The sequence below is a fragment of the Croceicoccus bisphenolivorans genome, assembly GCF_001634625.1.
In the GTDB taxonomy this organism is placed as follows: domain Bacteria; phylum Pseudomonadota; class Alphaproteobacteria; order Sphingomonadales; family Sphingomonadaceae; genus Croceicoccus; species Croceicoccus bisphenolivorans.
The window spans coordinates 228,155-284,794 of record NZ_LRSE01000001.1 but is presented as its reverse complement, the minus strand read 5'-3'; the positions used below and the strand labels follow the sequence as shown (position 1 = coordinate 284,794).

Sequence of the window (56,640 nt, the reverse complement as noted above, 5' to 3'; positions counted from 1 at the left end):
TTCCACGCAAGCCGGGCTATGTCGAGATCGGCTACATGTGCCGCCCGAAATGGCGGGGCAGGGGCATCGCGGCAGAGGCGATAACGGCCCTGATCGATGTGGCCTTTGCCGACCCCTCAATCCGCCGCGTCTTTGCCGATACCGATCCCGACAACGACGGTTCGAACCGCCTGCTGGAACGGCTCGGCTTTACGCTGGAGGGGCGGATGCGCGAGACATGGGATACCCACATCGGCATCCGCGATGCCAATATCTGGGGCATTCTTCGCCGCGAATGGGAAGCGCGGAAGACCTAGGCGGGAACGTCGATCAGCCAGGCCGCTTCGCGCGCCGGAGTCATCCCTTTCAATCCGCCTTCGACATCGCGATCCTCCAGTTGCGTCAGGCGATAATCGTTACCGAACAGGCGGCGTACTTCGCTTTCGGGGATCGAGAACGGCGGGCCGTTCGCCATCGCCTGATCATAGACGAAGGTGATCAGCAGGCGCGGCGCATCGGGGGCAAGTTCGCGCAGTTTCGTAGCGTAAGCCGTGCGCATTGACGAGGGCAGCGCGACGAGCGAGGCCCGGTCGTAAATCGCATCGACAGGGCCGAGGAGATCGCCTTCAAGCGCGAACATATCGCCCGCAAAGATCGTGATCCCCTGTGCATCGTACCGTGTCAACGCTCCGGCGCGGGTTACTTGCGGCGTGACGCCCATGTCGGCGAACAGCTGACCCACCGCGATCGCCGACAGTTCAACGCCGACGACTTCGTAACCTTGCGCCAGCAGCCACGGGATATCCTGCGCCTTGCCGCACAGAGGTACGAAAATGCGCGCGCCGCGCTCGATCTCCAGTTCGCCCAGATGCGCGACCAGCAGGTCGTTGGCGCGGCCCTCGTGAAAGCCGATTTCGTTCGCCTGCCAGCGCGAATGCCAGAATTCCGGTTCCATCTCCCTAGTCTAACGGTTCGAAGGAAATGATGCCGCCATCCATCTGCAGCGCCATGTGCATTTCGCCCTCCGCGATCGTGTAGCTGCTGACATAGGCGAGCTGGCTGCCGAGGAACATCGCCAGCTTGTCTGCGGGGCAGGCCATGCGGGTCATGCGGATGGGCGTAAGATAGAGCGCAGTGCCGGTGGCCGAAAGCGGCCCTTCGTTCCAGCGCGCGGACACGTTGTTGCAATCGAACGTGCCGGTCACCGTGCCGTCGGCGTGGAAGAACAGGGTGAAGGTGCGCCCGCCAGCTTCCGTCACACCCTGTGCGTCGTCCATCGATGTGAAGCGGGTGAAGCGCCATCCGGTATCGCTCAGCCCCGGCGACAGCGCCGGCGCGGCGGCGACTGGTTCAGGCGCCGGTACCGACTGGCAGGCGGCAAGGATGAGGGCGAGTGCGGCTATGGCGGGCTTGATCATCGGACAACGATAACCGATGCGGCCCCGCCCGGTAAGGGGGAGGACCGCATCTCCCCCACATGCGTGCGGGTCAGTCCGGCAATTGCCAGACGATGGTGCTTTCATAAGTGCCTGCGACGGGATTGCCGTTACCGTCTGTGGCCCCTTTGAACGTCGCGCGATCGCGCAAGGCGTCGCAGGCGGCCCGGTCAAGCTCTGCCGCGCCGCTGCTGCGGGTGATCTCGCAGCCGGTCACGTTGCCGGTTGCGCTGATCGACAGGCGAAAACCCGTTCTGCCCTCTATGCCAAGCCGCACCATGCGCGAAGGGTAGTCGCTTTCGCGCACCCACCGGCCAGGATTACCTTTCGGCACGGCGGCCTTGGGCGTGAATTTCGGCGCAGGCGTGGTTTCGCGGATCGGGATTTCGATCACGTCGGTCGAATAGGCGGTGGGCAGCGTGTCGGGAATCGGCACGTCGGGCACCTTGAAGTCCACATTCGTGTCCCAAGGTGTCGGCACGGGCACGATCTTCGGTTCGCTTGCCTGCGAAGGCGCGGGATCGGGCACGACCGGCGGGTCGAGCGGGATGATCTCCACCTTGTCTTCGGGTATCCAGATCGACTTGAACGTGTCGGTCGCTTCGTTGATCACCCCGCCGGCAAAGCCGGAGACGATCGCGTAACCCAGCCCGACATGGATCAGGGCAACGGTTGCGATGGTCGCGCCGCGGTTGGGGTCGTGACGGGTATCGGTATAGGCCATAGGCACCCTCCTCGTGGGCGCCCCGGGCGCTTTATTGCGCGCCCGTGGACGCGGTTGAGGACCGCAGGATACCACGCCTCTGCAGATCCGCCTAAATCATTTGATAGTGGGGAGTTTCAGCAGGCCGGAGGCACGACCAGTGCATCGCACGGGGCGGAGGAAAGCAGCGCGCTTGCGGTGCTGCCCAGTGTCGCCTGACGGAATCCGCCGCAGCCTTGCGTGCCCAGCACCAGCAGGTCAGGTCGGTAGCTTTCGATCGCGTCGATCACCGCGCGTTCGGCTCCACCCTCCAGCGTAAGCGGCTCGATCCGGTCGCGCAGCGGTTCGGGAAAGCCCGATTCCGCCACGAACGCGATCAGCGCTTTCTTGGCCGCGGTCTCGGTTTCGTCGCGCACGTGTACGGCCTTTTGCCATCCGGCGAAGGGAACGTGCCAGCCGTGAACGACGCGCATCCGCCTATCGGGGAACAGCGCGCCCGCCACCGCGATGGCCCCGGCCGATGTTTCCGACAGGTCGGTCGCGGCCAGCAGTTTGGCATAGGGCGCGTGCGGGCGGCGTTTCACCACCAGCACCGGCACTTTGGCATGGCGCAGGATGTGATCGACCGACGTGCCGAGGAAATAGTCGCCGATGTCGTTGAAGCGGGCCACGCCGGTCACGATCATCTGCGCCCCGGTTTCCCCCGCGACACGCGTGATTTCCTGCGGGGCGGACCCGATGGGCAGGCATAATCGCGCGTCCACGCCATCCGGCAGCACTTCGGCCAGTTCGGTGCGGGCGCGTTCGGCGTCTTCGGCCTTGCGGCTGCCGGGTTTCACGACATGGACGACGACCAGTTCCACCCCGCGGTGGCGGGCCAGCATGACGGCCCGGTCGATCGCACGGTCATCACGCGCCGACAGGTTGGTTGCGACAAGGACGGGTCCGGTTTGCTGGTCGCTCATGCCAACCAGTCTAGGCAGGGCTACCGCTGTCCGCAACCGGACGTGCCGTTTCCATGCCCGTTCGGGTGAAGTCGAACTTGCCGTTTAGCGAAACGATGATCGTATGCCTGGCAGTGGGGGTCGAGACGTCGGCGAAGGGAATGCCTCAGGGCGCCTTTGCCAGAATCGCTGCCGTCGTCGTGTGGGTATTGCACGGCGTTGGGGTCGGCATCTGCTGGATGCGGCGGACGTTGAGGCCGTGGCCTTTTGCTTCGGTGCAGAGCTTTCCATCGCGCATGACGAAACGGCCGCGTACCAGCGTATGGATCGGCGCACCCTTGGCGGTCCAACCCTCGAACGGGGTGGAGTTGCCCTTGGACTGGAGATCGCCCGGCTCCACGATGGTTTCGCGGTCCATGTCGATGATGACGATGTCGGCGTCAGATCCGGGTAGCAACGCGCCCTTGCGGGGGTAGAGCCCGAATGCCTTGGCCGGAGCGAGCGAGGTCATGCGCACATATTGCGTGATCGACATCCGCCCGGCGACGACCTGGCTGAGCATCAGCGGCATCTGGGTCTGTACGCCGGTGAAACCGCAATCGGCGGTCCAGATATCGTCGCGGTGCTTTTCGTCATGGCTGTGCGGCGCATGGTCGGTGGCGATCATGTCGATGGTGCCGTCGGCAACGCCCTGCCACAACTGGTCCTGGTGAACCTTCTCGCGCACGGGCGGGTTCACGCGGATCAGCGACTTCTTGTCGGTATAGGCATGTTCGTCGAGCAGCAGGTAGTGCGGACAGGTCTCTGCCGTGATGTCCACGCCGCGCAGCTTGGCTTCGCGCAGCGGGCGCAATTCGTCGCCCGACGAGACGTGGAGGATGTGAATGCGCGCGCCGGTCCATTCGGCAAGGATGGCGGCACGCGCCACGGCTTCGACCGCCACGACAGGGGGGCGGGCGTCAAGGTGTGCTAGGGGGTCACACCGGCCTGCGGCCTGCAGCTTTTTCTGGCGACGGGCCATGATAGATGCGTTTTCCGCGTGAAGCGCCACGCGATAACCGTGCTTGGCAACGATTTCGAACCCTTCAAGGATCGCGCCTGATGGCGGGGAGGGCAGGTTGCCGAAGGTGTTGCCCATAAAGCATTTGAAAGCCGCGACGCCCCCTTCGATCAGGGCTTCCAGCTGGTCGAGATTGTCTTCGCCCAGCAGGCCGTAAATGCCGAAATCGACGTAGGCGGCTTCGGCCGACTTGAGCTTGATATTGAGAGCTTCAACATTTCCCGTTGGCGGGTTGGTGTTCGGCATCTCGAAAACCGTCGTTACGCCGCCCATTGCGGCGCTCGCCGTGCCGGTCTCCCAGGTTTCCTTGTGTGTATAGCCCGGATCGCGGAAGTGCACGTGCGCGTCGATCGCGCCGGGCAGCAGGAACTTGCCGGTTGCGTCCAGCACCTCTTTGGCTTCCGGCATGGCGTCCGCGCCGCCGATCGCCAGGATCGCGCCGTCCTTGATCGCGATCGAAGCGGGGAAAGTCGCGCTGTCGGTGACGAGAGTGGCCCCGTTGATGACAAGATCGGCAAGCATGGCAGTGTCTTTCATTCTGGTTGCGCGATCGCGCGCTGCGATCGCAGTATGTTGTTACAGGGCGGCCCAGCCACCATCCACCGGAAGGTCGACACCGGTGATCTGGCGCGAGACGTCGGAAGCGAGGAACATGCAGGCATTTGCTACGTCCTGTGCCTGGCTGATCCGGCGCAGGGCATATTCGGAAGCATGTTCGTCGATCGCCTGTTCTTCGGTGATGCCGCGCGCCGCTGCCATGCCGGGCATGACCTTGGTGCGGAAACGGGGGCCATCCACCATGCCGGGCGCAACGATGTTGACGTTGATGTTGTGCGGTCCGGCCTCGATCGCGGTCGACTTCGTTATGCCGCGAAGCCCCCATTTGGATGCCGAATATGCCATGCGTCCGGCGCGGCCATGCATGCCGAACGTGCCGCCCACGTTGACGATCTTGCCGTAGTGGCGCGCGATCATCGGGGGCAGGACGGCGCGCATCATGTGAAAACAGCCGGCCATGTTCAGCCGCACGATCTCCTCGAAAGCTTCCGGGCTGGTTTCCCATGCCGGGATGCCGACCGGCCCCGTGCCGCCCGCCACATTGACCAGCACGTCCACCTGACCATGCTTTGAAACAACCTCTGCCACGGCGCGATCGCAATCATCCGCCTTGGTGACATCGCATGAGAATAGAGAGATACTATCCCTGTATTCTGGGTATTTCTCTTTCAAAATCTCAAGTGCAGATAAATCTCTACCAAGTACTGAAACCAATGATCCTTCATAACAGAACGATTTTGTTATTTCCGGACCCATTCCTTTGCCTGCGCCGGTTATGATAACAACCTTATTGGCCAAACCAAGGTCCATGCTGTTCCTTCTGTCGATAAGAATTTATTTATGATATCGGCGCATTTTTCGATTGACTTGTTGACCTATCGCATCATGCATGCTCTTTCATAAGGCATGGCCCGTTGCCCTAGTTATGCTAAAACACGAGTAGGGTGGTGCAAAAAAGCGAACGGAGGCTGCCTTGGCTTTGCGCAATCAAAGAATATGGGCGTACATTGATGAAGTCGCTCGCGCCGGTTCGGTGCGGCAGGCTGCCGAACGTTTGAACATGACGCCGTCGGCATTGCTGCGGCGCATTCAGGACGTGGAGCATGATCTTGGCGCACCGCTGTTTGAACGGCATTCGCTGGGCGTCCGCCTGACCGCCGCGGGCGAACTTTTCATCCGGTGGATTCGCGAACAAACCTCTGAATTGACGCGCGTCTATTCGCAGATCGAGGAATTGACCGGCTTGCAACGTGGCGACGTGCGCATTGCCTGCAGCCATGCAGTCGCGCGCAGCTTCCTTCTGCGGCACATCGTCGATTTCCGCAGTCGCTATCCTCAGCTGCGCTTCAAGATCCTTGTGACCGACCATGTCCGGGCGGTCCGCGCGCTGAGCGAATACGAAATCGATCTGGCGCTGATCTTCCGGCCGCTGCGTCATCCCGAATTGCAGCCGATTCTTTCGGTGGGGCAGGGGTTGCTCGCCATCATGGCGGCCGATCATCCCCTTGCGGCAAAACCTGTCCTGCGCCTTCGGGAATGTGCGGAGTACGACCTTGCCATGCCCAATACCTCGTTCGGCGGGCGCGAGATTATTGAAAGCCGGCTCAGCAACAGCTCGGTAAAACCGAACATCGTGGTCGAGGCGAACAATTTCGACATGCTGGGCGAGATCGTGGCGGCCAGCGACCTGATCACGTTCCAGATCGATATCGGTGCGGCCACGTGGGAGAATGATGAGCGTTTTGCCGTGCGGCGGATCAGCGATCTTGACCGAACTTACGGCCCACTGGTGCTGGGCCAGCTGAAGGGACGTCCCCTGCCGCTTGCCGCGGCCAAGTTCGCCGAGCAATTGGCAAGCGACCTGCATAATTGCCGGACTCTGCCGATGAACGATGTGCCTGCGTTCGCCCCCGACGACGAATTCGACATGGAGGCCTGACCACCGGTCAGGCCTCGCGCGCGTCAAGCCTTGTCAGGCAAGGCCGTAGATGGCGCGCGCTGCATCGGCGGAGATGAAGCCTTCGCTAAGATCTTCGGTGACGGCAACGCGATCCCGGTCGCGCGGATCGCCCTGACCCGCACCGCCCGGAACTTCGAGAATAAGCCGCTCGCCCGCCGGAATTTCCTGACGCCCCTTGCCTTTCAGTAGGGTGCCGGTGGACAGGCGCACCACGCCGGCCGAACCGTCGCTGCCGCCATCGCGCCCGCGCGCCGGATGGTCGACGCGTTCGAACATGGCCAGCACCTCGAACGGGCTGCCGTCGCGCATCGCCACTTCGACCTTCTGGCCAAGCCCGCCGCGCAGCCGGCCCGCGCCGCCGCTGTCGGCCGACAGCTCCTTGCGCCAGATCACGATCGGTGCGCCGTGTTCGGTCACCTCAACCGGCATGGCGCGAACGCCGCTGGGGAAGGCCGTGCCGGACAGGCCATCCTGCCCCGGACGCGCGCCGGAACCGCCGGAATTGAAGAAGATGGTGTCGAAAAGATCGCCCTGGCGGCCCTGTTCTTCAGACGGCAGGCGTCCGCGCAACTGCACGCTCCACAAGCAAGAGCTGCCCTCTACCGGCACCCGGTCGGGGATCGCCTGCGACAGGCATCCGAACACGAGGTCGGGCAGCATCTGGCCGATGATGTGGCGCGCCGCGACAGGCCACGGGCGCTGGACGTTGAGGATCGAGCCTTCCGGCGCGGTCACTTCGAACGGGGCGAGGGCACCGGCGTTGTTGGGCACTTCCGGACTGATCACGCAGCGCAGCGCGAATACGGTGTAGGCGCGCGCATAGTTCAGTACGACATTGATGCCGCGCGGCAGGCAGGGATCGGACCCAGCATAATCCACCTTCACGGTTTCCCCGTCGATCGTCAGGGTCGCGCGCAGCGTTACCGGATGATCGTAACCGTCAAGAGTGAGCGTGCTGCTCCAGCTGCCCTGCGGCAGCTGCGCGATTTCGGTGCGCGAGGCAGTCAACGACTGGTCTACGATATAGTCCGCCACGCCCTGCAGGTCCGACATCGCAAATTCGGTCAGCATGGCCGAAAGGCGGCGGATCGCGGCGTTGTTGCTGGTGACGTAGGACAGGATGTCGCCCCGCACCTGCAGCGGGGTTCGCACGTTCTGGCAGATGATCTCAAGCAGCGGTTCGTTAAGATCGCCTGCGCTGGCCAGCTTCATCAGAGGGATCTGGATGCCCTCTTCGTAGATGGATCGGCCATCCGGTCCCTGTCCCAGCCCGCCGATATCGACCTGATGGCAGCAGACCCCGAAAAGACCGACCAGTCGCCCGTCATGAAACGCGGGCGAGACGACGGTTACGTCATGCAGATGCCCGGCGGTCAGCCAGGGGTCGTTGGTGATGAAGTGATCGCCGGCATTCATGGTGTCGAGCGGAAAGCGTTCGATGAAGTGGCGAACGCCCGATGCCATCGAATTCACGTGGCCAGGCGTGCCCGTCACCGCCTCTGCGATCAGCCGCCCTTCCAGATCGAACAGGGCCGCGGACAAGTCGCCCGCATCGCGCACGGTGGTGGAAAACGCGGTGCGCATCAGCGTCTGCGCCTGTTCTTCCACGATGGCGATCAGACGGGTCCAGATGACCTGGTTGCGCAGTTCAGAAAGGGCCTGGCTCATGCTTCGATCTCTGCTGGACGGCGGGTGAGGACGAGGTAGCGGTTGACGTCCATGCGCACGTCGAACCGCGGCGACACGACGGTCGTGGTTTCACGTTCGGTTATCAGGGCCGGGCCGCGTACCGCATCGCCCGGTTCCATCGTTTCGCGCGACACGATGGCGAACGGCATGGCAATACCGGCGTCGGGATCGATCACCTCTCGATGGGCCGGTGGTTCGATCCAGCGTTCAGCGGCAGGTGCCCCCTGATCGGCCCCTTGCCATACCGATGCCGATACCGCGACGCGGAAAGTCAGCAGCTCCACCGGCAGGTCCAGCGATTGGCTGCCGTACTGCTGGCGATAGGCGACCTCGAACCGGGTGCGCAGGTCGGCTACATCGGTCAGCGCGGTTTCGGGCAGGTCGAACGGTATCTCGAAGCCCTGTCCCTGATAGCGGCCCAGTGCGACGCGCCGCTCGGTCTGTTCGCTTTCCGGCGCGCCCTTGTCGACAAGGGCGCGGGCCTGTGCGGCCATGGCGTCGAGCAACGTGTTCAACGCGCCCAGATCGGCACCATCGACAAGCTGCAGGTGATGGCTGCGCGCCACTTCGTAGCTGACCGGCGCGCGCAGGAAGCCCACGGCAGAGCCAACGCCGGCACCGGCGGGAATGATGACTTCGTCGATGCCGAGCTTTTCGGCAAAGCGGGCGGCGTGAAGCGGCGCGGCCCCGCCAAAGGCGATCAGGCTGCGTTCCTCCAGCGTCGTGCCCTGTTCCACGGCATGGACGCGCGCTGCGCCGGCCATCGTCTCGTCGACAATCTCGCTTACGCCCACGGCCAGGGTTTCGGCCTTGCCGTCCCAGATGCCCAGTGCGGCCAGAGCCGTATTCGAAGCCGCCGGATCGAGCGTTACCTTGCCGCCGGCAAAGCGGCTCGGCTCGATCCTGCCCAGCACGATGTCCGCGTCGGTAACCGTGGGACGGGTGCCGCCACGGCCATAGGCCGCAGGACCCGGTTCGGACCCTGCACTGTGCGGCCCGACCGCCAGTCGCCCTGCGCGATCGACGGACGCAATGGAACCGCCGCCCGCGCCGATCTCCAGCATTTCGACCACCGGAATGCGCAGCGGCAGGCCGGATCCCTTGCGGAAGCGATGGGCGCGCCCGACCTCGAACACTTGCGATGTCTGCGGGCGATAGTCGTCGATCAGGCAGATCTTGGCCGTGGTCCCGCCAACGTCGAGAGCGAGCACCCGTTTGGCGCCACGTTCCGCTGCGACGGATGCGGCGAAGATCGCGCCGCCCGCAGGGCCGCTTTCCACCAGACGCACCGGGAAACGCGCGGCGATGTCCACCGTTGTCAGACCGCCCGACGAGAGCATCAGATAGAGCGGGCAGGCAAAGCCCAGTTCGCCAAGGCGCGTTTCAAGGCGCCGCAGATAGGCATCGACGATCGGCTGGACATAGGCGTTGGCCACCGTGGTCGAGAACCGCTCGTACTCGCGCATTTCCGGCGAAACCTCGCTGGATAGCGACAGGCTCACGCCCGGCATTTCCTCGGCCAGGATTTCGGCGGCGCGCAATTCGTGCGCCGGATTGGCATAGGCGTGGATGAAGGCCACCGCGACAGAGCGGATGTTTTCTTCGCGGAAAGTGGCCGCTGCCGCGCGTACCGCGTCCTCGTCCAGTTCCAGCAGGACTTGTCCGGTTGCCGCGATCCGTTCGGGCACGCCCAGCCGCAGCCGCCGGGGGACGAGCGCTGCGGGCTTTTCCATGGCGATATCGTACTGGTCGAAGCGGCTTTCGGTGCCGAGTGCCAGAACGTCGCGAAAGCCTTCTGTCGTCAGCAGGGCGGTTGCCACGCCGCGCCGTTCGATCAGGGCATTGGTGGCCAGTGTCGTGCCGTGGACGACCAGTTCGACGTCGGCCGGGGTCAGCCCCGCTTCGGTCAGCAACAGCTGCACGCCGTCGAGCAGGGCGCGTTCGGGCGCGTCATATGTCGTCAACAGCTTGGTCGAATGGCGACCGGTGGGCGTTTCCAGCACGACATCGGTGAAAGTGCCGCCGATGTCGGCGCCGATCCGCGCCCGGCGAGGGGGCAATGAAGGTGTGTCAGCCATAGATTTCGTGCGGGTTCTTCGCGAGAGTTTTATAGAAACGGGCCAGGTGGTCGGCCACCTTGACTGCCGGATAGGCAGGTTCGCCATCGGTCAGTTCGGGCAGGGGGGCGACCACGACGCTGCGGTCCGGATTGGCAAAATAGGGGACCGACACGCGCTCCTCTCCGGCGCGGTTGCGCACGCGGTGGAGGTTGGAAAGGAAGCGACCGTTGGACCACCACATCATCATGTCGCCGACATTGATGGTGTAGGCTCCATCGATCGGCGGTGCCTTGATCCATGTCCCGTCGCGCCGCTTCACTTCCAGACCGCCGACCTCGCCCTGGGCAAGGATCGTGAACGGGCCTTCATCGGTGTGCGGCACCATGTTGGAAACTTCGTCGTCCGCGCCGGTCGGCAAGAGTGGGTAGTAGTTCATCGAGAGCTGCGATGCGGGGTGTTGGAACCAGTCGTCGAACCGGTTTTCCGGCAGACCCAGACCAAGCGCAAATGCGCGTAGCAATTCGCGAGAGAGCACGACCATGGCATCGAGGTAGGCCTCGCTGGCCGCGCGGAATTCCGGCATGTCTTCGGGAAAGCGGTTGGGCTGGTCGAAGATCGCCGCATGTTCCATGTCTTCGGGATCGGCGGGCCATTCATGCTGCAGGCGATATTGTTCGAACAGGCGCGTGTTGCGCGAAAAAACCTCTGCGTCGGGCGCGCCGATCCAGCCGCGATACCATTCGGGCGTTGCCGCGCTTTCCGCTCTTTCACCCTTGGGGCGGGAAAAGAACGCGCGGGCCGCAGCGAAGATATCGTCGCGGGCGGTCTGCGGCACGCCGTGGCCGATCAGGTAGAAGAAGCCGATCTCCTCGCAAGCGGCGGCGATCGTGTCAGCCACGGATTGTCGGTCTTCGGCGCTGCCGGACAGGAACGGTGCAAAATCGATCACCGGTACTTCATCGAGCGAAATTGCCCGGGCAGCGGAAACATCGTCGGCGGAACGGCTCATAGACAGGCTCCATCGCAGTGCGATCGACCCGGCTGGACCTGCCAGCGGGCCACGTCGAACGCACTTGCCGCGCCCCGGCAGTCCGCTCGTTACCCTTGTAGTCGTAGTGCAACATAAGGGTATCGCGCGTTGTTTTTTTGGTACTACCCTGCTGCCGAAACTTCACCTTGGCGCAACACGGGCCGCAGTTTAGTCCGGATGGTGCAACAAGACGCCCGCATGGCGCAGGGCAGGGCCTGTGCGCAGTTCGCGCAGGCGCAGTAACCAGACAGGACACCGAAGTGGCGGGCCTATCATGACAGTCAGTGAAGCGCAGGAAGATTTTGCCCGCGGCATGACGATCGCGATCATCGGCGGCACGCGCGGGCTTGGTCTGGCGCTGGCGCATATCCTTGCAGCCAAGGGCGCGCGCCTAGCGCTGTTCGGGCGCGATCTGGCCTGCGGCGAGGCGGCTGCGCAAGCGGTGGGGCAGGGTGCCAGTGCCTACGGCGCCGATGTGTCCGATGCCGCAAGCCTCTCCGCTGCATTCGACGCCATGGCCGCCGAGATCGGCGTTCCCGACGCGGTGATCTGTGCGGCCGGTGTCAGTTCCGGCAAGGCGCCGATCTGGGAAGGTGGCGAGGCGGCCTATCGCCATTGTTTCGACATCAACGTGCTTGGCGTCATCAACGCCTTCGGGTCCTTCCTTCCGGCCATGGTCGCGCGCGGATCGGGGCAGATCGTGGTGATCGGCGGCACTTATGGTCACAAGGGCGTTGCGGGGCAGGGTATCTATGCCGCATCGAAATGGGCGGTGCGCGGACTGGTGCGTTCTGCCGCGCTGGATGCCGCGCCGCACGGAATAAGGGTCAACATGGTTTCGCCCGGCGGTATCGACGGTGAGCGTCTGCGCCGCCTGTTCCGGGAATCGGCTGCGCGCAACGGCGAGGAGCCGGACGCCCCGTACAACCGCTTCGTCGCCACCACGGCGCTGGGCCGGCTGGTGAGCGAGGAAGACGTTGCCCTTGCCGTCCTGCACTTGCTGGGGCCGGGCGGACGAATGATGACCGGTCAGGACATCATCGTCGATTCCGGCACGATCATCTAAGGAGACACCACGTAATGAAGACCGATCTTTCCCGCTTCGGACGCGGCACGCAGACCTTGCATGCAGGGCGTGATCCGGCGGCGAATTTCGGAGTGGTGAACCCGCCGGTCTATCACTGTTCTACAGTGATTTTCGAAAGCGTGGAGGAATTGCTCGAAACGCGAAGGGACCGGGCCTCCGGTGCCTATGATGGCTTTACCTACGGGCGCGAAGGCACGGCCACGACACGCGCTTTCGAAGATGCCGTCACCATGCTGGAGGGCGGCTATCGCGCAGTTACGACCAGTTGCGGGCTGGGCGCGATCTGCGCTTCGCTGACGGCGTTTCTTTCTGCGGGCGATCACCTTCTCATCGTCGACAGCCTCTATGGTCCGGCCCGCGCATTCTGCGAGGATTTCCTACGCAAGTTCGGTGTCGAGATCACTTATTACCGCCCGACGATCGGTGCCGAGATAGAGAGCCTGCTGCAGCCGAACACCAAGGTTATCTACCTTGAATCGCCCGGCTCGCTGACTTTCGAGATGACGGACGTTCCGGCGATCACCAAGCTGGCACGTGCGCGCGGGATCAAGACCGTTTTCGACAATACCTGGGGCAGCCCGGTCAATTTCCGCCCGCTGGAGCACGGCGTCGACGTTTCGATCAATGCGGCCACGAAGTACATTTCGGGCCACTCCGACCTGATGCTCGGCATTGCCGTCTGCACAGAGGAAGCGTTCATACCGGTAAAGGCGACCGCATCGGGCAGCGGTTATTGCGGCGGGCCGGACGATGTCTACATGGCCCTGCGCGGGCTACGCACCCTGCCGATCCGGATGAAACAGCACCAGCAGTCGGCGCTTACCGTGGCGAAGTGGCTGCAGGGCCGCCCCGAAGTGGCGCGGGTGATGTATCCCGCTCTCCCCGACGATCCCGGCCACGCCATCTGGAAGCGTGATTACGACGGAGCCTCCGGCCTGTTCGGCGTCGTGCTCAATGCCTGCACCGACAAGCAGTTCGCGGCGATGCTCGATCACATGGACCTGTTCAAGCTGGGCTACAGCTGGGGCGGGTACGAAAGCCTGGTGGTGCCGACCTACCCGTCCGACCTGCGTTCGGCGGTAACGTGGGATGCGCCCGGACCGTCGCTGCGCCTGCATGTCGGTCTGGAAGAGGTCGACGACCTGATCGGCGATCTGGAACGCGGCTTCGCCCGCATGGCAAGCGCCTGAATTTTTTTGATATTCCTGTACGGAGAATTGCGATGACCCTCGTTTCCATCAAGGCTGGGCCTTATGAATTTACCGCCCGCCTTGAAGAGGAATTGGCCCCGGTAACCGCCGCCCGTTTCAAGGCCATGATGCCCTATGACGAGAAAGTCATCCACGTGCGGTGGAGTGGCGAGGGCGTGTGGATCCCGATGGGCGACGACGCCTACGACCTGCCATGGGAAAATCCCACGCGCTATCCCGCGCCCGGCGAATTCATCTTCTACCCCGGTGGCTATAGCGAGACCGAGATCCTGCTTGCTTACGGCGGTGTCGCCTTCGCCAGCAAGCTGGGGCCGCTGGCAGGCATTCACTTCATGACGATCATCGAGGGCAACGAGAACCTTGCCGCATTGGGCAAGAAAACCTTGTGGGACGGCGCCCAGACCATCAGCTTTGCGCTGAAGGATTGACGGGATGAGTATGCACCCCTTCCTCACCGGTTCGCCCCACGGCCTCCTGATCGGCGGGAAACGGGTGCCTGCTCGCGACGGGCAGACCCTGTCGTCGCACAATCCGGCGACGGGGGAGCATCTGGCCGATTTCGCACGCGGCGGCGTGGCCGATATCGATGACGCCGTGGCCGCCGCGCGGTCGGCGTTTGAAACCGGTCCGTGGCCGGCGTTCACTCCGTCAGACCGTCAGGCACTGCTGATGCGCCTTGCCGATCTGGTGGAGCGCGATGCCGAGCAGTTTGCCCTGCTCGATACGATCGACATGGGTTCGCCGATCCGCCACACGCGAGGCAGCGTGGCGATGCTGGTCGACCTGTTACGCTATTACGCAGGGATGGCGCGCGGGATAGAGGGGGTGACGGCCAATCCGTCGGCTGCCGACATGTTCGCATGCACGGTCAAGGAACCGGTCGGCGTTTGCGGCGCGATCATTCCGTGGAACGGGCCGCTATGGGCCAGCATCCTGAAGCTGGGGCCGGTTCTGGCGACTGGCTGCACGCTGGTGCTGAAGCCTGCCGAAGACGCTTCGCTCGCGCCATTGCTGCTGGGGCAGCTGGCGCTGGAGGCTGGTGTGCCGCCCGGCGTATTCAACATCGTCACCGGCCTTGGCGCAGAGGCTGGTGCCGCATTGGCGGCCCATCCCGGCGTGGATAAACTGGCTTTCACCGGTTCCGATGCGACGGGGCGTGCGATCATGGCCGCGGCGGCCGGTACGTTGAAGCGGGTCAGCTTGGAACTTGGCGGAAAATCGCCCAACATCGTTTTTGCCGACGCCGATCTGGACAAGGCGGCACAGATGGCCGTCGTTGCCGCCTTCGCCAATTCGGGGCAGGTCTGCAGCGCCGGTACGCGCCTTTTCGTGGAGCGCGGCGTTGCCGAAGACTTCGCGCGTGCCGTGGCCAGCCATGCCTCCGCGCTCAAACTTGGCAACGGCATCGATCCTGAAGTTGATCTCGGCCCGCTGGTTTCAGCCCGGCAACTGGCGCGGGTCAGCGACTATATGGCAGAGGCGCGGGCAGAGGGTGCCGGTGCGGTTTGCGGCGGCGCTCGGCTTGAGGATGATGCTTTTGCCAATGGCTTCTTCTTCCCGCCAACCGTGCTTTCGGGCGCGACGGACACGATGCGCGCCGTGCGGGAGGAGATTTTCGGCCCGATCCTCGCCGTCCTGCCCTTTGATGACGAGGACGAGGTCGTCACCCGCGCGAATGCAACGCCCTTCGGCCTTGGTGCCGGACTGTGGACAGGCAACGTCGGCCGCGCCCACCGCATGGCCAAACGGCTGCGGGCAGGGTCGGTCTGGGTCAATTGCTACAACGCGATCGATCCGGCAGTCCCGTCAGGCGGGGTCAAGGCCAGCGGGCAAGGGCGCGAATACGGCAAGGCGCACTTGGAAGAGCACCTCGAGACGAAGTCGCTCTGGATCGCGACCGATTGAGGCCGTGGCAGGCGGCTAACCCGCCTGCGCCTACATCCACTTCGCGACGGTCGGCTTTTCGAAAACGGCCAGCTTGTCGATCAGCGCATCGGCATCGGGGTCGAGCGAGATCCCGTCGCGGTGCGCGGCGGGCAGGAACTTGCGTTCGATCATCGTGTCGATGAAGCCCATGAAGCTGTCGTAATAACCATCGACGTTGAGCAGGCCCACCGGCTTGTCCACGTCGCCCAGCTGGTTCAGCGTCCACGCTTCCATGAATTCCTCGGCCGTGCCGATGCCGCCGGGCAGCGCGATGCAGGCATCGGCCAGATCGAGCATCCGTTCCTTGCGGGCGCGCATGCCGTCGACCACTTCGCTCTTGCTGAGCGACGGGTGCAGGTGCCCCTTGTCATGCAGGCGACGGGTAATGACGCCGTGGACCTGTCCGCCGCCGGCCAGTGCCGCATCGGCCAGATTGCCCATCAGGCCCTTGTGCGTGCCGCCATAGACGATGGCGATGCCGCGCCGCGCCATGGCCGTGCCCAGCGCTGCCGCAGCGGTCGTATAGGCATCGCCTTCGCCGACGTTGGAACCGCAGAAGATCGCGATGGCCCGAAGCGGGCGAACTGGGCTGGAAGCCATGGTATCAGGGGTATCCGGTAAAGGCGGGAACGTCGACCAAAGGTTAGTCGAGCGTCCGGTGGTTGACAATATGCGCGCGCTATCACGCGTGACCTATTCCGCAACGCCCTGCGGCATAACAGGCAACAGCACAGAGCGTCGATCGGATGCAATGTCGGTCGCGTAAGGCCCGTTTGCGGCCGGCTGCGCGTGCCGTTTCCTTTGGCGGACGGGCGGATCGGGCAACGGGCAACTCGCAAACGAGGCATAGAGCACCATGACGCCCGAACAGAACGATCTGATCACCCTGTCCAATCCGGGAACGCCGTTGGGCGACCTGCTGCGCCATTACTGGCAGCCGGTCGCGATCAGCGACGAGCTTGAAGGCGACCGGCCGCTCAAGGCGCTCAAGATCATGGGTCAGGATCTCGTGCTGTTTCGTGACGAGAACGGCGAACTTGGCCTGATCGACCGGGATTGCCCGCATCGCGGCGCGGACCTTGCTTTCGGCCGGTTGGAAAACGGCGGCGTGCGTTGCCCGTTCCACGGCTGGCTGTTCGACGTCAACGGCGCCTGCCTTGAAACGCCGGGCGAACCGAAGGGCTCGAACTTCTGCAAGCGCATCAAGCAGAAGGCCTATCCCGTGCGCGAAAGCGGCGGCATGATCTTCGGCTGGCTGGGGCCGGTGGACGAGGCGGGCAACGCGCCCGATCTGCCCGCGCTCGACTGCCTTGCCGCGCCGGACAGTCACGTATTTTCGTTCAAGGGGTATCTCGACTGCAACTGGCTGCAGGCGCTGGAAGTCGGGATGGACCCGGCCCACGCCAGCTTCCTGCACCGGTACTTCGAGGATGACGACGCCGACGCATCGTACGGCAAGCAGTTCCGCGCAAATTCGACCGACAGCGACCTGCCGATGACCAAGGTGCTGCGCGAATACGATTGCCCGGAGATCGCGGTCGCGTCCACCGACACCGGTTTCCGCATCTCCACCCTGCGGCACCTGGAACACGGCGAAACGCACGTGCGCATCACCAACGTCCTGTTCCCGCAAGCCTTCGTGATCCCGCTGTCGTCAACGATGACCATCACGCAGTGGCACGTGCCGATCGACGATTACAGCTGCTATTGGTATGCCATGTTCACCAGCTTTACCGGAGAAGTGGACAAGCCGCTGATGCGGGCGCAGCGGCTGCAGCTCTATACGCTGCCGGACTACATGCCGCGCGTCGGACGCCACAACAACTGGGGCTTCGACATTGCGGAGCAGAAGAGCCGCACCTTCACCGGCATGGGCGAGGATATCAACGTCCACGACCAATGGGCGGTGGAAAGTCAGGGCCGTATCCAGGATCGCACGCGCGAACATCTGGGCACTACCGACAAGGCGATCGTCGCTTATCGCAAGCTGCTGTTCCAGCAGATCAAGGCGGTGCAGGCGGGCAACACTCCCCATGGCATGACGCAGACTCATGCCGGACCGGCGACCATCGATGGCGTTGCCCCTGCCGGCACGTCGCCCGACGCATACTGGCGTGAAGCGGTAAGCCGTCTGCGCGCCGAAGCCGAGTGGGATGTTCCCGCGCTCGCGCTGTGAGCGAAGCCGTGGGTGGATTTGTCGATCGCCACGCCGGGTGGAGCGCGGAGCAGGCAGCGGCGGCTGCGGACCTGCCCCGCCGGCTGGAAGCGGACGGCGTGCATTCCGTGCGGCTGTCATTTCCCGACCTGCATGGCGTTCTGCGCGGCAAGACGGTGATGACCGGCGCACTGGCAAGTGCGCTGAAACAGGGGCTGTCGATCACGTCCAGCCTGCAGTTGAAGGATACTTCGCACCGGACCGTGGTGCCCGTATTCTCGGCCGGCGCGGGGATCGGGCGATCCGACCTGCAGGGCGCCGGCGATCTGGTGATGGTGCCCGATCCGCTCAGCCTGAAGCTGTTGCCGTGGGCACCGGGAACGGCATGGCTGCTGTGCGATCTCTATTTTGCCGACGGAACCCCTTTTCCATGGTCTCCGCGCCGGATCGCGCAAGACGCGCTTGCGCGGCTCGAGGCCAGAGGACTTGAATTCGTCAGCGGGCTGGAAGTCGAATTTCACCTTACCCGGCTGGTCGATCCGCGTCTTTCCCCCGAAGACGCGGGCCAGCCGGGTACCCCGCCCGAAGTGGCGCTGCTGCATCAGGGCTATGCCTATCTGACTGAGCAACGGTACGATACGGTGGAACCGATACTGGAAATCCTGCGTCGCGATTGCGAGGCGCTGGGACTGCCGCTGACTTCGATGGAACTGGAATTCGGGCCTAGCCAGGTCGAATTCGTGTTCGGGGTGCAATCAGGGATCGCTTCTGCCGATGCGATGATCCTGTTTCGCAACGCTGCCAAGCAGATCGCGCGTCGTCATGGATATCATGCCAGCTTCATGTGTCGCCCCGCCTTGCCGGAAGCAATGTCGAGCGGTTGGCACCTGCACCAGTCGCTGCGGCACAAGGATACGGGCGAGAACGCATTCGCGATGCCCGATGGCCAGCCGGGACTGTCCAAAACGGGGCAGCACTATCTTGCCGGACTGCTTGCCGAAGCTGCCGGTGCCATGCCGCTCACCACGCCCACGATCAACGGTTACAAGCGATATCGTGCCAATTCCCTCGCGCCCGACCGGATCGCGTGGGGAGAGGACAATCGCGGCGCGATGCTGCGCGTTCTGGCGAAGGGCGAGGCAGGGGCCACACGGATCGAGAACCGCGTTGGCGAACCCGCCGCCAATCCCTACCTCTACCTTGCTTCCCAGATGGTGTCGGGGCTGGCCGGGATAGAGGCCGGGGCACTGCCGCCACCGGCCGTCGAAAGCCCTTATACCGCAGAGGCACAGCGGCTGCCGGGCAGCCTTGAATCAGCGTTGGGCCTGCTGGACGACAGCGCTGTTCTGCGGGCGGGGCTGGGCGAGGGTTTCGTCGATCATTTCCTGCGCATCAAGCAGGCCGAAGTAGCCCGCTACAACACCACGGTGACCGATTGGGAACACCGCGAGTACTTCGACCTGTTCTGACAGGATGACCTGTTTGCTGCCGAAGCCACCTGCGGACAGGAGGCTTTGGCAAAGCCGGTTTCACAGGACGGTAGCGCCCCCGTCGATCACCAGTTCCTGACCGGTGATGTTGCGCCCGCCGGGGCCGACAAGATACATGACCATGGCCACGATATCTTCTGCCTCGCTCGGCTTGCCGAGCGGGATGCCCATGTTGGCGACATAGGCGCGCAGGGCTTCTTCCTCGCTCACTCCGCCGGCTTCGGCCTGCGCTTTCCAGTTCGCCTTCATGCGCGGAATGGCGATGGGGCCGGGCGCGATGTAGTTCACGGTCACACCGTCCGGCCCTGCTTCCAGTGCGGCGCTGCGGGTCAGGCCGCGCAGGCCCCACTTCGACGCGCTGTAGCTGGAGCGGCCTGCGCGGCCGCGCATGCCGTGGTTTCCGCCGATATTGACGATTCGCCCGTTCCCCGCCTTGCGCATCACCGGCAACAGGCGGTTCAGCACGATAAACGGCGCGCGCAGGTTGGTGGCGACGGTGGAGTCGAAATCGGCGAGAGTGAAGTCACCGATGTGCGGCGAAAGCGGCCCGGTTGTACCCGCGGCATTGACCACGACATCGATCGCGCCGTCGCTCCACACCAGAAGCTTGTCGAGCGCGCCTTCCAGTTCTGTCGCTTCGCGCACGTCGGCGGTCAGCACCAGTGCCTTGCGGCCCAGCTTGCCGATATCCTGTGCCAGCGCTTCCAGCGCTTCGGTACGGCGGCCAAGCACTGCCACGTCGTAGCCGGCACTTGCGAGAGCAAGGGCGATTTCGCGCCCCGTTCCCGCGCTGGCTCCGGTGACGAAGGCCGCTCCGGCGGCGTTTTGCGCGCTCACTGTGCGTCGGCGAAGTAGCGGCGGTCGGATCCGGCCTGGATCTTGTAGATCGAGGATCCGGCCCGGCTGGGGAAGGGCAGCTTCACGTAGTTGTCCTCGAACCGTACTTCGCTGGTTGCGGGGCCGCGCACGATGCGGGAATCGTATTCCTCCCAATCCACCTTGTAGAACAGGGGGAAGGCGTCGCTGGCGGCATATTCGTAGAACAGGATGCGGCGCGGATCGCCCGACAGGTTCACGCTGGATCCGTGAAGCGTCATCGGGTGGTGGAAGCTGACCGTGCCCGGAGGACCTTCGAGGAGGACCGCCTTGGCGTGGTCCACTTCCTTGGCAAGGACCGCGCCGACGAAGTAGCCATCCTCGTCATGGTGGTCGATCAACGGGCGCTTGTGGCTTCCGTCGATCACCTGCATCGCGCCGTTGCTGGCCGATGCACCGTCGATCAGGATGGATGCCACGGTCGTGCTCATGTTGGTATGCGGGGCAAAGGCCCAGTCCTGGTGCCATTCCAGCGCGGCGCCGCCCTTAGCCGACTTCATGTTGATCTTGGTGTGGTTCAGGCGGATGTTCGGCCCGATCAGGCGTTCGGCCAGTGCCATGATCTGTTCGTTGCCGGCAAGCGCGGCGTAGAACGGGTCGATCCGGTTCGGCTTCTTGATCCGCTGCACCGTCCGGTTGCCGTCGATGTCGGTTTCGAAATCGTACAGGGCGTTGTCCTCGGTGACGGATTCCGCGTCTGCCGTAACCCGGTCGGTCAGGGCGCGCAGTTCGTCGAGCACCGGCCCGGAAAGCAGGCCGGGCAGCACCACGTAGCCATGTTCGTCGTAATAGGCGACTGCATCGTCGAGGTTCATCATGCAATGTCCTTGGGCAAAGGCAGGTCGGTAACCACCATGTGTGCCTTGTTGTGAGTGATGGCGAGGGGCAGGCGCGCCGCGCGCACCGCGTTCTGGCCGGTTGCTCCGCAAGCCCAGAATACCGGCAGTTCTCCGGGCAGGAGTACCGTCATCCCGTGGCCGCCATAGCTGTGCGAAAGATCGGCAATGCCAAGGTCCGCCGGAATGCCGAGCGAGACGGGCGCACCATGAAAGCCCGGATGACGCGCGGACAGCAACGTCGCCGCGATCGCGTCAGCCGGTGACATCGCCCGCATCGACACGATCAGTTTTCCGCCGAAAGGACCGACCGGAACGGTGTCGCGGTCGGTTTCGTACATCGCCGATACGTTGCCTTCCTCAAGGTGGCGCAAGCGCACCCCGGCCCGTTGCAGCAGCGCTTCGAACGAAAAGGAACAGCCGATGACGAAAGGCACCAGATCGTCGCGCCACCACGGCGTGGCATCGCGCGGCGTATCCACCACTTCGCCATCGCGGAAGACCATGTAGCCGCCGGTGTCGCGCGCGATATCGAGATCGGCCGCGATGCCCGGAATGTCACGACGCCCCGGCTCGCCCCGTCCTAGCAGGGGCAGGGCCTGTGAGTTGGCGCGGGCATAGGCTTCGAATGCATCTGCATGGGCCGCGGGCACGGCGATCAGGTTGCCCTGGATGTATTCGCGCGCGACAAGGTTCGTGAAGCCGGTGAAGCGGCCTGCGCGAATGGCAAGCCGAACCGCGCGCGGATCGGACGTATCGAACGCCGGACCTTCGCCTTGCGCGGTTTGTGCGTCTTGCGCGGTAAGGGGCGAACTCGTGTTCATGCTCTTGTTACTACCAACGTGGCCGGCTGACCGGGGTTGCTTTTTTCGGTCAGCGGCGTTGCCTGTCCTGCGCTATTTCTACCATCCGCGTTGTCGGAAAAGGAAACACGTTATGCTCTGGGGGACCTGTTTGCCGTGAAGACACATCTGATCATCGGGGGCTCGGCCGGTCTGGGCGGTGTGCTTGCGCGCGCGTTGATCGCAAGTGGTGATGCCGTCTGGCTGGCTGACGATGCGCAAGGCGCGGCATCGGCACCGAAAGCCGTGCGTTTCCATGGCATGGACCTTGCCGATCCGCTCGCTCCGCAGAAACTGTGTGGTGAGATTGCTGCGGATGGTCATGGGCTCGACAGCGTCGTCGTCGCCGCAACGATGATGCATGGCGCTGCGCTGGAACAGTGGCAGGCGTCGGACTGGGACCGTTCCGCCGCCATCAACCTGCGACTGCCGTTTCTTGCGGCTCAGGCCGCGGCGGAGATGTTGACACAGAGCAAGGGTTGCATCGTGTTCGTATCGTCCACGGCAACCTTGCGGGGCAAGCCCGATACGCACGGATATCAGGCGACGAAGGCCGGTCTTGCCGGTCTGCTGCGCAGTCTTGCGGCAGAGCTGGGGCCGCGCGGGGTCAGGGTCAACATGGTCCTTCCCGGCTGGATCGACACGCCGCAGACCAATGCGTTCTGGGCCAGTCAGTCCGATCCGGCGGAGGCGCGCGCGGCGATGGACGCGCGCATACCCTTGCGCCGCCATGGCGACGCGGGCGAAGCTGCCGCAGCCATCGCGTGGCTGTTGTCAGGCGCGGCGAGCTACGTGAATGGCGCGATGCTGCCGCTGGATGGCGGCGAGACGGCGGTTTGATGCCGGGCCGTCAGGCCGTGAGATCGCCCTTGGCCTGTGCGCCGGCCCAGCGCAGGGCGACTTGGGCCACAACCAGAGCGGCGACCGCCACCGCGATATAGGCTTGCCAGCCCGACACGCCGAAATAGATCGCCGGCGTGAGGAACGAAGCGAGCGAAACGAATTGGTTGACGATGCCCGCCGCCAACCCGGCACCGCCAGCCCGTTCGGCAACGCGCGGCAGCAATGCCATGCAGATGCCCGACAGCGCACCGAACGCAAAAATCCAGGCCATCAGTCCGGCGACGGCGAGTGCCAGCGGGCTTCCCGGGAAGAACAGCAGCAATTGCGCGATACCGCCCACTACGGCCATGCCGAAATAAAGGCGCAGCGGAGCGGTTTGCCGGGCCAGCAGCGCGCCGGTGACCGTGCTTCCGGCAAGGACGGCGATGATCTTGGCACCCGCGACGATGGAGGCCGATGCTGCCAGAGATACGCCGCGCGTCTCCGCCAGGTAGCCGGTGGCGACAAGGCTGGTGCCGTATGACACCATGTTGGGAAGCGCTGCCGCCAGCGCGAGCAGGAGAAGTATGGGACTGGAAATTCCCAACTTCAAACGCGAGAAAGCCGATTCGGATTCTCCGCTGCTGGCAATTGATGTGACATGCGGCAGCAGCACGGCACCCAGCGCGCAGACCAGCATGACCACGCCGTGCGCGACGAATGCGAAGCGCCAGTCGCCCGATTCCGCGATCAGGGCGGAAAGCAGAAGGCCGGCAGAAAATCCCGCCGGGGCGTAAGTGGCCCAAAGCGCCATTCCCCGCGCGCGCAGAGGCCCTTCAAGGCTGGTCATCAGCATCGCCGCCCCGCCGTTCAGCACGCCGACATAGGCGACGCCCGCAACCACCATGGCGAAATCGAACAACCACAAGGCGCTCGCCTTGATCATCAGGAAATCGGCCAGCGCGAGCAGCAGCGGCGCGAGCAGGAGGATCCGACGAGGCCCCAGCTTGTCCACCAGCCCGCCGCCCAGTGTGGAGGTGATGGCCGCCGGCAGGGAAAACAGCGAAATGGTCCAGCCAATGGCGGCCGGACCAGTGCGGAAATCATTCGCGACGATCGCGGTAAGCGGAGAGAGCATGCCCACCATGGCCATGGAGCCGAGGCCGATGGTGTAGACGAGAACCAGCGTGAGAATCTGGCGACTCGGGCCGCTCCACGCCGGAAGAAGGCCCGTGCCGGTTATCGCGGCTTGTTGACCGGAACCATTCGACACGTCTTGCCTCTCCTTCATGAAATAGAGAGCGGGAGTGCCGTGGATCGCTCCGCGGCACTCCCGCCAGGGTCTTGTATCAGTTATTGAATTGCAAGGTCAGACCGACTGTCCGCGGCCGGTAGCTCTGGGCGTAGAACAGGGTGGCCGAGGGGGTGTCGTGACCGCGCGAGAGCAGGTCGCGAGAGTTGGTGAGGTTGTCGACGAACAGCGACACGTCAAGCGCGCCCTTGCGCATGCCGAGCCGCATCTGGACGAAGTCCTTGCCCGGCAGGGCATAGAGTGCGGCATCGTAACCGAACGTGCCGACCGCCGAAGGAATCGTGTCCTTGCTGGTGAAGGTATAGTCCACCCGCAGGTAACCATCCATCGTGTCGCTGACCGGCGTTTCGAAGTTCGCGTAAGTGTGCCCCGTCCACAGCGGACCACTGAAACGTTCACCGTCGGCGCGCAGCAGAGTGCCGTTGGCCTGGGTGATGTCTGATGCGTAGTGGATGTCGGTGTAACCGAGGTTGCCGCCAACCGACAGGCCCTGCACCGGCTTTGCCTCCAGCGAGAATTCGAGACCCTTGCCGTTGGCATCGCCAAGGTTGGACACGAAGCTGAAGCCGCAGTTCATGCGGACCGCCTGCTGGATGTTCTTCCACTCCACCACGTATCCGCTGAGGTCATAGGCGATCGCACCGCCGAGCAGCCGGCCCTTGGCACCGGCTTCGTAGGACCAGAGCGAATCCGATTCAAAGTTGGTCGGTACCGAACTCGTGCTCAGCCCAAGCGATTCCAGATCGCCTGCGCAGCGTTCGGGCAGGGTGCTGGGCTGGGCGCCGGCAGGGCGGAAGCCCTTGCTGACCGAGCCGTAAAGCATCGTGTCGTCATCGACGTTGTACTTGGCGCCGACCTTGGGAGTCCATGCGCCCTCGCTGGTATTGGAGTTGACCGTCGTACGCACGCCGCCGCTGGTCGGGCCATCCTTCGTTTCCGTGAAATCGAAGTCGATCTTGGTATAGCGCAGGGCGGCAGTGAGCGTCAGCTTCTCAGTCGGCTTGACGTCGATACTGGCAAAGCCTGCATACTGGCGATCGTTGGCCTGGATGATATCGACCAGGCTGTAACGGTCCTCATACTGGGGGAAACCGCTTACCAGAACGCCGGGGATGCGACCTGACGAGGTATAGTTGGAGAAGAACTGGCGGCTGCGGGCGTAGAATACCCCGACGCTCCAGTCGATCAGCGGGTTGTCGTATGAATAGGCGCGCAATTCCTGCGTGAAATTGCGCTGACGCAGCGTCAGGAAGTCGCTCATGTTCGTGATGTCCTTGTTGGAATAGGACCCGAACGGCGAACCCGAACGCAGGGTGGAGAAATAGGTCGAATAATCGAGCGTCTGGTACTGTTCACGCTTCAGCCAAGACGTGTTGGACGCAAGCGTTACCGTGCCCATCGCCCATTCGGCATTGATCGCGGGCAGCAACAGGCGATCGCGGGTCGGTTCGGTCTGATAGACGCCGGTGTGGTAGTCGCCGTCGCTTTCATCGCCGTAACCTTGCCAGAAATCGTTGCGCGCGTTCTGACGCAGGTACTGGTAGAACACCTTGGGCGTAATGGTCAGGTCTTCCATCGGGCGCCAGCTCAGCGCCGCGCGACCGACAATGTTCTTCTGCCAGTTTACATCCTTGGCGATGACATCGTCGGTGCCCTGTTCGACCTGGTCGATGTAGCCGCCCTGGCGCTGGTACCAACCGCTGGCGCGGAACGCCAGCGTGTCGCTGATCGGTGCGCCGACGGCGATGCCGCCTTCGTAGCTGGGATCACCGTGTTCGGTGAACGAAACCTGACTGCGTGCATAGATGTCCGTTCCGGAGAAGCTGGGGCTGGGCGTGATGAAGCGCACCGCGCCGCCTTCGGAGCTTGCGCCGAACAGCGTGCCTTGCGGACCGCGCAGCACTTCGACCCGATCAAGGTCGAATACGCGAGGATAGGGGTTGCCGCCATAATAACCGATGTTGCGGATCTGGATCGGCGTATCGTCGATATAGATCGCGGTGGTGGACGAACCCACGTCAGACTTCAGGCCGCGGATGTAGATGTTGCTGCCATTGTTGCCGGCAACGCCGGATGTGGCCGAGAACTGCAGCGCGGGAGTGATCCGCGCAACGTCTTCGATGCTGCGGATGCCCTGCGCGTCCATCGTTTCCTGCGAATAGGCGGCGATGGAGAGCGGCACGTCGCTCAGCACTTCGTCGCGGCGCTGCGCGGTAACCACGATCTCGCCTGTCTGAGTGTCTTCTGCCGCTTCGGCGGCGTGGGCGCTTCCCGCCGCCAGTGCCATTGGCGCGGCAGCAAGGGAAAGACCGATCCAGAGACGAGCCCTGAAACGGTTAGTGGGCAACGAAGATACTTCCGACATAAATTCTGATCCCTCTTGTACTGTTGCCTCCCGCAGCCCGCGCCATCGCCCGCGCTTCAACATGAAGCGGTGCGCCGCCGCTTTTAACGGCGAGTGGACTCTGCGCGACAGTTTTGCCCCGCACGCCCCTTGACCTGCTTGGAATTCCTACCAAGCGGGCTTGGTTGAGTGGCAAGGTGTTTCACATTTTCCCGTCACGCTATTGCAACAAACGAACAGGTGCGTTGCTATTCTTGTGCGTTTGGTTCCGAACATGCCGATCGGGCCTTTCGCGTTCGCAAGCAGGAAACACGCCATGGCCATTCTCGAACAACGCGTGGCTGGAATGGCGCTGCTATCCACGATAGCCTTCGACGGCTGCTTGAAGGGTATGTGCGAGCAATGACGGAAAATTCATCCCGGACGCGGACATGGCGCGTCGGTGCTGTGTTGTGCGCCGCCGGTGCGGCGCCTGCCGGTCCACACGAGATCGCGGTGGGGCCGGACGGGTGCATCGCCGACCTGCTGCCGGTTTCACCTGAAGACCTGACGCGCGAGGAGGCCTCGCTGATCGCCATGCCGGCGCTGGCCAACGCGCACGATCATGGGCGCGGGTTGCCCACGCTGGCTTGCGGCATTGCCGATGCGCCGCTGGAGCAATGGATGGTGAACCTTGCCCGCCAACCCAAAGTCGACCCGTACGACACGGCGGCGCTCGCCTTTGCGCGCATGGCGGGTTCGGGCATCGGCGCGGTCTATCACTGCCATAACACGCAGGTTGGCAGCGCATTGTTGCAGGAGGCGGAAGCCGTGTCGCGCGCAGCCCGCGATGTCGGCATTCGCGTCGCGTTCGGATGGCCGTTCTTCGATGCCAATCCCATGGTCTACGGTTCTCATGCTGCGCTTGCCGAAATGTTTCCGCCGCAGCAACGCGAAGCCGTCGCCACGATGGACCGGGCCTTGCGCGATTGCGCGACCAACATGGCGCTGTTCGATGAGGCGCGGGCCTTCGAACATGCCGGATTTGCGCTGCATTATCATCCGGTCGCGCCCCAATGGGCAAAGCCCGAAACATTGCGCGCGATTGCCCGCGCTTCCGCCGAAACCGGGCGGCGCGTCCATACTCACTTGCTGGAGACGCGCCTGCAGCGCGAATGGGCCGATCACCATTTTCCGGACGGATTCGTGAACTGGCTCGATGCCATGGGGCTGCTTTCACCGCGGCTGACCGTTGCTCACGGGGTATGGTTGCGCCGGGACGAGATCGACCTGCTGGCGCAGCGCGGCGTGACCGTATCGGTCAACGTGTCGTCCAACTTGCGGCTGCGGTCCGGGCTTCCGCCGCTTTCCGATATGCAGAGCGGCAAAGTGCCGTTCGGACTGGGGCTGGATGGCATGGCGCTGGACGATGATCAGGACATGCTGCGCGAATTGCGCCTCGCCCACCTGATGCTGACCCAGCCGTGCCGCCATGAGGAAGGGCCGGTCGCGCGGCCTGACGCGACTGCGACTTTGCATGCCGCATGGGAAGACGGGCGCAGGGCAATCCTTGGGGCCGATGGCGGCGGGCGGATAACGGCCGGTGCCCCGGCGGATATCCTCTTTCTGGACCGGGTGGCCATGGCATCGGACTATCTGGAGGGGCTGCCTGCCGATCCCGAATGGCTGCTTTCCCGCGCGACGCGCGCCCATGTCGCGCACTTGCTGGTAGCAGGCCGCGAAGTCGTAAGGCACGGGCGGGTCGCCGGCGTGGACGAGGCGGCGCTGCAGGACCGGCTTGTCGCTGCGGCCCGCGCGGCGCGAGCCAAGTCTCCGCCCGATGCCGGCCAGATCTCCCTTACTGCCGAGGCAACATTGGCGTTCTATGCCAAGGGCCTGCACTGCGGCGAAGCCTGAAGGTCTAGTTTCCGGCGACCATCAGCGTTGCCAGTACCAGCGTTTCCACGCCCGTCTTGATCGATGTCAGGGGATCGGGCGCGAAATAGGGGGAGTGGTTGACCGGAACCGGCTTCCCTTCCGCCTTGTACCGCTGTTCCGTTTCGGGAAGCGTTCCTCCGATGCTGAAGTAGGTCGACCGGACTTTTCCGTTGTCGGCAAATTCGGAATAGTCCTCGCTCGCGGTCCAGCCCGGCTCGCTTGCCGGAATCAGCGTGATGCGCGAAGGGCCAAGCGCCTTGGCCAGCATGTCCGCTGCCTGCGCGCCAAGTTCGGGTTCGTTTATCACGGAACCGGTGCCGCGCTGGTGCTCGACATCCGGCGTCGGGGCCTTGGCCATCGCCGCCACGGCCTGTGCTGTCGTGTCGATCCCGTCCAGCAGCTGCTTGCGGACGTCCGGATCGTAGGATCGCACCGTCAGCAGAAGTTCGGACTGGTCGGGAATGATGTTGCCCACCGTTCCGGCGTGGAACGCGCCGACAGTGACGACGCCGAATTTCATCGGGTCCTTCTGACGGCTGATCACCGTTTGCACGTCGGTTACGAACCGTGCGCCCATCACAACCGGATCGATGCTCTTGTCGGGCATGGAGCCATGGGCGCCTTGCCCGTGGAACACGATCCGCACGGCATCGCTTGCGGACGTGGTGAAGCCCTGCTTGATCGTGACCGAGCCGGCCGGATCGGACCCGATGTGCGCCGCGAATGCATAATCGGGGTGCGCAAAGCGGGTGTAGAGCCCGTCGTCGAGCATCGCCTGGGCGCCCGAAACGATCTCTTCGGCTGGCTGCGCAACGAAGACGAGCGTGCCGTGCCAGCGATCTTGCATGCTGGCGAGAGCCTGCGCCGTTCCGATCCACCAGGTCATGTGTATGTCATGCCCGCAGGAGTGGGCGACGAGCGTTTCCTTCCCGTCCTTCTCGCGCAGGGCGCGGCTGGCGTAGGGAAGTCCGGTTTTTTCCTCCATCGGCAGGCCGTCCAGTTCGGTGCGGATGAGGATGACCGGGCCGGTGCCGTTGCGCAGAACGCCCACGACACCGGTTTTGCCGACGCCCTCGCTCACCTCGAAGCCGATCGCTTTCAGCTTCTTGGCAAGGACTGAAGCCGTGCGATGTTCCTGAAACGCCAGCTCCGGATTGGCGTGGAGATCGCGGTACAGAGCCTCCAGCTCGGGCCAGGCGCGCTCGAACCCGGCGTCGATCTGCGCGCGCGCCTCGTTCGGGTCGGCCGCGCATGCAGGGTGCGCGGCGAACAGGGTGAGGGCGGCAGCGGCGAACAGGGGCGAGCGTCGCATGGATCAGGCCGAGCGATTGTGACGGCGGCGGAACGCGGCGAATGCGCCGATCGCTGCGACACCCAGGACGATCATGCTGCCGAAATGATCGGCGCTGGTGATGAAATGCACCACGCCGGCGACAAGTCCATGGGTCGTTTCGACAAGCCCGTGGCCGGGGTGCGCGAAGGCAGCCTGCGAACCGGCGAGAAGTGCGAGGGCGGTGGCGGAGTTGCGAAGGGTAAGGGTCATGCAGGGGTCCTTTCCGGCAGGCCGCCGGTTTTCACGATGAATTCGATGATCTCGGCAAGGCCGATGTTGTCTTTCAGGTTGGTAAACAGGAACGGGCGCGCACCGCGCATCTTGCGCGCGTCGCGGTCCATCACGTCCAGATCGGCACCGACCAGCGGGGCAAGGTCGATCTTGTTGATCACCAACAGGTCGGACCGGGTGATGCCGGGGCCGCCCTTGCGCGGGATCTTGTCTCCCGCAGACACGTCGATGACGTAGATCGTGATATCGGCCAGCTCGGGGCTGAACGTCGCCGCAAGGTTGTCGCCGCCGCTTTCGATGAAGATCAGTTCCAGGCCGGGGAAGCGCTTGGCCATCTGGTCCACCGCAGACAGGTTGATGCTGGCATCCTCGCGGATCGCGGTATGCGGGCATCCGCCGGTTTCCACGCCCATGATCCGTTCGGGCGCCAGCGCGCCGGACCGCGTGAGAAATTCCGCATCCTCGCGGGTGTAGATGTCGTTGGTGATGGCCGCGATGTTCCAGTGATCGCGCATCGCCTTGCACAGCCGGTCGGTCAGGGCCGTCTTGCCCGAACCGACGGGACCGCCGATGCCGACGCGCAGGGGGCCGTTGTGTGATGTCATGATCGGAATAGCCTCGTGTACAGCGTTTCGTGGTGGAAGGAATAGAGTTCAAGCGCAGGCGTCGCCGTTCCCAGATCGTCGAGCGAACACTGCTGGGCAAGGGTGACGAGCGCGCCGATGCGCTGCCCGATCGCGGCCGTTGCCCGCTGACCGTCGGTCTGGCCCAGCGGCACCAGCCGCACGCCCGCCGAAATGAGATTGGCGGCGGTGGCGTGAAGGAAGCCGTGTATCGCGGCGGTTGCGTCGATCCCGTGGTGGGCGGCGGCAAGGGCGAATACGGCGGCATGGGCGCAAGGGCGGTCGTCCAGCCGTTCGGCAAAGGCATCGAGCGCCGGATGCGTCCAGGCCTTGCGCACTACGGAAAGGAAGGCGCTGCCCTGCTGGTGGCTTTCCAGCGCAGTCTCGCTACTGGCGCGAAAGGCGGAGGCAAGTTCGGCGATCGCATCGAACGCCGCCGGATCGTGAGCGGCGGCCATTGCCCGCGCGATCAGGACGGCATCGACCCACCCGCCGCCACGCGCGATCACGGCATCGACATAGTCGACCAGTTCGCACCAGCGCTGCACCCTGCCGGCATCCACGGCCGTTTCCAGCCCGTGGCTATAGGTGAAGCCCCCGATCGGCAGCGAAGGGGACGTCCATGCCAGCAACAGGTGCAGGGCCGGTTCAGTGAGCATCGTGATGGTGGTGCTCGTGGTGATGGTCGTGTTCGTGCGAGTGACCATGCGCGTGAGTGTGGTCGTGACCTTCGTGTTCGTGCGCGTGTGCGTGGCTGTGGCCATCGCCGGAATAGGCGCCGCCTTCGGGCGTGAAGGGTGCCTCGATCAGGCTGACTTCCGCGCCAAGCCCCTGCAATATGTGAAGGATCACGCCGTCATGGCGCAGCAGAATGCGGTCCGTCTGGATTTCGGCAGGCAGGTGGCGGTTGCCGATGTGCCACGCCAGCCGCAACAATTCGAGCGGGCCGGAGGCGGTTACCTGCATCAACGTCTCCGGCTCGGCCTCGATCCGCACGGTCCTGCCGTCGGAAAGGCGCAGCCCGTCGCCGTGGCGAAGTACGGTGGCTTGTGCAAGATCCAGCAGGAACCCCGTTCCGCCACAGGCGAGATACCGGAAACGGCGACGGTGCCGGGCGTCATAGTCCAGCACGATGAAATCGTCGGCCGCCACAGCGTCCCACGTTCCGGCAGGAAGCACTTCGCGCGCGGTCAGGTCATGCATGGCGGGCCTCTCAGAACAGGAAATAGCGCTGCGTGAACGGCAGTTCGGCGGCAGGTTCACAGGTGAGCAATTCGCCATCGGCGCGCACTTCGTAGGTTTCTGGATCGACCGCGATATCGGGCATGGCCGCATTGTGGATCATGCTGGCCTTTGAAATCCCGCCCCGCGTGTTGACCACCGCCTCAAGCGGGCGTTCGAGGCCAAGCCGCCCCGCCACGTCCTGTTCGATGCCCGCTGCCGACACGAAGTGCAGCGCAGACTGCACCCCCGCCTTGCCCAGTGCGCCGAACATCGGGCGATAGTGGACCGGCTGCGGAGTGGGGATCGATGCGTTGGGATCGCCCATCGGCGCTGCGGCGATGCTGCCGCCCTTGATCACCATGTCGGGTTTCGTGGCGAAAAACGCCGGAGACCACAGGACGAGGTCGGCCAGCTTGCCCACCTCGACCGAGCCAACGACATGGCTGATCCCGTGCGCGATGGCCGGGTTGATCGTGTACTTTGCGATATAGCGTTTGGCGCGCGCATTGTCCGCCTCGGCATCGTCACCGGGAAGGGCGCCGCGCTGCACTTTCATCTTGTGTGCCGTCTGCCAGCAGCGGATCACCGTTTCGCCCACACGGCCCATCGCCTGGCTGTCGGACGACATCATGGAGAATGCGCCCAGATCGTGGAGGATGTCCTCTGCCGCGATTGTTTCCTTGCGGATCCGGCTTTCGGCAAAGGCGACGTCTTCGGCAATACGCGGGTCGAGGTGATGGCACACCATCAGCATGTCGAGATGTTCGTCCAACGTGTTGACCGTGTAGGGCCGGGTCGGATTGGTCGAAGACGGGAGAACGTTGGCAAGGCCCGCCACGCGGATGATGTCGGGCGCATGCCCGCCGCCCGCGCCTTCGGTGTGGAAGGCGTGGATCGTGCGGCCCTTGAACGCGGCAATCGTGCTTTCCACGAAGCCGCTTTCGTTCAGGGTATCGGTGTGGAGCGTTACCTGGATGTCGTAACGGTCCGCCACCGAAAGGCAGCAGTCGATCGCCGCGGGCGTCGTGCCCCAGTCCTCATGCAGTTTCAGGCCGCATGCTCCGGCGCGGATCATCTCTTCCAGCGCGTCGGGGCGGCTGGCGTTGCCCTTGCCGAACAGGCCGAAGTTGATCGGGATCGATTCCAGCGCCTGCAGCATGCGCCCGATGTGCCACGATCCCGGCGTGCAGGTTGTGGCGAGCGTGCCGTGGGCCGGACCCGTTCCGCCGCCAAGCATGGTGGTAACGCCCGCGTTCAGCGCATCTTCGGCCTGCTGCGGGCAGATGAAGTGGACGTGCGCGTCGATGCCGCCGGCAGTCAGGATCCGGCCTTCGCCGGCGATGATCTCCGTCCCCGGGCCGATCGGGATGTCGATCGCCGGCTGGGTGTCGGGATTGCCGGCCTTGCCGATCGCACTGATTCGTCCGCCCCGGATGGCTACATCGGCCTTCACGATGCCCCAGTGATCCAGGATGACGGCATTGGTGATGACCGTGTCGGCCGCACCTTCGGCGCGGGTGATCTGGCTTTGGCCCATGCCGTCCCGGATCACCTTGCCGCCGCCGAATTTCACCTCTTCGCCATAAGTGGTGAAGTCGCGTTCGACACGGATGAGCAGGGCGGAATCGCCAAGCCGGATGCGGTCCCCCACGGTGGGGCCGAACATGGCGGCATAGGCTGGGCGGGGAATGGAAACCGGCATGTCAGAGCTCCCCCATCACGTCGCCGCGAAAACCGGTGACGATGCGTTTCCCGGCGTAAGGGATCAACCGCACCGACCGCTGCTGTCCCGGCTCGAACCGGATCGCCGTGCCGCTGGGAATATCCAGCCGCATGCCGCGTGCAGCATCCCGGTCGAAGGCAAGTCCGGGGTTGGTTTCGGCAAAGTGGTAATGGCTGCCGACCTGAACCGGGCGATCGCCGGTGTTGGCGACGATCAGTTCGACTGCCTCGCGGCCTTCGTTGAGGAGAATGTCTCCCCCGGCGCACAGGATTTCACCGGGGACGATCTTTTCGGGGTTCATGCCGTGCCTCCCTTCAACGGATCGGCTTGTGGACGGTCACCAGCTTGGTGCCGTCGGGAAAGGTGGCTTCGACCTGGATTTCGTGGATCATCTCGGCAATGCCGTCCATCACTTGCGCGCGGGTAACAACATGGCCCCCGCTTGCCATAAGGTCGGCGACGCTGCGCCCGTCGCGGGCACCTTCCACCACGTGTTCGGTGATCAGGGCTACGGCTTCGGGGTGATTGAGCTTTACCCCGCGTTCCAGCCGGTTGCGCGCGACCATCGCCGCAACGGCGACCAGCAGCTTGTCCTTTTCCCGTGGCGTCAATTGCACAGCAGTTGTCCCCTTAACATGTCCAGAGCACCGGCAGACGCGGCGCGAGCCCGAAAACCGCGGCACGCAGTGCGCCAGCGGCCGCAATCACCCGATCGCGCATCGCGTGGGCATCGGCCATGGCCCAGCGCAGCACCAATATCTCGTCAAGGCAACTGGCCCCGCCATCCGGTTCCGGCGCGAGAGTTCGGGCAAGGTCGAGAAAGCCCGCCGCGTCTGGCCCTGCATAGACGAGAGTGGCCACGGCACGCGCATCGCCAAAGCCGAAGGGCTTTGCGGCAATCGCGGCGATGTCGCCTGCCATGTGCATGCCGTCTGCCCAGACCAGCCGCCCGTTGCGGCGAATGCGCCATGCATCGTGGATCAACCCGCGAGTGAAGGTTTCGCCCATGGCCGAACGGCCCATGACGATGGATTCCGCCGCAAGCAGGGCGCCATTTCCGGAAAGGTCGGCTTCCAGCATCCGGCGAACGCGCGTGCCTTCGAACAGGATCGCTTCCTGTCCCAGCCATTCGCATCTGCCGCCATCGCCTACCGATATCCGCGTCTTGATCGAGATGTCGTCATCTTCGGGAAGGACGCGATAAAGCTTTTCCGCAGCCTGTGTGGTCACGCTGCCGCACGCGTTCGGATCGACCGCGATTTCCACCGCGATACGGTCTCCGCCGGTAAGTCCGCCGCTGGTGGTGAGATTGACGGCGAGAGGGAATTCACCGCTCGCCGGAACCGGGAACAGAAAGCGCGACGGGGCGCGTTGATAGAGGTCGCGAATGCCCGCCGCTCCAAAGGCCAGCCGCGCTTGGCCGGAGAGGCGTTGGTGCGCGGGAGCAGCGCTACTCATTCGAGCGAGTCGCCTCTGGAACTGGAAATCTGGCGCATTGCGGTTGAAAGCTAATCAGTCAGACATAGGGCCGAATGTAGCGATTTCCGCAACGAGGCGTAGCCGGTTATCGTTGACCCGATTAAGCCACACCGCTTCGCAACCTGCGCCCTTAACCACGAGAAGTGGCCCAATTTGACAGGCTGGGTTTCTGCTGTTTTTCAGCTTTGCATGGTGGGATGAGCTAAACGCCTGAACAGATCATCGGGATGCTGCGCGAAGCCGGGTTCCAGCTCGCGCAGTGAGAGAAGATCGGTGCGATTTCCCGTCTACGGGAAAATCAGATGAATCCGTTGCCGCTGGCGATGTGAATTTGACGGACTACCATCTGCGCGCTGCGTCGCGTTTCGTTCAATTTTTCCTGCGCGCGATACGTTTGCGGCCCATCAGGGCGAGTGCTGCGTTACGGCCCGATCGCAGGAAGGGGTAGGCGATCCGCGCCATGCGCTGGTGGCGCAGCAGTCGCGCCATAAGGCCGTTCAACGTCGCCGAAGGGGTGCTCATCGTCGAAAGCCAGTGAACCGCCTCTGCGCCGTGATGGACCCGGTCACCGATGACGACGGCCATCCCTTCGTCGAGATCGAAGCCCTGCCTTTCCAGTGTTGCAACCGCAGGGTGCGACGATCTTGCGTCCACGATCTCGACATTGCCGACCGCGCGCTTCAGGCGCAGCATCTTCACGTAAGCGGAACAGAACGGGCATTCCCCGTCGTAAACGATGGTCACGGGTTCGTTCATGAGACGATCCTGTCTGCCTTCACGTCATAGACCGGGCGTTCGGTGCGTTTCAGTACGCGCCGGTCAAGCCCGCCTTTGTCGAGCGACAGACACACGCTTTCGACCACGAACCAGTAACGCACGATCTGCCGCTTGTCCCGTGTGTAGAATGCATCGCCCTTGAACGGGCTGGGCACGTGATGATGCGGGACGAGGTAGTAGTTGAAGCGCCCCCGATCGTCGAGGCGGGTCGCCACTTGCCGGTGATGGGCCTGCACGAAGCGGCCGATGTTTTCGGCCGGCCCCCATTCCTCTTCGGCGGGCATCGCGCGTTGCGGCACCTTGCACTCGCGCCCGGCGACAAGGTCTTCGTGGCTCAGGACGGACCCCCAGATCGACGGGTTGAAATGCCCTTCGCCGCCCGGCCACCAGATCCTGCCCTGCGACACCTGATAGGATGACGACAGGAAGTAGGCGTTGGGGATGGCCATGCGTGAACCGTCGGCCATCTCCGCTTCGAAATGCGGAGAGGTAAAGCCGGGCGTATCATACCACGCAAGGCTGGCGGTGCGGAACGTGGCCATGCCGGCAATCACGAACGCCACGGCGGTATAGCGTGCGGCCGGACGCCACTCATCCTCACTGATCGCGGACAGGGCGACCAGCAGGATCGCGTTAAGCGCAATCCATTTCCAGAACAGCAGGCCGAGCGCGAACCAGACGGCGATGTGGAACAGGTCGAAACCCACGACCGCCATGATCAGCCAGCGGCGCTTGAGCGGCGCGAAAAGCGCGAAGATCTGGACGGCGAAAGCGGCGATGTTCGCAGGGATGGAAACGAACCGGAGAACCGTGTCGAGCCATTGGACGGCAAGCGGAAATCCGGCCAGCGGCAAGGTCCCCTTTTCCAGCGCGCCGGGGATGCCATCGTAAAGGCGATTGTCCAGCAGCCACGAAAAGATCCCGCCATCCAGCGCCAGCTTGGCAAGTCCGGACCAGAAGTAATTGGCAAGATGCGCGCCGACGCCCGCAGCAAACAGCATCAGCGCGGCAAGCTTCAGCGCGTCACCGTCAAGCCCGATGGCGCCGTGTATCGCCTTCACTCGACGAGCAGCAGCAAGGATCGTGAACCCGATTGCCCAGAACGCCAGCACTTCGGCAATGTTACGGATGTCGAGCGTGGAGAAATAGAAGCCGGTCAGCCCCGTCTGCAATTCCCTGACCATCCAGAGCAGCATCGCTGCGGCAAAAACGAAGCTGGGGCGCAGCAGACCGGCAAATGCGAGCCCGACCCCGATCCAGCGCGCATGGCTGTGGAACACCACTGCCGGATGATCGGCAGGGAGCGCCGCGTAGGGAATGGCGAATGGCTCCAGCGCCATATAAAGCCCAAGGAACACTGCCCCTGCGCGCAGGCACCGCACGGCAAAGCGGGGCAGCACGTCGTAGCGCGCGGGCGCAAACGATGCGGCAAGGGTGCCGACCACCGCCACCCATGCAAAGACCAGTTCCGGCCTTTCGATCGCGATGAAATCGGTTCCGTGCTTCAGCAGGGTGAAGCCCAGCAGGCTGGCGAACAGCGCCAGCAGCGCCGTCGTCAGCCGGGCCGAAGCCTCGCCCTGATGGGCAGGAACCGGTCCGCCGTCGGTTCGGGCAATGCTGGCCATTATCGTATCGGCTTGAATTCCAGACCGCGCAGATATTGCATCGTCACGGTTTCGCGCAGCACCGTCCGGTCAGCGATTGTCACGCTGGCCGCAGCCGCCTTGGGTTTTGATCGAACGACATCGGGATCGCCGGGAAAGGCAACGCCGTCGCGCAGATAACCGAATTTGCCGTTACCGTCGCGGTCGTGGAGGACGACGATGGCATAGCGGCCTGCCTCCGGCGCGCGGATGCATACCACCGGATCGCCGCTCGCCTGTATCTTGTAGCGCACCCGCTTGAACGGTTTGCCCTCGGCGATCAGCTTCTTGTCGGCGGCAAGGAAATCCTTGTCATGGGGTGGATAGAGTTCGACCTGCAGCTGCCCGGTGCGGTCCTTCAGGCCTTTTACGTCCATCCGGATGGCGGGGCCGGCTTCGCCCTTGCGGCAATCAGCATTGGCGCGGCCCCGTTCCTCGCGCGGGGGCACGGGGTAGGGCGGCGCGGCATCGGCAGCAGTGGCGACAAGGCCGGCCGTGACCAGCGCAATGGCGGACAGTTTGTGAAATTGGTTCATGTGGGGACTTCCGTGGCTTCCCAGTCTCGCTGCCGCAGGACCGTGTCTCCCAAGGCCCGTGCGGCAAAACGCGGGGCCAGGAAGTCGCTGAAAAACCAGCTCTTCCGGGAAAACGGGATGAGGTGGTATGCCAACCGCTCTGCCAGCGTCCAACGCACGTTGCGGCGACTGGTCCGGCGGTCGGATGACACGCACCAGAAGGTTTTGGAGCAGGCCTGTGTGCCCAGCATCAGCACGCGGTGCATCAGTTCGTGATCTTTCAGGACGTAGGGCCAGATCTGCGGATCGTATCCGCCTGCTGCGCGCAGCGCCTGTAGTCGGAAGCATTGCGCCGCGCCGCTGGTGTGGTTCTGGCGCGGCATCAGGCGCAGTGCGCCGTACTTGTGCCAGATGGCACGCTGGGTGCGCCAGCGATTGCCGGGTTCTGGCAGCAAAAGAGCGGCAGCCGCAACGCAGGTCTGGCCGCCTGCATCGAACAGCCTTTCCGCCTGTTGCAGATAATCCGGCGGATAGTAAGTGTCGGCATCGCAGATCGCGATCAGTTCGCTGTCGGCCTGATCGATCCCACGCTTCAATGCGTGGACTTGCCCCGGCATCGGTTCATGCAGGAACCGGGCAGTCATCCCCTGGCGGGCGACGATTTCCCTTGCGTCATCCATGCACCCATCGGTCGACCCATTGTCGACGATCAGCAGCTGGAATGAAGTGGTCTGCCGAGCCAGCGAATCCAGCGTGGCAGGCAGGAAATCGCGTTCGTTGAAGACAGGTATGACGACAGTCCAGCGCATGGCCCTTGCAGTTCGTTGCGGTGTTGACAGGCCGCCTGATGGCAGCGGTTTGCGTCAACTGCAGGACCAAACGGTGACAACCGCCTTCGTCGCGTAACTTCCGGCAAAACATAAGATTGGGGAAAGTGAAACATCGCCGTAACGCAGTCGCAATGCCGTCATCAGAGCAAGCCAAGGGCTAGGCAGGATCGAAGGGGTAAAAGGTTCTCGTACCCGTGAAAACGACTGCTCAGGAACCGATTGGTTCCGCGCCTGTCCTGCCGTCATTCGCCGCCAAAGGCGATCCGGTGATGAGCGCAAACGAACTGGTGAAGAGGGGAAGGCGCGACTGGGCGCGGTGGTTGGGTTCGCTCATCTCCATCGCGGTTCTGGTGGCCGCGCTGGCGCAGTGGCGGGACATTGACTATGCCACGCTTGCCGATCTCGTGCCTTCGTCGCCTGCCTTTTGGCTTGCTTTCGTAGTCTATTACCTGCTCGGCCCCGCCAGTGAGTGGCTGATCTTCCGTCGCCTTTGGAAATTGCCGGCAAACGGCATCGTTCCGTTGCTGCGCAAGAAGGTCTCCAACGAACTGATCCTCGGCTATCTGGGTGAGGTCTATTTCTACAGCTGGGCGCGCCGCCATGGGCAGCTGACCGCGGCCCCGTTCGGTGCGATCAAGGATGTCGCCATCCTGTCGGCGATGGCGGGCAACGCGATCACGCTGCTGATGATGGCTGTCGGTTTCCCGCTGTTCTACGGCCTTGCCAGCGGGCTCGATCTTGATCTCAGCCAGCGCACTCTGGGCTTTTCGGTGCTGTTCATGGCGGTCAGCTCGATCCTCGTGCTCGCGCTGCGCCGCCGCGTGCTCAGCCTGCCGAAGGACGAGCTGGTCTTCGTGCTCGCCATGCATACCCTGCGCATCGTGGCGGGCATAGGTGTGCTGGCGTTGATGTGGCATCTTGCGCTGCCGCAAGTCGCCTTGCTGTGGTGGGTGCTGCTGTCGCTGCTGCGCCAGCTTGTCACGCGCTTGCCGTTCGTGGCGAACAAGGAAATCGTCTTTGCCAGCATCGCGATATTTTTCGTCGGCGGTGAAACGACGATCAGCGCCCTGATGGCGCTGGTGGCAGGGCTTGTGCTCGTCGCGCACCTGGTCGTGGCTGCCGGTACGTCGATCTATGCGCTGGTCGAAAAGGAAGGGAACGACGATGCGGATCGTTGATGTCAGTGCGTTCTACGCGCCGCGCGGCGGCGGGGTCAGGACTTATATCGACCGCAAGCTGCAGGCTGCCGGTCGCATGGGGCACGAACTCGTCGCGTTGGTTCCGGGCGAAAGCGACACGATGGAACAGGTCGCGCCTTCGGGGTGGATTCGTTCCTTGCCCAGCCCGACATTCCCGCTCGATCCGCGCTACCGCTATTTCCACAGCGAGCCGCAGCTTCATGCGGCGCTGGATGCACTTGCGCCCGATTTCGTGGAATGCGGCACGCCGTGGAGCAGCGCGGACAAGGTTGCCAACTGGCCGGGCCGCGCGCCGCGCGCGCTGATCATGCATCTCGATGTCTTTGCCACTTATCCCTATCGCTGGCTGGGCAAGGTGATGGACCAGCAATCGATCGATCGCGGGTTCGACTGGTTCTGGCGCAGACTCCGCAGGCTGGGATCGCAATACGATTTCATCGTCTGCGCGAACAACGAACTTGCGACGCGCACGGCGGACGGCGGCGTACCCAACGTGGTGATCCAGCCGATGGGCGTGGAGCCCGGCGTGTTCTCTCCGCAATTGCGCGACATGGCGTTCCGCGCGGAAATGCTGGCCGATTGCGGGCTGGGTGAAGACGCGACGCTGTTCGTGGGCGTGGGCCGCCATTCGCCGGAAAAACGCTGGCCGATGATTGTCGAGGCGGTGACCGCGGTCGGCTATGGCCACGATGTCGGCATGGTCATCATCGGCGAGGGGCGCGATACCCCGCGTATCGAAAAGGCGATCGCGGGCAATCCGCACATCCGCCTGCTGCGGCCCACGCGCGACCGTGCGGCAATGGCGCGCCTGCTGGCAAGCGCGGATTGCATGGTGCACGGTAGCGAGAGTGAGAGCTTCGGTATGGTCGGTGCGGAGGCGCGAGCCAGCGGCCTGCCGATGATCGTGCCCGATCGCGGCGGCATGACGGACCAGGCGGCAGGTGGCGTGGGCTGGAGCTACAAATCCGGCAATCGCGCAGCCCTGACGCGAAGGTTGCGCAAGGTGCTGGATCGGGGCCTCCTCGAACCGACGCGCGTGCGATCGGCACGGGCCGCAGAAGACGTGCGCACGATGGACCGTCATTTCGAAGAGCTGTTCGCGCTCTACGAAACACGATGCCGCCAGCGCCACGCTGCCTGACACGCGCCTCTGCCACTGGTTGTCAAACCAATCATGGCCACCGCGTGACACCAGTATTGCGCCGCGTTGACAGACAATCGACGCCTGCAATGCCGCTGCCGCCGAAATCGCGCGAAACTGCAGCTTTTCCGCCGCATCACCTGCGTAGGAAAGCAACGCATTCGTGGGGGCATCGATGCGCATTCTGGCTCAAAAGCCGCGTCTCGCCTTGCTGGGCGCCGGATCGCTGATTTTCGCAGGGGTCTCGCTGGCCCAGCCACAGCCGGCGCTGCCATCAGCGCAGGCCGGAACGATCGGTGCGAATGAGGCGGATTTTACTGTTCTAACCTATAACGTGAAGGGCTTGCCCTGGCCGGTCGCGAGTGGCCGCCCACAGGCTCTCGCACGTATCGGTGACCGCCTTGCATGGATGCGGCAGCGCGGGACCCAGCCGTCCATCGTCGTCCTGCAGGAAGCGTTCACGCCCGACGCGAAAGCTATCGGCGATCGCGCTGGCTATCGTTATCAGGTGGTGGGCGAAGATCATGTCACGCCCCCTGCCGGAACGATAGACCGTAACTGGATGATCGGCGAAACGCAGGGCAAGCAGATCGACAGCGGTCTGATGATCCTAAGCGACCTGCCGATCGAACAGGTCAGCCGCGCTGCGTTTCCCGAAGATGCCTGCGCCGGATACGACTGCCTTGCAGCCAAGGGCGTGATACTCGTTCGGGTTCGCGTTCCGGGGAAGGGCACTGTCGCGATCGCGACCACGCACCTGAACAGCAAGGGCGCATCGATGGCTCCGGAAGTGGAAACGACGCAGGCCTATGGCAGGCAGGTCGCCTTCCTCGGTTCGTTTCTCGATACCCATTGGGACCGTGCGGAGCCGCTGATCCTTGCCGGTGATTTCAACCTTGGCCAGAGGCCGGAGCGACTGGCGCTGCTGCCGCCGGTGCTGGCGGGCCTCAACGGCGGCGGGCAGCCGGTCGATGCCTTGCGAAACCTCCTTCGGCAAGGTGTGGTGGACGGGCCGAAATCCGGCGATGCGCGCCATGTCGTCGAACGCGCGCGCGACATGCACTATGTATTTCAGGGTAGCGGCGCGGAATACCGCGCGGTCGCCGCCGACATTCCGTTCGGATCGGAGGCGGACGGCGAGCCACTGTCCGACCATTTCGGCTATTCCATCGCCTTCAAACGCATGGGCGGCGCAAGCTGAGCACCACGGGGCAGGTATAACTCTGACATCTGTGTGACGAACCGCAGGCAACTGTCATTTCAGATTCTTCGATCCGCCATCGCCATGCAACGGAGCCGCCCTAGTTGCCCCCACAAACAAATGGGGGTCTTTCATGAAGTACGAATACAAGCTCGTCAGTTCTCTCGCCGCGATTGCCTGCATGACCGGCACTGTGGCCCATGCTGACGAGATCGTCGTCAGCGGTCAGCGCGCCCAGCAGATCCGCGCAATCGATGAAAAGCGCGACGCACTCGGCATCGTCGATGTCGCCTCTGCCGACGAGATCGGCCGTTTGCCAGACCGCAACGTCGCCGAAGTGATCGAACGCCTGCCCGGCGTGGGCGTTCAGTACGATCAGGGTGAGGGCCGCTATGTCGCGATCCGCGGCATACCGTCGGATCTCAACGGATACACGCTGAACGGGTTCGAGATCGGCAACCCCGATGGCGGCACGCGTGCCCTGCCGCTCGACATCATTTCCGGCCAGTTGCTCAGCCGCGTCGAAGTGACGAAAGTGCGTACGCCCGATCTGTCCGGGCAGGGCATCGGCGGCACCGTCAACCTCGTGCCGCAGACGGCATTCGACTTTGCCGAGCCATTTGTCCTGTCGGGCAGCGCGCAAGTGGGCTTTCAGCAGCTGAACAAGGATGACCATCCGGTTCAGGCCGACATCAGCGTCGGCGGCCGGTTCGGCGATGACGAACAGTTCGCCATCCTCATCGGCGGCAGCTATTCCGACCGTACCTTTACCAGCAACGGCCTCTATCCCGATGACTGGTTCCCGGTTGAGGAAGCAGCGCGCGGCGGCATGCCGACGAACATCAAGTATACCGATTACAGCCTCTCGCGAGAGCGGATCGGCCTGTCGGGCTCGCTCGATTTCCGCACCGGCAATACCGAGCTTTACCTGCGCGGGTTCTATTCGCGCTTTACCGAAGACGAATATCGCCAGCGTTTCCGGCTCGATTTTTCAGACGGGGCCGTGTTCGATGCCAACGGCGTGACCGGCATCTCGGACGATACCGAGCAGCGTTCCGACTTGCGCCTGGAATACAAGGAAAAGTCGGTACTGACCGGCATGCTTGGCGGCGAAACGACGTTCGGCGACTGGACGCTGGCTTATGGCGGTGCGCGTACCCATAACGAGGTGATTGAGCCGAACGAAGTCTGGCAATTCCGCGGCAATCCGGGCGACGTGACGTTCGATTTCACCGACCTGCTCTACACGGTGACACCGGTGAACGGCCCGCTGGAACCCGCCGACATGGGTTTCCGCAGCTATGCCGTACAGGACGAGTTCGGTGAGGAAGACATCTGGCAGTTCCGCAGCGACCTTCGCTACGATGGCGATTGGGGCTTTGCCAAGCTGGGCGTGAATGCGCGGTTGGCCGACAAGTCGTTCATCGACGAATCGCTGAGCTACACGCGCAACGCAGCGCCGGATCGCTTCACGCTTGACGGACTTTCCGGCGACAATGTCACGGTCTATCCCGATGCCGACCATGGCTACGTGATCGCGCCGGTCATCGATGCGGACCTGATCCGCGCCTTTACCGAAGCCAACCTGTCGGGCCCGCTGTTCGTGCAGAACGGTTCGCAAATCGGGCCGGACGATGCCGACTTCTCGCTGGAGGAAGATGTCTACGCCGCCTACGCGATGGCCGACTTCGCCTTTTCGGAAAGCGTCGCGCTGACGGCGGGTGTGCGGGTCGAGCATACGAAGCTCGACATCACCGGCTATGTCGACAGTGACGGCACTTTCGTCGAAGTGACCGACAGCAACGACTATACTGACGTGCTGCCCACCGCGATTCTGCGCATCAAGCCGTCCGACGACGTGACCGTACGGCTTGCCTATTCGCGCAGTGTCGGGCGGCCTGCCTATTCCAGCCTTCAGCCCGGCGGCTCGTTCGATGCCGAAGACGAGATCCTGTCGGTCGGCAACCCGAACCTCAAGCCCTATCGCGCCGAATCGCTGGACATGACGTTCGAATACTACTTCGCGCGCGGCGGCCTGCTTTCGGCGGGCGTCTTTGCCAAGTGGATCGACAACCCGATCTTCGGCAGCAGCACCGAAATCAGCGATGCCACGTTCAACGGTGTGACTTACGACACGCTGACGGTGAACCAGCCCGCAAACGCCAGCAGCGGCGAGATCGTCGGTCTGGAACTGGCGTGGCAGCAGCAGTTCACGTTCCTGCCCGGTGCCCTGTCGGGGCTGGGCGCGGCAGCCAATGTCACCGTGACGGACGGCCTGCTTCGCGTTCCGGGGCGTGACAGCACGCAGTTCCCCGAACAGTCCGAACTGCTCTGGGGTGCGCAGCTGTTCTACCAGTACGGCCCGGTGGAGGCATCGCTGGCCTACCATCACACCGGCCGCGCGTTGATCGGCGTTGCCGGCGATCCGATCGACGACCAGTTCAACGACAACCTGCGGCGGCTGGACGCCAAGATTTCGCTGGCCATGGGCGATCACTTCACCGTCTTTGCGCAGGGACAGAACCTGACCGACGAGCCGACCCGCCAGTATCAGGGTTACAACCGCGACTGGGTGATCCAGCGCGAACGTTACGGCCGCGTGTTCTGGGCCGGGGCATCGTTCCAGTGGTAAGGCCCGTTGCAGCCCTTGCCGCCATTCTCGCCGCGTTCGGACCGGTTCCGGGCGCGGCAGAGGATATCCCCGTGACCCTCACGATCCATGCCGATGCGGCGGATCAGGGCGTCGCTTCGGATGGCGAAAACGTCTATGCGATCGACAACAATGTCATCACCCGCATCCGCCTTTCCGATCAGGCGGTGACCGGCGAATGGCGCGGCGATCCGGAGCTGTTTCCCCATCTCAACAGCTGCACGGTCGTCGGTGAAGAGCTGGTCTGTGCAGCGTCGAACTATCCCGCCCTGCCGCAGCTTGGCACGGTGGAGATATTCGATCTTGCGACACTGACGCACAAGTCTTCGGTAAGCCTTGGCGGGCAGCCCGGTTCGCTGACCGTGATGGACCGTCACGATGGAGCGTGGTGGGCGGTTTTCGTCAACTACGACGATCGCGGCACGCCTGTCGGGCGCAACCACCGCGACACGTTTCTTGCGCGGATGGACGACGATTTCCGGATCGACCGCATGTGGGGCATGCCCGACAGCGTTCTCGAACGGCTTGCGCCCAGCAGCGTGTCCGGCGGAAGCTGGGGCGATGACGGCGTCCTGTATCTGAGCGGCCACGACCGGCCCGAACTCTATGCCGTGACCCTTCCCGTGGCGGGCGGTGTTCTGCGCCATGTCGGCACTTATTCCATCGCATCGCGCGGTCAGGCGATCGACATTGATCCGCTGCACCCCGACAAGATCTGGTTCATCGATCGCAAGCAGCGGACTTTGCATTCCGGCAAGCTGCCGCAAGCCGTTGTGGGGATGTCTCGATAGTCCAGTCGTTGCGCTTGCCGCGTCACTTTTGCTGCCGACCGATCAGGGTGCAGAGTCGCGGCGCAAAGATGCGGTTGTCGTGGTGACGGGCGGGAATTGCGAGGCTATTGGGCAACCATGCAGCTTTCGTTCGTCAATCTCGTGGTCTGGATCAATGTCGTCGGCATCTCGGTCTTTGCCGCATCCGGCGCTTTGGCTGCGGCTCGCAAGCGGCTCGATTTCGTGGCGGCGTGGTTCTTTGCGCTGATCACGGCGACGGGAGGCGGAACGCTGCGCGACATTCTGATCGGCGCACCGGTATTCTGGATGTTCGATCCCACACCGGTCATCCTGTGCACAATCGTTGCCGTCCTCGTCTGGGCCGTGCCGCTGCGGTGGTGGCCCGATCGCACGCTGGAATGGCTCGATGCCGGCGGGTTGGCCGCTTTCTCGGTCTACGGCGCGGCAAAGGCGCTGCAGTACGGCATCAATCCGATCCCGGCGGTTGCCGCAGGTGTCACCACTGCCTGCATAGGCGGGATCATTCGCGATATTACCGCCGGTGTTCCCTCGATCCTGCTGAGAGACGAGATTTACGTTACGGCAGCACTGGTGGCCGCGATCCTGTTTGTCGCGTGCACCAGCATCGGGCTACCCGCGCCATGGCCATCGTTTATCGGCGTTGGTTGCGGCTTTGTCTTGCGCGGGATTGCTATCCGCTGGCGTATCGCCCTGCCATTGCATCGCGGGCACTGACGGTCAGATCGGCTGCTGTCCTAAAGGAACGAGACGATGTCCCGTGCCAGCTCGTTAGGTGCCTCGGCGACAAGTTCGTGCCCGAAATCCGTCTGCGGCTCGCCGGGCGAGCAGGCGATGCTGCCGTACTGTTTCCACGTATAGTGCATCGCGCTGTTGCGATGTGATGCCGCGTCCAGCGCCGCGCAAAGATCCTTTTGCATCTCCTCGGTCATCAGCGTGTCCTGAACGCCCCAGATGGCCAGTGTCGGAACGCGCAGGTCCTCAAGGTGCTCTGCCGGTCCATCCACCGGGGTGCGATCGATACCCCAGTATTTCAGGGGGACGCGCGCGGTGCGTTCCGCAGTTTCGCGAAGCACAGCCGGATCGGCAAGGGTAGAGGCGACCCAGCCTTCCAGAAGGCGATGCACGGCAAAGGGGTCGAGGTCGATCGGGCTGAGGTCGAATGCGCCTTGCGGCCATACGATGCCGCGGGTCTGCGCAATGGCGCGGAATGATTTTACAGGTTCGCTATCGGCGATGTCATCGTCGGGATGGAAGGCGGTGATTCCGGCAAGCCCGATGCGCCCCGCCGGACGAGGGCCGGGCGTTGCGACAAGAACCAGCTTGTCGACCAGATCCGGGCGGGCCAGCGCCACACCGCGCGCAACCATGCTGCCCATGGAGTGTCCGACAAGTAACGTCGGGCCGAGATCCATCTCGATAAGGAATGCGATGACATCCTCGACATGCTCTGCATTGGTAATGCAGTGCGAGGGCTGCTGGCGGCAAGTATCGCAATCGGGAAGGGCGGTGCCCAGCGCGCCGCGTTGGTGCAGGGCGAATAGCCTGAGGCTGGGATCAAGCGATGCGATCTGCCGCATCACCGGCGCCCAGGCAAAGCCGGAGTCCGTGAAGCCGTGAAGCAGGACGACGGGTCGGCCTGTTTCCGGCCCCGCCTCGAGATAGCCCATGGCCACACCGGTAGAGAGTTTCCGAACGCGCTGGTGGATTGCCGTCATGCCCGTGTCCCTTCCGGTTCCGTGCCCTCATAAAAAAGAAGCCCGGCACTTCCCACGTGTGTGGAAAGTGCCGGGCCGGCGGCTGTCCCTCGAGGGAGATAGGGCAGCCAGGCGGGGTAGATCAGAAGCGCGCGCCTACACGCACACCGAAGGTACGGGGTTCGCCGTAGTGGGCGAGACCGTAGCTGTTGAAGGTCTGGTCAAACCGTGCGGTCGCATAGGCCTTATCGGTGAAGTTGGTCACGTAACCGGCAATCCAGTAGCTATCCATCAGGTCGACGCGGACGCTGGCATCGTGCACCGTGAAGCCGCCTTCATAGACGATCGGGCTGTTCACGATGTTGAAGTAGCGACCACCGGTGTAGCGACCGTTGTAGCTGGCCGACAGCTTGACGTTGTCGTTCAGGTGAACGCTCTGGGCGAAGCCCCAGCCGCCGGTCCACTTCGGAGCGTTGATCGGACGCTGGGTCTTGAGGTCGTCGCCAACCGAAATGTCGTCGACCGTGAAGTCGGTGTAACCGACGTTCAGGTTGATCGAGCCACCTTCCCAGGGACGGATCGTGCTTTCGACTTCAAAGCCCTTGTTGGTCGCCGGACGGTTGAAGATCGCCGCCGTGACGCCCGAGAAGAAGAACGTCTGGTAGTCGTGGTAGTCGTAGTAATAACCGCCGATGTTCAGCGTCATCATGCGATCGAACAACTGGGTCTTCACACCGGCTTCGTAAGCGTAGATCTTTTCCGGCTTGAAGCTGATCGCGTCGAGCGTGGTTGCACCGTCAGGCGCGGCTACAAACCCGCCGCCCTTCAGGCCCTTGCTCGCGCTGGCATAGACCAGCACGTCGGGGGTCGCCTGGAAGTTCAGGCCGACCTTGCCCGTCCAGTCCGAAGTGCTCTGTTTGAGCGAGAACTGGCCGAGCGTCGACGCCTTGTTTTCGCCGCCGTCGTAACCGAACAGGTTGAGGCAGGCGTCGTCGCGCGTTTCGGTGCAGGCAACGCTGTAGTTGAAGCGCTGCGAGTCCCAGGTGTAGCGCGCGCCGAGCGTCAGGCTCAGGCGGTCGGTCAGGCTGTATTCGCCCTGTGCGAAGATCGCGACCGAACGGGTGCGCAGGCTGTATGCCGAACCGCTGCGGGCACCGGCGGGCGTGTCGGCGTCGAGCGGAAGGCCGGGCGCCGGGCCGAAGTCTGCGACCTGGCAACTTTCCGTGTCGCTGGGCAAGCAGAAGCTGGGCAGGTCATAGAAGACGGTATAGTCGCCGTCGATGTTGAAATAGTAGACGCCCGAGGTCCACCGCAGATCGCCATTGTCCTGCTGCAGGCGCAGTTCCTGGCTGAACTGGTTGGACTTGCCGCTGTCGCCGTAGATTGTCTGGACCAGCGGGGTCGAGTCGGTGTCTTCGCGGTAGTTCACGAAGTAGTGGGAATAGGCGGTAATGCTGTGGAGCATCAGGTCGCCGACTTCCTGGTCATAGGAAAGTGCGGCCGTACGTGCCTTCTTTTCGATCACGCCCGGATCGTCGACCGAACGGGTGTAGGGATCGTTGTTAGGATCGCGATAGCCGTAGTAGTCCTTGCCTGCACCGGTGCCGTAGAAATCTAGATTTTCCGGCAGATAGGTGGGAACTGACGCACCTTCCGGCACATAAGTCGGCGTATTCAGGCCCGCATCTGCGGTGCCGATCTGGTCGAAACCTTCGAGGCGCAGGGTGAGCGTGCTGCCCTCTGCCGGATTGAACTCGATCTGGCCGCGAAGCGCGTCGATGTTGCGCGAAAGCAGGCTCGGCCCTTCGGTATTCTTCACATAGCCGTCGGATTCGAGGTGGTAGAACGCAAGGCGTCCGGCGATCGTGTCGTTGCCCAGGTTCACGAAACCCTGGACCGAGCGGAGGTCGTAGGAGCCGATCGAACCTTCGATTTCACCCGAAGTGCCTGCTTCCGGCTTGTTCGAAAGGAACTGGATCAGACCGCCGGTTGCGTTGCGACCGAACAGCGTGCCCTGCGGGCCGCGCAGAACTTCGGCGCGCTGGATGTCGAACACCGGAAAACCGGCTGCCGCGCCGTTGGCGACATAGACGCCGTCCTGGTAAATGGCGATCGGCTGTTCCTGGTGCTCGGCCGCGTCAGGCTGGCTGACACCGCGGATGGCGAACGACGAAACCGCCGAACCTGCGTTAGGAACCGCGGCAAGGCCGGGGACCAGCTTGGCAAGATCTTCGGGGCGCTGCACGTTGACGTTGGCAAGCGCGGCGGAAGACACGGCCGAAACCGAGATGCCGACCTTCTGGATCGATTCGGCGCGGCGGTTTGCCGTCACCACGATGTCGTTGCCGGTGTCGTATCCGGCTTCGGCCGACGCAGTGTCCTGCGCATCGTCTTGTGCATGCGCAATGGCCGGTGCCACGAGCGCGGCACAGCATGCCGCTGACGAAGCTGCAAATTTCCAGAACAAACTGGAGCTGCGGTGCGTCGAGAAAGTTTCGTTGCTCATGTTGTCACCCCTTCCTTGTTTCCGTCCCTGTCGGTCACGGTAGCCGGCGATTCAATTTTCCGGCCGTACTTTCGCGTAATCGATTACGCTTTTTAAGTTGGTATATGAAGGAGCGATTTCCGTCAACAGATCGGTCAAAAATTCGTCAAACTGCCATATATGCGCTATAAGATATTGAATATACGTCTTAAAATGATCACAGCCTTGGCTGTGCCGGTGGCGCTGATGACGGATAGCGTGACACTTTTGACACTCATGACTTGCATGAGGCTGCGTTTTCACATAATCGATTACACATGACGAAACTCGACCAATCCGCCACTCGGTCCGGCTCCGGAAAGTCTGCCATCGATGCGATCCGATCGGCGGTCCCGACCTTCCTGTCGGTGGCACATGAAGTTCCCGCTCGCGATGCACTTGCTGCCATCTCCGTGGGGCTTTCCGATATTCGGGCCGCTGACAGCCGCTTGCGCAGGTGGGCGCCTGCGCTCGTCCGGCTGTTTCCCGAACTTGCGGGTTCTGGCGGCATTATCGAATCGGCGTTGATACCGCTTGCCGATCCGGGCGCGGTCGCGGGGTGTGCGATCGAAGGTCGGGCCTTCGTAAAGACGGACCACGCACTGCCGGTCGCCGGTTCGATCAAGGCGCGCGGCGGCATCTACGAAGTGCTCGCCTTTGCAGAGCAGGTGGGTGTTGCAAGCGGACTGATGGCAGAGGGCGGTTCGCCCGAAGCTCTGCTGAGCGATGAGGCGCGTGCGATCTTCGCGAACTATCGCGTAGGTGTCGGCAGCACCGGCAATCTCGGCCTCAGCATCGGCGTGATGGCTTCGGCGCTGGGTTTTTCGACCACCGTTCACATGTCGAGCGACGCGAAGGAATGGAAGAAGGAACGCCTGCGCAAGCGCGGGGTCAATGTCGTCGAGCATGAAGGCGACTATGCCGCGGCCGTAGCGGCAGGGCGTGACGAGATGGAGAATGACGCCTCGGCCCACTTCGTCGACGACGAAAACTCTATGGACCTTCTGCTTGGCTATGCGGTTGCGGCGCTGCGTATCGAAAAGCAGCTGACCGATGCCGGTGTGACGGTCGATGCGGAGCATCCCGTTTTCGTTTACCTGCCCTGTGGTGTCGGCGGTGCGCCCGGCGGCATCACGGTCGGCATGAAGCACATCTACGGCGATGCCGTGCACTGCTTCTTCGGAGAGCCGGTGGCTTCTCCGGCCTTCCTCGTCCGGATGAATTCCACGCACTCCGAATCGGTTTACGACTGGGGCCTCGACAATCGCACCGAAGCCGACGGCCTTGCCGTCGCGCAGGCATCAGAGCTTGTCTACGAACTGACGAAAGAGCTGACCGACGGGTTCTATACCGTTGCCGACGACGAACTGTTCGACGTGCTCTACCGGCTTGAGCGGGAAAGCAGCCTTCAGATCGAGCCTTCCTCATCGGCGACATTCCTTGGCCCCGTGCGCATGAGCGAGGCGGACGGGCCGGGCTACATGGCTGATCGGGGCATCGATCCTGCCAAGGTTACACACATATTCTGGACCACGGGCGGGTCCTTCGTTCCCGAAGAGGAATACCGCAAGTTCCATGCCCGCGGCGCCTCGCAACTCGCATCGCAGGAGTAAACGCAACATGCGCAAGTACGGACACTGGATCGACGGTGTTGAGACCACGGCAGCGGACTTCATCGAACGTCGCAGCCCCGGAGACGGCGAGCTGATCGCCGCTTTCGCCGCTGGCACCGCCGACGACATGGCCGCCGCGGTAAAGGCCGCCAGCGATGTGTTCGAAGCGCGGACCTGGGCGGATATGCCGGCGGGTGACCGTTCGAAGATCCTGAACCGTTGGGCCGACCTGATCGAGGCGAACGCCGAACGGCTCGCCCCGATCGAGGCACTCGAATCGGGCAAGCCGATCAAGTATGCGCATGGCGAAATCGGCGGATCGATCGACATGATCCGCTTTGCCGCCAGCCTGGGGCTGACTTCGCGCGGCGATGCGATCACCTCTCTTGGCGAAAACAAGCTGGGTCTCGTGACGCAGGAGCCGCTGGGTGTCGTCGGCATGATCGTGCCGTGGAATTTCCCGATGGTTTGCCTGTTCCAGAAATTGCCTTTCGCGCTGGCAGCCGGTTGTTCGGCGGTGATCAAGCCGTCCGAACTGACGTCAGGCACTGCGCTTGAAGTCGCAAAGCTCGCCGCAGAGGCCGGCATTCCCGATGGCGTCATCAACGTGGTGACCGGCGCCGGTGACGTCGTCGGCGAAGCGCTGGTGCGCGATCCGCGCGTACGACTGGTCTCATTCACCGGTTCGACCCGGGTTGGCAGCCAGATCGGCGCCAAGGTGGGTGAGCGGATCGGCCGCGTCGCTCTGGAACTGGGCGGCAAGGGCGCGAACGTCGTGTTTGCCGATGCCGATATCGAAGCGGCTGTCGACGGGGTGCTGTTCGGCCTCCTGCTCAACATGGGCGAGGAATGCGCGCAGGGCGCGCGCCTGATCATCGAAAAGTCTATCGCCGAAAGCTTCGTCGAGGAACTTTGCCGCCGCTCGGAGAAAGTCCGCGTCCGTCATCCGATGGATCCGGAAGGCGATGTGGGCGCGCTGATCCACGAAGGCCATCTGGAAAGCGTCTTGCGCCATATCGAACGGGCGAAGGAAGACGGCGCAAAGATCGCCATCGGCGGTACGCGGTTGACCGAAGGCGATCTCGCCAACGGTTTCTACATCGGCACAACCGTCGTCACCGACGTGAAGCCCGACATGAGTATCTTCCGCGAGGAAGTCTTCGGCCCGGTCCTCACCGTCACCACGTTCGAAACGCTGGATGAAGCGGTCGCGCTGGCCAACGACACCGAATACGGCCTCGCCAACGGTGTCTGGAGCAAGAACATCGACACGCTGCACCTGGTAGCCCGACGGCTGCGCAGCGGCACCGTCTACGCCAACACCTACTTCGAGACTTCGCCGCACATGCCGTTCGGCGGGTACGGCAACAGCGGCGTGGGTCGCGAACTGGGGCTTAGGGCGCTGGATGAATTTGTCGAATACAAATCGACATTCCTGCGGATCGGCGAACGCCCTCATAACTATCCGCACACACTATAAGAAAAAAGGGAGGTTAGGATGCGCCGTTCACGGTCGACAAGTGCTGCAAGAGTTTCGACAACTGCCGTGTTCTTCGTGAACGGCATGGTTCTGGCGCTGTTCTTTTCGAACATCCCGCTGTTCATGGAAAAGCTGGCCCTGAACGAAGCTGAGCTTGGCACTGCGCTCAGCGTTCAGGGTTTCGGCACGGTGGTGGCCGTGGTGGTCGGCGGTATGATCGCCAGCCGCGTCGGCACGCGCATGACGATGCTGGCCGGCGCGCTTATGGTCGCGGTGGCGACACAGGTCCTGACTTCGGTCGATACATTCTGGACTTTCGCTGTTGCGGTTGTCGCGCTGGGTGCCGTGAACTGCTTCATCGACGTTTCGATGAACACCCATGCCTCTTTGGTGGAGCGTGACTGGCGCGCGGAAATCATGCCCTCGTTCCATGCCGCCTATAACTTTGGCGGTGTGGCCGGCGCGTCGCTGGCAAGCTTCCTGATCGGCCGTTACAACAGCGTCAGCCCGTCGATGTCCGTTGCCGGCGCGATCATGGTTGCGGCGATCGTCCTTGGCTGGCGTTTCCTTGGCAACTTGCACTGCGAAGCGGAGGAAGGCGAAGGCGGCGATACCCGCAAGGGCTTGCTGACCGCTTTCCGTAACCCGACGATCCTGATCCTTGCCGGTTTCGTGATCCTCGCGCTTTTCACTGAAAACGCGATGAACGGTTGGAGCTCGGTCTATCTGAAGGAAGAAGTCAACGCGAGCGCTGCGGATTCGGCCAATGCCTTTGCCGCGTTCCAGTTTGCCCTCGCCATCGGTCGCCTGATCGGCGGCCCGCTCATCCGCCGCCTTGGCGCGCGGCGGGTCATCTTCCTTGGCGGGCTTGTCGCGTCTGCCGGTATTCTGGGCGTCGTTTTCATCGGCGGCTATGTCGCGGCGCTGATCGGCTTCGGTGCTGTGGGCCTTGGCCTTGCGAACTGCATCCCGATGTTCTTCACCCGCGCGGCTGCGGCCATGCCGTCGGCGCCGGCCATGGGCATCGCGCTGGTCAACACGATCGGTTATCTCGGCTATGTTGGCGGCCCGCTCGTGCTGGGCCTGGTGGCCAGCGTGGCCGGCCTGAAGATCGCGATCATGCTGATCATGGTGTCGATGCTGGCCATCGCCATGAGCGGCCGGGTGCTCGAAAACATCAAGTCGTCGGCGCAGATTGCGGGCGACGTGCGTCTGACCTGACGTCATTTTCTTGCGAGGATTCTATCGATGAAGGACATTTGGGGTAGAACGATCGGAACCGAATACGACTACATCGTGGTCGGTTCCGGTTCTGCCGGCAGCGTGATGGCCGGGCGTCTGGCCGAAGACGGGGGGAGCCGCGTGCTCCTGCTGGAAGCGGGGCCGAAGGACAACCACTTCTTCATCCGCATGCCCGCCGCGCTGGCCTTTCCACTGCAGTCGGAACGCTTCAACTGGCGTTTGATGTCCGAACCGGAGCCCGGCCTGAACGACCGGGTTATCGAAGAGGCGCGGGGCAAGGTACTGGGCGGTTCATCCTCGATCAACGGGATGAACTGGGTCCGCGGCAACCCGTGGGACTACGACAACTGGGCGGCTCTCGGTAACGAGGGGTGGTCCTATTCCGAAATTCTTCCTTACTTCAAGAAGTCGGAAAGCTACGATCGCGGTCCCAACGCCTATCGCGGCGGCAATGGCCCGATGCTTGTCGAGACGTGCGGCGCGAAGGGTGAACTCTACGGTGCATTTCTGGAGGCAGGGCAGGAATACGGCCTGCCCTATGTCGAGGATGCCAACGGTTACCGTCAGGAAGGCGTGCACATCACGCAGCGCAATGTCGGCAAGGGCATCCGCTGGAGCACGTCGCAAGGGTACATCCATGCACCCGGTCGCCGCGAAAACCTGCACGTCGTGGCAGGTGCCTTTGCCGAGAAGATCGAATTTGAAGGCAAGCGCGGGGTGCGCCTGACGGGTACTTGCGGGCGGGAGTCATTCTCCGTCGGCATCGCGGGCGAAGTGATCGTTTGCGGCGGCGCGATGCACTCCCCGACCCTGCTGCAGCATTCGGGCGTGGGCAACGCCCGCGATCTTGAAGCGCTCGGCATTTCCGTCGTGCAGGATCTGCCCGGCGTGGGCGAGGGGCTGAAAGACCACCTTGCCGCACCCGTCACTTACGAGGCGCCTGCCGAATATTCTGTGGCCAAGGATTTCAACCTGCTGGGCCGCGCCAACCTTGGCCTGCAATGGTTCCTTGCCAAGCGCGGGCCGGGTGCCGGCAACTTCTTCGAAGTCGGCGTGTTCACCCGCAGCACGCCGGACGTGAAGGTGCCCGATCTGCAGTTCGAATTTATCCCGTTCCTTGGCGAGTTCCAGCACGGCAAGGTCTCGCTTGGCGCGGGCTTCCAGTATTTCTTCAGCCTGATGCGGCCGACCAGCACGGGGCGGGTGTGGATCGATTCCGCCGATCCCAAGTCGCGTCCGCGTTTCCAGTTCAACTATCTGACGACCGAGGAGGACCGCGAAACGGCGATCCGCGCGGTCAGAATCATTCGCGAAATCGTCGGTCAACCTGCATGGTCGGGCTGCCGAGGCGACGAGGTGCTGCCGGGTTCGCAGATCGAGACGGACGAGCAGATCCTCGCCTACCTGCGCGAGAATGCGGGCACGAACTATCACCCGTGCTGCACCTGCCGCATGGGCGATGACGACATGGCCGTAGTGGATGCGCAAGCGAGAGTGCACGGCTTGCAGAACGTGCGCGTCGTCGATGCATCGATCATGCCGGAGATCGTCAGCGGCAACCTGAATGCACCGGTGATCATGATGGCGGAAAAGGTCGCCGACATGGTCCGGGGAAGGGCGCCCCTTCCATCAGAAGCGCCGGGCTATTACATGGAAGCATGAATTCCCGGCATCGGGCCGTGATCGTTTTATCGGAGTAGTTACAGAGGAATGGCGAACCAGAAGTCTGTCCGCAGCAAGCGCAAAACGGGAAACAAGCCCGCGCGCCCGCGGATGGCAGATGTGGGAAAGCTGGCCGGTGTTTCCGCTTGCACCGTCTCGCGTGCGTTCAATTCGCCCGAGACGGTGCGCCCGCAGATTCTGGAAAAGGTGCACAAGGCCGCCAAGGAACTGAACTACTCCCTTAACCCCGCGGCAAAGGCGCTGCGCCTGCAGCAAACGCATATTTTCGGCGTGATCATTCCCACGCTGAACCACGCCATGTTTGCCGAACTGGTGAACAGCTTTCAATCGACTTTGAGTGAAAGCGGTTACGCGCCCGTGATCATCACGACCGGGTTCGACAACCGCAACATCTTCGATCACATCCGCGCCATCGTCGAACGCGGGGCCGAAGGGTTGCTGATGGTCGGCAGGGTGGAAGATCCGCGCGTTCGCGAGTTCATCGAACGGTCGCACTTGCCGGTCGTTACGACTTATTCCTACCTCGAAGATGAGAGCATCCCTTCGATCGGTTTCGACAATTACCAGTCCGCCCGGCAGTCGGTCGATTACCTGCTGGCACTGGGCCATACCAAGATCGCGATGATCGCGGGCCCGTCGCAAGGCAACGATCGCCAGCAGTCGCGTATCCAGGCGTTCCGCGACGCGCGCGAGATGGCCGGTATCAAGGAGGAGTGGCCGGTCGTCGAGAATGCGTACGACAGTGCCTATGCCTCCGGCGCGAACGTGATGCACAGCCTGCTGGTT

The 56,640-nt window shown here is 63.4% G+C and carries 51 protein-coding genes (2 of these 51 only partly in view); 21 read left to right on the top strand and 30 right to left on the bottom strand.

Translation table 11 applies throughout. The annotated features are described in order from the left end of the window. Positions 1 to 296, top strand: partial view of a GNAT family N-acetyltransferase gene (locus tag A7A77_RS01355; RefSeq protein WP_066552426.1) — the 3' portion only. It extends 238 nt beyond the left edge of the window; the window shows 296 of its 534 coding nt (coding positions 239-534); the start codon falls outside the window, past its left edge; its stop codon occupies positions 294 to 296. On the opposite strand, the gene tmpT is transcribed toward A7A77_RS01355, so the two are convergent. The 6 genes from tmpT to A7A77_RS01325 all read right to left on the bottom strand — a co-directional run bounded on the left by tmpT (position 293) and on the right by A7A77_RS01325 (position 5,490). Beyond that, positions 293 to 934, bottom strand: a complete 642-nt coding sequence (gene tmpT, locus A7A77_RS01350) for a thiopurine S-methyltransferase (RefSeq protein WP_066552423.1) — start codon at positions 932 to 934, stop codon at positions 293 to 295. The genes A7A77_RS01355 and tmpT overlap by 4 nt on opposite strands. Before the next feature lie 4 nt (positions 935 to 938). Then, on the bottom strand, positions 939 to 1,397 hold the full coding sequence (locus A7A77_RS01345; protein ID WP_066552420.1) for an META domain-containing protein: 459 nt from the start codon (positions 1,395 to 1,397) through the stop codon (positions 939 to 941). 70 nt (positions 1,398 to 1,467) lie between these two features. Beyond that, positions 1,468 to 2,139 (bottom strand): energy transducer TonB, encoded by a 672-nt coding sequence (locus A7A77_RS01340; RefSeq protein ID WP_066552419.1) that lies wholly within the window; start codon positions 2,137 to 2,139, stop codon positions 1,468 to 1,470. A gap of 116 nt (positions 2,140 to 2,255) precedes the next feature. Continuing rightward, positions 2,256 to 3,083 (bottom strand): universal stress protein, encoded by an 828-nt coding sequence (locus A7A77_RS01335; RefSeq protein WP_066552417.1) that lies wholly within the window; start codon positions 3,081 to 3,083, stop codon positions 2,256 to 2,258. Between the two features lie 145 nt (positions 3,084 to 3,228). Further along, entirely contained in the window at positions 3,229 to 4,659 is a 1,431-nt protein-coding gene (gene allB, locus A7A77_RS01330) for an allantoinase AllB (protein WP_245638348.1), read from the bottom strand. A 39-nt stretch (positions 4,660 to 4,698) separates the two neighbouring features. Next, positions 4,699 to 5,490: an SDR family NAD(P)-dependent oxidoreductase gene (locus A7A77_RS01325; RefSeq protein ID WP_066552415.1), complete on the bottom strand. Its 792-nt coding sequence runs from the start codon at positions 5,488 to 5,490 to the stop codon at positions 4,699 to 4,701. Positions 5,491 to 5,653: 163 nt separating this feature from the next. On the opposite strand from A7A77_RS01325, the gene A7A77_RS01320 reads away from it, so the two are divergent. Continuing rightward, positions 5,654 to 6,619, top strand: a complete 966-nt coding sequence (locus A7A77_RS01320; RefSeq protein ID WP_066552412.1) for a LysR family transcriptional regulator — start codon at positions 5,654 to 5,656, stop codon at positions 6,617 to 6,619. A 33-nt stretch (positions 6,620 to 6,652) separates the two neighbouring features. Here A7A77_RS01320 and A7A77_RS01315 read toward each other — a convergent pair whose 3' ends face one another. Genes A7A77_RS01315 through A7A77_RS01305 form a run of 3 tightly spaced genes read right to left on the bottom strand, consistent with a single transcriptional unit; the run spans position 6,653 to position 11,398 of the window. Then, on the bottom strand, positions 6,653 to 8,308 hold the full coding sequence (locus tag A7A77_RS01315; RefSeq protein WP_066552409.1) for a hydantoinase B/oxoprolinase family protein: 1,656 nt from the start codon (positions 8,306 to 8,308) through the stop codon (positions 6,653 to 6,655). Continuing rightward, a complete protein-coding gene (locus tag A7A77_RS01310) occupies positions 8,305 to 10,407 on the bottom strand; it encodes a hydantoinase/oxoprolinase family protein (protein WP_066552406.1) in 2,103 nt (700 codons plus the stop codon). Before A7A77_RS01310 ends, A7A77_RS01315 begins: the two co-directional genes overlap by 4 nt. Continuing rightward, positions 10,400 to 11,398, bottom strand: a complete 999-nt coding sequence (locus A7A77_RS01305) for an isopenicillin N synthase family dioxygenase (protein ID WP_066552405.1) — start codon at positions 11,396 to 11,398, stop codon at positions 10,400 to 10,402. The genes A7A77_RS01310 and A7A77_RS01305 overlap by 8 nt, the downstream gene beginning before the upstream one ends. Before the next feature lie 295 nt (positions 11,399 to 11,693). Between A7A77_RS01305 and A7A77_RS01300 the strand changes: the two genes are divergently transcribed. Genes A7A77_RS01300 through A7A77_RS01285 form a run of 4 tightly spaced genes read left to right on the top strand, consistent with a single transcriptional unit; the run spans position 11,694 to position 15,622 of the window. Further along, on the top strand, positions 11,694 to 12,485 hold the full coding sequence (locus A7A77_RS01300) for an SDR family NAD(P)-dependent oxidoreductase (RefSeq protein WP_082835814.1): 792 nt from the start codon (positions 11,694 to 11,696) through the stop codon (positions 12,483 to 12,485). Positions 12,486 to 12,499: 14 nt separating this feature from the next. After that, positions 12,500 to 13,696 carry a cystathionine beta-lyase gene (gene metC / locus A7A77_RS01295; RefSeq protein WP_066552401.1) on the top strand — a complete coding sequence of 399 codons (1,197 nt, stop codon included), beginning with the start codon at positions 12,500 to 12,502 and terminating at the stop codon, positions 13,694 to 13,696. 32 nt (positions 13,697 to 13,728) lie between these two features. Continuing rightward, positions 13,729 to 14,145, top strand: a complete 417-nt coding sequence (locus A7A77_RS01290) for a DUF3830 family protein (protein WP_066552399.1) — start codon at positions 13,729 to 13,731, stop codon at positions 14,143 to 14,145. 4 nt (positions 14,146 to 14,149) lie between these two features. Beyond that, complete coding sequence (locus tag A7A77_RS01285) at positions 14,150 to 15,622, top strand: aldehyde dehydrogenase family protein (RefSeq protein ID WP_066552396.1); 1,473 nt, start codon at positions 14,150 to 14,152, stop codon at positions 15,620 to 15,622. Positions 15,623 to 15,652: 30 nt separating this feature from the next. On the opposite strand, the gene A7A77_RS01280 is transcribed toward A7A77_RS01285, so the two are convergent. Next, positions 15,653 to 16,243, bottom strand: a complete 591-nt coding sequence (locus A7A77_RS01280) for an LOG family protein (RefSeq protein WP_066552391.1) — start codon at positions 16,241 to 16,243, stop codon at positions 15,653 to 15,655. Positions 16,244 to 16,499: 256 nt separating this feature from the next. Between A7A77_RS01280 and A7A77_RS01275 the strand changes: the two genes are divergently transcribed. Both A7A77_RS01275 and A7A77_RS01270 read left to right on the top strand, forming a co-directional pair. Next, positions 16,500 to 17,819, top strand: coding sequence for a Rieske 2Fe-2S domain-containing protein (locus A7A77_RS01275; RefSeq protein WP_066552386.1), 1,320 nt, complete (start codon positions 16,500 to 16,502; stop codon positions 17,817 to 17,819). Beyond that, positions 17,816 to 19,267: a glutamine synthetase family protein gene (locus A7A77_RS01270; RefSeq protein WP_245638346.1), complete on the top strand. Its 1,452-nt coding sequence runs from the start codon at positions 17,816 to 17,818 to the stop codon at positions 19,265 to 19,267. Before A7A77_RS01275 ends, A7A77_RS01270 begins: the two co-directional genes overlap by 4 nt. Positions 19,268 to 19,327: 60 nt before the next feature. Here A7A77_RS01270 and A7A77_RS01265 read toward each other — a convergent pair whose 3' ends face one another. From A7A77_RS01265 to A7A77_RS01255, 3 genes are read right to left on the bottom strand one after another with little or no spacing between them, the layout of a single operon-like run. Next, complete coding sequence (locus A7A77_RS01265; RefSeq protein WP_066552385.1) at positions 19,328 to 20,125, bottom strand: SDR family NAD(P)-dependent oxidoreductase; 798 nt, start codon at positions 20,123 to 20,125, stop codon at positions 19,328 to 19,330. Next, positions 20,122 to 20,982, bottom strand: coding sequence for a phytanoyl-CoA dioxygenase family protein (locus tag A7A77_RS01260; protein ID WP_245638345.1), 861 nt, complete (start codon positions 20,980 to 20,982; stop codon positions 20,122 to 20,124). Before A7A77_RS01260 ends, A7A77_RS01265 begins: the two co-directional genes overlap by 4 nt. Next, positions 20,979 to 21,824, bottom strand: coding sequence for a D-glutamate cyclase family protein (locus A7A77_RS01255; RefSeq protein WP_066552381.1), 846 nt, complete (start codon positions 21,822 to 21,824; stop codon positions 20,979 to 20,981). Before A7A77_RS01255 ends, A7A77_RS01260 begins: the two co-directional genes overlap by 4 nt. A 135-nt stretch (positions 21,825 to 21,959) precedes the next feature. On the opposite strand from A7A77_RS01255, the gene A7A77_RS01250 reads away from it, so the two are divergent. Further along, positions 21,960 to 22,682 carry an SDR family NAD(P)-dependent oxidoreductase gene (locus tag A7A77_RS01250; protein WP_066552556.1) on the top strand — a complete coding sequence of 241 codons (723 nt, stop codon included), beginning with the start codon at positions 21,960 to 21,962 and terminating at the stop codon, positions 22,680 to 22,682. A gap of 10 nt (positions 22,683 to 22,692) precedes the next feature. Here the strand turns inward: A7A77_RS01250 and A7A77_RS01245 are convergent, their stop codons facing one another. After that, positions 22,693 to 23,937, bottom strand: a complete 1,245-nt coding sequence (locus A7A77_RS01245; protein ID WP_066552377.1) for an MFS transporter — start codon at positions 23,935 to 23,937, stop codon at positions 22,693 to 22,695. A gap of 76 nt (positions 23,938 to 24,013) precedes the next feature. Continuing rightward, a complete protein-coding gene (locus A7A77_RS01240; RefSeq protein ID WP_066552374.1) occupies positions 24,014 to 26,341 on the bottom strand; it encodes a TonB-dependent receptor in 2,328 nt (775 codons plus the stop codon). A gap of 381 nt (positions 26,342 to 26,722) precedes the next feature. Between A7A77_RS01240 and A7A77_RS01235 the strand changes: the two genes are divergently transcribed. Beyond that, a complete protein-coding gene (locus tag A7A77_RS01235) occupies positions 26,723 to 28,216 on the top strand; it encodes an amidohydrolase family protein (RefSeq protein WP_082835811.1) in 1,494 nt (497 codons plus the stop codon). A gap of 4 nt (positions 28,217 to 28,220) precedes the next feature. Here the strand turns inward: A7A77_RS01235 and A7A77_RS01230 are convergent, their stop codons facing one another. From A7A77_RS01230 to A7A77_RS01170, 13 genes are all read right to left on the bottom strand, one after another. Continuing rightward, the gene (locus tag A7A77_RS01230) at positions 28,221 to 29,549 is read right to left on the bottom strand and encodes an amidohydrolase (protein ID WP_066552367.1); all 1,329 of its coding nucleotides are present in this window, start codon (positions 29,547 to 29,549) and stop codon (positions 28,221 to 28,223) included. 3 nt (positions 29,550 to 29,552) lie between these two features. Beyond that, positions 29,553 to 29,780: a HupE/UreJ family protein gene (locus tag A7A77_RS01225; protein ID WP_066552366.1), complete on the bottom strand. Its 228-nt coding sequence runs from the start codon at positions 29,778 to 29,780 to the stop codon at positions 29,553 to 29,555. Further along, positions 29,777 to 30,406 carry an urease accessory protein UreG gene (ureG, locus tag A7A77_RS01220; protein WP_066552360.1) on the bottom strand — a complete coding sequence of 210 codons (630 nt, stop codon included), beginning with the start codon at positions 30,404 to 30,406 and terminating at the stop codon, positions 29,777 to 29,779. Before ureG ends, A7A77_RS01225 begins: the two co-directional genes overlap by 4 nt. Then, entirely contained in the window at positions 30,403 to 31,131 is a 729-nt protein-coding gene (locus A7A77_RS01215) for an urease accessory protein UreF (protein WP_245638344.1), read from the bottom strand. The genes ureG and A7A77_RS01215 overlap by 4 nt, the downstream gene beginning before the upstream one ends. Then, entirely contained in the window at positions 31,073 to 31,627 is a 555-nt protein-coding gene (locus A7A77_RS01210) for an urease accessory protein UreE (RefSeq protein ID WP_066552353.1), read from the bottom strand. The genes A7A77_RS01215 and A7A77_RS01210 overlap by 59 nt, the downstream gene beginning before the upstream one ends. Before the next feature lie 10 nt (positions 31,628 to 31,637). Then, complete coding sequence (gene ureC, locus A7A77_RS01205) at positions 31,638 to 33,350, bottom strand: urease subunit alpha (RefSeq protein ID WP_066552350.1); 1,713 nt, start codon at positions 33,348 to 33,350, stop codon at positions 31,638 to 31,640. 1 nt (position 33,351) lies between these two features. Next, positions 33,352 to 33,672, bottom strand: a complete 321-nt coding sequence (locus A7A77_RS01200; protein WP_216635526.1) for an urease subunit beta — start codon at positions 33,670 to 33,672, stop codon at positions 33,352 to 33,354. A gap of 13 nt (positions 33,673 to 33,685) precedes the next feature. Beyond that, a complete protein-coding gene (locus A7A77_RS01195; RefSeq protein ID WP_066552348.1) occupies positions 33,686 to 33,988 on the bottom strand; it encodes an urease subunit gamma in 303 nt (100 codons plus the stop codon). Between the two features lie 13 nt (positions 33,989 to 34,001). After that, positions 34,002 to 34,829: an urease accessory protein UreD gene (locus A7A77_RS01190; protein ID WP_066552347.1), complete on the bottom strand. Its 828-nt coding sequence runs from the start codon at positions 34,827 to 34,829 to the stop codon at positions 34,002 to 34,004. Between the two features lie 390 nt (positions 34,830 to 35,219). Beyond that, entirely contained in the window at positions 35,220 to 35,606 is a 387-nt protein-coding gene (locus A7A77_RS01185) for a thiol-disulfide oxidoreductase DCC family protein (protein WP_066552346.1), read from the bottom strand. Then, positions 35,603 to 37,252: a hypothetical protein gene (locus A7A77_RS01180; protein WP_066552345.1), complete on the bottom strand. Its 1,650-nt coding sequence runs from the start codon at positions 37,250 to 37,252 to the stop codon at positions 35,603 to 35,605. The genes A7A77_RS01185 and A7A77_RS01180 overlap by 4 nt, the downstream gene beginning before the upstream one ends. Continuing rightward, complete coding sequence (locus A7A77_RS18120) at positions 37,252 to 37,806, bottom strand: DUF2141 domain-containing protein (protein ID WP_172799809.1); 555 nt, start codon at positions 37,804 to 37,806, stop codon at positions 37,252 to 37,254. The genes A7A77_RS01180 and A7A77_RS18120 overlap by 1 nt, the downstream gene beginning before the upstream one ends. Continuing rightward, positions 37,803 to 38,594: a glycosyltransferase family 2 protein gene (locus A7A77_RS01170; RefSeq protein ID WP_066552343.1), complete on the bottom strand. Its 792-nt coding sequence runs from the start codon at positions 38,592 to 38,594 to the stop codon at positions 37,803 to 37,805. The genes A7A77_RS18120 and A7A77_RS01170 overlap by 4 nt, the downstream gene beginning before the upstream one ends. Before the next feature lie 215 nt (positions 38,595 to 38,809). On the opposite strand from A7A77_RS01170, the gene A7A77_RS01165 reads away from it, so the two are divergent. The 6 genes from A7A77_RS01165 (at position 38,810) to A7A77_RS01140 (ending at position 46,332) form a co-directional block, all read left to right on the top strand. After that, positions 38,810 to 39,793, top strand: a complete 984-nt coding sequence (locus A7A77_RS01165; protein WP_082835809.1) for a hypothetical protein — start codon at positions 38,810 to 38,812, stop codon at positions 39,791 to 39,793. After that, the gene (locus A7A77_RS01160) at positions 39,780 to 40,955 is read left to right on the top strand and encodes a glycosyltransferase (RefSeq protein WP_066552341.1); all 1,176 of its coding nucleotides are present in this window, start codon (positions 39,780 to 39,782) and stop codon (positions 40,953 to 40,955) included. Before A7A77_RS01165 ends, A7A77_RS01160 begins: the two co-directional genes overlap by 14 nt. 175 nt (positions 40,956 to 41,130) lie before the next feature. Beyond that, positions 41,131 to 42,156, top strand: coding sequence for an endonuclease/exonuclease/phosphatase family protein (locus A7A77_RS01155; RefSeq protein WP_066552550.1), 1,026 nt, complete (start codon positions 41,131 to 41,133; stop codon positions 42,154 to 42,156). A gap of 133 nt (positions 42,157 to 42,289) precedes the next feature. Next, positions 42,290 to 44,788, top strand: coding sequence for a TonB-dependent receptor (locus A7A77_RS01150; RefSeq protein ID WP_066552339.1), 2,499 nt, complete (start codon positions 42,290 to 42,292; stop codon positions 44,786 to 44,788). Beyond that, positions 44,782 to 45,597, top strand: a complete 816-nt coding sequence (locus A7A77_RS01145) for a hypothetical protein (protein ID WP_066552337.1) — start codon at positions 44,782 to 44,784, stop codon at positions 45,595 to 45,597. The genes A7A77_RS01150 and A7A77_RS01145 overlap by 7 nt, the downstream gene beginning before the upstream one ends. 117 nt (positions 45,598 to 45,714) lie before the next feature. Next, positions 45,715 to 46,332 carry a trimeric intracellular cation channel family protein gene (locus A7A77_RS01140; protein WP_066552336.1) on the top strand — a complete coding sequence of 206 codons (618 nt, stop codon included), beginning with the start codon at positions 45,715 to 45,717 and terminating at the stop codon, positions 46,330 to 46,332. Between the two features lie 20 nt (positions 46,333 to 46,352). Here the strand turns inward: A7A77_RS01140 and A7A77_RS01135 are convergent, their stop codons facing one another. Together A7A77_RS01135 and A7A77_RS01130 are read right to left on the bottom strand one after the other, a co-directional pair. Beyond that, positions 46,353 to 47,333: an alpha/beta fold hydrolase gene (locus A7A77_RS01135; protein ID WP_066552335.1), complete on the bottom strand. Its 981-nt coding sequence runs from the start codon at positions 47,331 to 47,333 to the stop codon at positions 46,353 to 46,355. A gap of 121 nt (positions 47,334 to 47,454) precedes the next feature. Further along, positions 47,455 to 49,818 carry a TonB-dependent receptor gene (locus A7A77_RS01130; RefSeq protein ID WP_082835807.1) on the bottom strand — a complete coding sequence of 788 codons (2,364 nt, stop codon included), beginning with the start codon at positions 49,816 to 49,818 and terminating at the stop codon, positions 47,455 to 47,457. A gap of 296 nt (positions 49,819 to 50,114) precedes the next feature. Here A7A77_RS01130 and A7A77_RS01125 point away from each other — a divergent pair, with 296 nt between their 5' ends. From A7A77_RS01125 to A7A77_RS01105, 5 genes are all read left to right on the top strand, one after another. Beyond that, complete coding sequence (locus A7A77_RS01125; RefSeq protein WP_066552331.1) at positions 50,115 to 51,449, top strand: D-serine ammonia-lyase; 1,335 nt, start codon at positions 50,115 to 50,117, stop codon at positions 51,447 to 51,449. A gap of 7 nt (positions 51,450 to 51,456) precedes the next feature. Continuing rightward, positions 51,457 to 52,929 (top strand): aldehyde dehydrogenase family protein, encoded by a 1,473-nt coding sequence (locus A7A77_RS01120; protein WP_066552329.1) that lies wholly within the window; start codon positions 51,457 to 51,459, stop codon positions 52,927 to 52,929. An 18-nt stretch (positions 52,930 to 52,947) separates the two neighbouring features. After that, entirely contained in the window at positions 52,948 to 54,150 is a 1,203-nt protein-coding gene (locus tag A7A77_RS01115) for an MFS transporter (RefSeq protein WP_082835806.1), read from the top strand. 27 nt (positions 54,151 to 54,177) lie between these two features. Next, on the top strand, positions 54,178 to 55,833 hold the full coding sequence (locus tag A7A77_RS01110) for a choline dehydrogenase (RefSeq protein WP_066552327.1): 1,656 nt from the start codon (positions 54,178 to 54,180) through the stop codon (positions 55,831 to 55,833). A 111-nt stretch (positions 55,834 to 55,944) separates the two neighbouring features. Next, positions 55,945 to 56,640: the 5' portion of a LacI family DNA-binding transcriptional regulator gene (locus A7A77_RS01105; protein ID WP_172799808.1), read on the top strand. Its footprint extends 318 nt past the window's final position; the window shows 696 of its 1,014 coding nt (coding positions 1-696); the start codon lies at positions 55,945 to 55,947; its stop codon lies beyond the right edge, outside the window.

What these genes read in the sequence shown, in the direction of transcription:
- A7A77_RS01215 (WP_245638344.1), bottom strand. Translation starts at nt 31,131, where the DNA reads ATGGTCACTCGCACGAACACGACCATCACCACGAGCACCACCATCACG.
- tmpT (WP_066552423.1), bottom strand. Translation starts at nt 934, where the DNA reads ATGGAACCGGAATTCTGGCATTCGCGCTGGCAGGCGAACGAAATCGGC.
- A7A77_RS01225 (WP_066552366.1), bottom strand. Translation starts at nt 29,780, where the DNA reads ATGACCCTTACCCTTCGCAACTCCGCCACCGCCCTCGCACTTCTCGCC.
- A7A77_RS01305 (WP_066552405.1), bottom strand. Translation starts at nt 11,398, where the DNA reads ATGAGCCGTTCCGCCGACGATGTTTCCGCTGCCCGGGCAATTTCGCTC.
- A7A77_RS01325 (WP_066552415.1), bottom strand. Translation starts at nt 5,490, where the DNA reads ATGGACCTTGGTTTGGCCAATAAGGTTGTTATCATAACCGGCGCAGGC.
- A7A77_RS01115 (WP_082835806.1), top strand. Translation starts at nt 52,948, where the DNA reads ATGCGCCGTTCACGGTCGACAAGTGCTGCAAGAGTTTCGACAACTGCC.
- A7A77_RS01275 (WP_066552386.1), top strand. Translation starts at nt 16,500, where the DNA reads ATGACGCCCGAACAGAACGATCTGATCACCCTGTCCAATCCGGGAACG.
- A7A77_RS01230 (WP_066552367.1), bottom strand. Translation starts at nt 29,549, where the DNA reads ATGCGACGCTCGCCCCTGTTCGCCGCTGCCGCCCTCACCCTGTTCGCC.
- ureG (WP_066552360.1), bottom strand. Translation starts at nt 30,406, where the DNA reads ATGACATCACACAACGGCCCCCTGCGCGTCGGCATCGGCGGTCCCGTC.
- A7A77_RS01290 (WP_066552399.1), top strand. Translation starts at nt 13,729, where the DNA reads ATGACCCTCGTTTCCATCAAGGCTGGGCCTTATGAATTTACCGCCCGC.
- A7A77_RS01140 (WP_066552336.1), top strand. Translation starts at nt 45,715, where the DNA reads ATGCAGCTTTCGTTCGTCAATCTCGTGGTCTGGATCAATGTCGTCGGC.
- A7A77_RS01310 (WP_066552406.1), bottom strand. Translation starts at nt 10,407, where the DNA reads ATGGCTGACACACCTTCATTGCCCCCTCGCCGGGCGCGGATCGGCGCC.
- A7A77_RS01155 (WP_066552550.1), top strand. Translation starts at nt 41,131, where the DNA reads ATGCGCATTCTGGCTCAAAAGCCGCGTCTCGCCTTGCTGGGCGCCGGA.
- A7A77_RS01120 (WP_066552329.1), top strand. Translation starts at nt 51,457, where the DNA reads ATGCGCAAGTACGGACACTGGATCGACGGTGTTGAGACCACGGCAGCG.
- A7A77_RS01315 (WP_066552409.1), bottom strand. Translation starts at nt 8,308, where the DNA reads ATGAGCCAGGCCCTTTCTGAACTGCGCAACCAGGTCATCTGGACCCGT.
- A7A77_RS01240 (WP_066552374.1), bottom strand. Translation starts at nt 26,341, where the DNA reads ATGTCGGAAGTATCTTCGTTGCCCACTAACCGTTTCAGGGCTCGTCTC.
- A7A77_RS01130 (WP_082835807.1), bottom strand. Translation starts at nt 49,818, where the DNA reads ATGAGCAACGAAACTTTCTCGACGCACCGCAGCTCCAGTTTGTTCTGG.
- A7A77_RS01160 (WP_066552341.1), top strand. Translation starts at nt 39,780, where the DNA reads ATGCGGATCGTTGATGTCAGTGCGTTCTACGCGCCGCGCGGCGGCGGG.
- A7A77_RS01190 (WP_066552347.1), bottom strand. Translation starts at nt 34,829, where the DNA reads ATGAGTAGCGCTGCTCCCGCGCACCAACGCCTCTCCGGCCAAGCGCGG.
- A7A77_RS18120 (WP_172799809.1), bottom strand. Translation starts at nt 37,806, where the DNA reads ATGAACCAATTTCACAAACTGTCCGCCATTGCGCTGGTCACGGCCGGC.
- metC (WP_066552401.1), top strand. Translation starts at nt 12,500, where the DNA reads ATGAAGACCGATCTTTCCCGCTTCGGACGCGGCACGCAGACCTTGCAT.
- A7A77_RS01335 (WP_066552417.1), bottom strand. Translation starts at nt 3,083, where the DNA reads ATGAGCGACCAGCAAACCGGACCCGTCCTTGTCGCAACCAACCTGTCG.
- A7A77_RS01125 (WP_066552331.1), top strand. Translation starts at nt 50,115, where the DNA reads ATGACGAAACTCGACCAATCCGCCACTCGGTCCGGCTCCGGAAAGTCT.
- ureC (WP_066552350.1), bottom strand. Translation starts at nt 33,350, where the DNA reads ATGCCGGTTTCCATTCCCCGCCCAGCCTATGCCGCCATGTTCGGCCCC.
- A7A77_RS01235 (WP_082835811.1), top strand. Translation starts at nt 26,723, where the DNA reads ATGACGGAAAATTCATCCCGGACGCGGACATGGCGCGTCGGTGCTGTG.
- A7A77_RS01340 (WP_066552419.1), bottom strand. Translation starts at nt 2,139, where the DNA reads ATGGCCTATACCGATACCCGTCACGACCCCAACCGCGGCGCGACCATC.
- A7A77_RS01110 (WP_066552327.1), top strand. Translation starts at nt 54,178, where the DNA reads ATGAAGGACATTTGGGGTAGAACGATCGGAACCGAATACGACTACATC.
- A7A77_RS01285 (WP_066552396.1), top strand. Translation starts at nt 14,150, where the DNA reads ATGAGTATGCACCCCTTCCTCACCGGTTCGCCCCACGGCCTCCTGATC.
- A7A77_RS01185 (WP_066552346.1), bottom strand. Translation starts at nt 35,606, where the DNA reads ATGAACGAACCCGTGACCATCGTTTACGACGGGGAATGCCCGTTCTGT.
- A7A77_RS01260 (WP_245638345.1), bottom strand. Translation starts at nt 20,982, where the DNA reads ATGATGAACCTCGACGATGCAGTCGCCTATTACGACGAACATGGCTAC.
- A7A77_RS01200 (WP_216635526.1), bottom strand. Translation starts at nt 33,672, where the DNA reads ATGAACCCCGAAAAGATCGTCCCCGGTGAAATCCTGTGCGCCGGGGGA.
- A7A77_RS01210 (WP_066552353.1), bottom strand. Translation starts at nt 31,627, where the DNA reads ATGCATGACCTGACCGCGCGCGAAGTGCTTCCTGCCGGAACGTGGGAC.
- A7A77_RS01300 (WP_082835814.1), top strand. Translation starts at nt 11,694, where the DNA reads ATGACAGTCAGTGAAGCGCAGGAAGATTTTGCCCGCGGCATGACGATC.
- A7A77_RS01345 (WP_066552420.1), bottom strand. Translation starts at nt 1,397, where the DNA reads ATGATCAAGCCCGCCATAGCCGCACTCGCCCTCATCCTTGCCGCCTGC.
- A7A77_RS01150 (WP_066552339.1), top strand. Translation starts at nt 42,290, where the DNA reads ATGAAGTACGAATACAAGCTCGTCAGTTCTCTCGCCGCGATTGCCTGC.
- A7A77_RS01255 (WP_066552381.1), bottom strand. Translation starts at nt 21,824, where the DNA reads ATGAACACGAGTTCGCCCCTTACCGCGCAAGACGCACAAACCGCGCAA.
- A7A77_RS01170 (WP_066552343.1), bottom strand. Translation starts at nt 38,594, where the DNA reads ATGCGCTGGACTGTCGTCATACCTGTCTTCAACGAACGCGATTTCCTG.
- allB (WP_245638348.1), bottom strand. Translation starts at nt 4,659, where the DNA reads ATGAAAGACACTGCCATGCTTGCCGATCTTGTCATCAACGGGGCCACT.
- A7A77_RS01135 (WP_066552335.1), bottom strand. Translation starts at nt 47,333, where the DNA reads ATGACGGCAATCCACCAGCGCGTTCGGAAACTCTCTACCGGTGTGGCC.
- A7A77_RS01180 (WP_066552345.1), bottom strand. Translation starts at nt 37,252, where the DNA reads ATGGCCAGCATTGCCCGAACCGACGGCGGACCGGTTCCTGCCCATCAG.
- A7A77_RS01280 (WP_066552391.1), bottom strand. Translation starts at nt 16,243, where the DNA reads ATGGCTTCCAGCCCAGTTCGCCCGCTTCGGGCCATCGCGATCTTCTGC.